General features: G+C 41.4%; 72 protein-coding genes, 1 rRNA gene and 2 other annotated features (2 of these 75 running past the window's edge). Of the genes, 2 read left to right on the top strand and 71 right to left on the bottom strand.

Annotated features, from left to right (window positions below):
* From IMZ31_RS00950 to IMZ31_RS00940, 3 genes are all read right to left on the bottom strand, one after another.
* Positions 1-27 (bottom strand): 16S ribosomal RNA (locus IMZ31_RS00950) (it extends 1,536 nt beyond the left edge of the window).
* 326 nt (positions 28-353) lie between these two features.
* A complete protein-coding gene (gene pgmB / locus IMZ31_RS00945; protein WP_207528847.1) occupies positions 354-1,010 on the bottom strand; it encodes a beta-phosphoglucomutase in 657 nt (218 codons plus the stop codon).
* Between the two features lie 66 nt (positions 1,011-1,076).
* Positions 1,077-1,298 carry a hypothetical protein gene (locus IMZ31_RS00940; protein ID WP_036787668.1) on the bottom strand — a complete coding sequence of 74 codons (222 nt, stop codon included), beginning with the start codon at positions 1,296-1,298 and terminating at the stop codon, positions 1,077-1,079.
* Between the two features lie 146 nt (positions 1,299-1,444).
* On the opposite strand from IMZ31_RS00940, the gene pdaB reads away from it, so the two are divergent.
* On the top strand, positions 1,445-2,206 hold the full coding sequence (pdaB, locus tag IMZ31_RS00935) for a polysaccharide deacetylase family sporulation protein PdaB (RefSeq protein ID WP_207528846.1): 762 nt from the start codon (positions 1,445-1,447) through the stop codon (positions 2,204-2,206).
* A 16-nt stretch (positions 2,207-2,222) separates the two neighbouring features.
* Here the strand turns inward: pdaB and IMZ31_RS00930 are convergent, their stop codons facing one another.
* A complete protein-coding gene (locus IMZ31_RS00930) occupies positions 2,223-2,897 on the bottom strand; it encodes a KinB-signaling pathway activation protein (protein WP_207528845.1) in 675 nt (224 codons plus the stop codon).
* Between the two features lie 145 nt (positions 2,898-3,042).
* Between IMZ31_RS00930 and gerD the strand changes: the two genes are divergently transcribed.
* The gene (gene gerD, locus IMZ31_RS00925; protein WP_207528844.1) at positions 3,043-3,702 is read left to right on the top strand and encodes a spore germination lipoprotein GerD; all 660 of its coding nucleotides are present in this window, start codon (positions 3,043-3,045) and stop codon (positions 3,700-3,702) included.
* Positions 3,703-3,742: 40 nt separating this feature from the next.
* Here gerD and IMZ31_RS00920 read toward each other — a convergent pair whose 3' ends face one another.
* From IMZ31_RS00920 to clpC, 67 genes are all read right to left on the bottom strand, one after another.
* Complete coding sequence (locus IMZ31_RS00920) at positions 3,743-4,792, bottom strand: Mrp/NBP35 family ATP-binding protein (RefSeq protein WP_207528843.1); 1,050 nt, start codon at positions 4,790-4,792, stop codon at positions 3,743-3,745.
* A 99-nt stretch (positions 4,793-4,891) separates the two neighbouring features.
* Positions 4,892-5,605 (bottom strand): N-acetylmuramoyl-L-alanine amidase CwlD, encoded by a 714-nt coding sequence (gene cwlD / locus IMZ31_RS00915; protein ID WP_207528842.1) that lies wholly within the window; start codon positions 5,603-5,605, stop codon positions 4,892-4,894.
* 63 nt (positions 5,606-5,668) lie between these two features.
* Positions 5,669-6,112, bottom strand: a complete 444-nt coding sequence (locus IMZ31_RS00910; RefSeq protein ID WP_207528841.1) for a DUF2521 family protein — start codon at positions 6,110-6,112, stop codon at positions 5,669-5,671.
* Positions 6,113-6,367: 255 nt separating this feature from the next.
* Entirely contained in the window at positions 6,368-6,760 is a 393-nt protein-coding gene (gene rpsI, locus IMZ31_RS00905) for a 30S ribosomal protein S9 (protein ID WP_036787686.1), read from the bottom strand.
* A 22-nt stretch (positions 6,761-6,782) separates the two neighbouring features.
* A complete protein-coding gene (gene rplM, locus IMZ31_RS00900) occupies positions 6,783-7,220 on the bottom strand; it encodes a 50S ribosomal protein L13 (RefSeq protein WP_036787689.1) in 438 nt (145 codons plus the stop codon).
* Between the two features lie 163 nt (positions 7,221-7,383).
* Entirely contained in the window at positions 7,384-8,127 is a 744-nt protein-coding gene (gene truA / locus IMZ31_RS00895) for a tRNA pseudouridine(38-40) synthase TruA (RefSeq protein ID WP_207528840.1), read from the bottom strand.
* A gap of 13 nt (positions 8,128-8,140) precedes the next feature.
* Positions 8,141-8,938: an energy-coupling factor transporter transmembrane component T family protein gene (locus IMZ31_RS00890; RefSeq protein ID WP_207528839.1), complete on the bottom strand. Its 798-nt coding sequence runs from the start codon at positions 8,936-8,938 to the stop codon at positions 8,141-8,143.
* Entirely contained in the window at positions 8,935-9,801 is an 867-nt protein-coding gene (locus IMZ31_RS00885) for an energy-coupling factor ABC transporter ATP-binding protein (RefSeq protein WP_207528838.1), read from the bottom strand. The genes IMZ31_RS00890 and IMZ31_RS00885 overlap by 4 nt, the downstream gene beginning before the upstream one ends.
* Positions 9,777-10,616 carry an energy-coupling factor ABC transporter ATP-binding protein gene (locus IMZ31_RS00880; protein WP_207528837.1) on the bottom strand — a complete coding sequence of 280 codons (840 nt, stop codon included), beginning with the start codon at positions 10,614-10,616 and terminating at the stop codon, positions 9,777-9,779. Before IMZ31_RS00880 ends, IMZ31_RS00885 begins: the two co-directional genes overlap by 25 nt.
* A 172-nt stretch (positions 10,617-10,788) precedes the next feature.
* Positions 10,789-11,148, bottom strand: coding sequence for a 50S ribosomal protein L17 (rplQ, locus tag IMZ31_RS00875; protein WP_036787704.1), 360 nt, complete (start codon positions 11,146-11,148; stop codon positions 10,789-10,791).
* 44 nt (positions 11,149-11,192) lie between these two features.
* Positions 11,193-12,137 (bottom strand): DNA-directed RNA polymerase subunit alpha, encoded by a 945-nt coding sequence (locus tag IMZ31_RS00870; RefSeq protein WP_036787707.1) that lies wholly within the window; start codon positions 12,135-12,137, stop codon positions 11,193-11,195.
* A gap of 181 nt (positions 12,138-12,318) precedes the next feature.
* Complete coding sequence (gene rpsK / locus IMZ31_RS00865) at positions 12,319-12,708, bottom strand: 30S ribosomal protein S11 (protein WP_036787710.1); 390 nt, start codon at positions 12,706-12,708, stop codon at positions 12,319-12,321.
* Positions 12,709-12,733: 25 nt separating this feature from the next.
* Positions 12,734-13,099, bottom strand: coding sequence for a 30S ribosomal protein S13 (rpsM, locus tag IMZ31_RS00860; protein ID WP_036787713.1), 366 nt, complete (start codon positions 13,097-13,099; stop codon positions 12,734-12,736).
* A 24-nt stretch (positions 13,100-13,123) separates the two neighbouring features.
* A complete protein-coding gene (gene rpmJ / locus IMZ31_RS00855; protein WP_036787716.1) occupies positions 13,124-13,237 on the bottom strand; it encodes a 50S ribosomal protein L36 in 114 nt (37 codons plus the stop codon).
* 39 nt (positions 13,238-13,276) lie between these two features.
* Positions 13,277-13,495: a translation initiation factor IF-1 gene (gene infA, locus IMZ31_RS00850; protein WP_036787719.1), complete on the bottom strand. Its 219-nt coding sequence runs from the start codon at positions 13,493-13,495 to the stop codon at positions 13,277-13,279.
* Positions 13,473-13,808, bottom strand: coding sequence for a KOW domain-containing RNA-binding protein (locus IMZ31_RS00845; protein ID WP_036787722.1), 336 nt, complete (start codon positions 13,806-13,808; stop codon positions 13,473-13,475). The genes infA and IMZ31_RS00845 overlap by 23 nt, the downstream gene beginning before the upstream one ends.
* Positions 13,809-13,824: 16 nt before the next feature.
* Positions 13,825-14,571 carry a type I methionyl aminopeptidase gene (map, locus tag IMZ31_RS00840; protein WP_207528836.1) on the bottom strand — a complete coding sequence of 249 codons (747 nt, stop codon included), beginning with the start codon at positions 14,569-14,571 and terminating at the stop codon, positions 13,825-13,827.
* Complete coding sequence (locus IMZ31_RS00835) at positions 14,568-15,221, bottom strand: adenylate kinase (RefSeq protein ID WP_188655918.1); 654 nt, start codon at positions 15,219-15,221, stop codon at positions 14,568-14,570. The genes map and IMZ31_RS00835 overlap by 4 nt, the downstream gene beginning before the upstream one ends.
* Positions 15,222-15,265: 44 nt before the next feature.
* Positions 15,266-16,558, bottom strand: a complete 1,293-nt coding sequence (gene secY / locus IMZ31_RS00830; protein ID WP_207528835.1) for a preprotein translocase subunit SecY — start codon at positions 16,556-16,558, stop codon at positions 15,266-15,268.
* Entirely contained in the window at positions 16,558-16,998 is a 441-nt protein-coding gene (rplO, locus tag IMZ31_RS00825; RefSeq protein WP_036787735.1) for a 50S ribosomal protein L15, read from the bottom strand. The genes secY and rplO overlap by 1 nt, the downstream gene beginning before the upstream one ends.
* Before the next feature lie 32 nt (positions 16,999-17,030).
* Positions 17,031-17,213, bottom strand: a complete 183-nt coding sequence (gene rpmD, locus IMZ31_RS00820) for a 50S ribosomal protein L30 (RefSeq protein ID WP_036787738.1) — start codon at positions 17,211-17,213, stop codon at positions 17,031-17,033.
* Positions 17,214-17,226: 13 nt separating this feature from the next.
* Positions 17,227-17,733, bottom strand: coding sequence for a 30S ribosomal protein S5 (rpsE, locus tag IMZ31_RS00815; protein WP_036787740.1), 507 nt, complete (start codon positions 17,731-17,733; stop codon positions 17,227-17,229).
* 20 nt (positions 17,734-17,753) lie between these two features.
* Positions 17,754-18,116, bottom strand: coding sequence for a 50S ribosomal protein L18 (gene rplR, locus IMZ31_RS00810; protein ID WP_036787742.1), 363 nt, complete (start codon positions 18,114-18,116; stop codon positions 17,754-17,756).
* A 32-nt stretch (positions 18,117-18,148) separates the two neighbouring features.
* The gene (gene rplF, locus IMZ31_RS00805) at positions 18,149-18,685 is read right to left on the bottom strand and encodes a 50S ribosomal protein L6 (RefSeq protein WP_036787745.1); all 537 of its coding nucleotides are present in this window, start codon (positions 18,683-18,685) and stop codon (positions 18,149-18,151) included.
* A 30-nt stretch (positions 18,686-18,715) separates the two neighbouring features.
* Positions 18,716-19,114, bottom strand: a complete 399-nt coding sequence (gene rpsH / locus IMZ31_RS00800; protein WP_036787748.1) for a 30S ribosomal protein S8 — start codon at positions 19,112-19,114, stop codon at positions 18,716-18,718.
* A 29-nt stretch (positions 19,115-19,143) separates the two neighbouring features.
* Entirely contained in the window at positions 19,144-19,329 is a 186-nt protein-coding gene (gene rpsN, locus IMZ31_RS00795) for a 30S ribosomal protein S14 (protein ID WP_036787751.1), read from the bottom strand.
* A gap of 31 nt (positions 19,330-19,360) precedes the next feature.
* Positions 19,361-19,900: a 50S ribosomal protein L5 gene (gene rplE, locus IMZ31_RS00790; protein ID WP_036787754.1), complete on the bottom strand. Its 540-nt coding sequence runs from the start codon at positions 19,898-19,900 to the stop codon at positions 19,361-19,363.
* A gap of 25 nt (positions 19,901-19,925) precedes the next feature.
* Positions 19,926-20,237 carry a 50S ribosomal protein L24 gene (gene rplX, locus IMZ31_RS00785; RefSeq protein WP_207528834.1) on the bottom strand — a complete coding sequence of 104 codons (312 nt, stop codon included), beginning with the start codon at positions 20,235-20,237 and terminating at the stop codon, positions 19,926-19,928.
* A gap of 38 nt (positions 20,238-20,275) precedes the next feature.
* Complete coding sequence (gene rplN / locus IMZ31_RS00780; protein WP_036787758.1) at positions 20,276-20,644, bottom strand: 50S ribosomal protein L14; 369 nt, start codon at positions 20,642-20,644, stop codon at positions 20,276-20,278.
* 43 nt (positions 20,645-20,687) lie between these two features.
* Positions 20,688-20,951, bottom strand: a complete 264-nt coding sequence (gene rpsQ, locus IMZ31_RS00775; protein WP_036787760.1) for a 30S ribosomal protein S17 — start codon at positions 20,949-20,951, stop codon at positions 20,688-20,690.
* 29 nt (positions 20,952-20,980) lie between these two features.
* Entirely contained in the window at positions 20,981-21,178 is a 198-nt protein-coding gene (gene rpmC, locus IMZ31_RS00770; RefSeq protein ID WP_036787762.1) for a 50S ribosomal protein L29, read from the bottom strand.
* Positions 21,168-21,602 carry a 50S ribosomal protein L16 gene (rplP, locus tag IMZ31_RS00765; RefSeq protein ID WP_207528833.1) on the bottom strand — a complete coding sequence of 145 codons (435 nt, stop codon included), beginning with the start codon at positions 21,600-21,602 and terminating at the stop codon, positions 21,168-21,170. Before rplP ends, rpmC begins: the two co-directional genes overlap by 11 nt.
* 18 nt (positions 21,603-21,620) lie before the next feature.
* The gene (gene rpsC, locus IMZ31_RS00760) at positions 21,621-22,259 is read right to left on the bottom strand and encodes a 30S ribosomal protein S3 (RefSeq protein WP_036787766.1); all 639 of its coding nucleotides are present in this window, start codon (positions 22,257-22,259) and stop codon (positions 21,621-21,623) included.
* 3 nt (positions 22,260-22,262) lie between these two features.
* Positions 22,263-22,604 carry a 50S ribosomal protein L22 gene (rplV, locus tag IMZ31_RS00755; protein WP_036787768.1) on the bottom strand — a complete coding sequence of 114 codons (342 nt, stop codon included), beginning with the start codon at positions 22,602-22,604 and terminating at the stop codon, positions 22,263-22,265.
* A gap of 19 nt (positions 22,605-22,623) precedes the next feature.
* Positions 22,624-22,902, bottom strand: a complete 279-nt coding sequence (rpsS, locus tag IMZ31_RS00750) for a 30S ribosomal protein S19 (protein WP_036787770.1) — start codon at positions 22,900-22,902, stop codon at positions 22,624-22,626.
* Between the two features lie 57 nt (positions 22,903-22,959).
* Positions 22,960-23,790: a 50S ribosomal protein L2 gene (gene rplB / locus IMZ31_RS00745; protein ID WP_036787772.1), complete on the bottom strand. Its 831-nt coding sequence runs from the start codon at positions 23,788-23,790 to the stop codon at positions 22,960-22,962.
* A 34-nt stretch (positions 23,791-23,824) separates the two neighbouring features.
* A complete protein-coding gene (rplW, locus tag IMZ31_RS00740) occupies positions 23,825-24,115 on the bottom strand; it encodes a 50S ribosomal protein L23 (protein WP_036787774.1) in 291 nt (96 codons plus the stop codon).
* Complete coding sequence (rplD, locus tag IMZ31_RS00735) at positions 24,115-24,735, bottom strand: 50S ribosomal protein L4 (protein WP_207528832.1); 621 nt, start codon at positions 24,733-24,735, stop codon at positions 24,115-24,117. The genes rplW and rplD overlap by 1 nt, the downstream gene beginning before the upstream one ends.
* A 24-nt stretch (positions 24,736-24,759) precedes the next feature.
* Positions 24,760-25,389, bottom strand: coding sequence for a 50S ribosomal protein L3 (gene rplC, locus IMZ31_RS00730; RefSeq protein ID WP_036787779.1), 630 nt, complete (start codon positions 25,387-25,389; stop codon positions 24,760-24,762).
* 29 nt (positions 25,390-25,418) lie between these two features.
* Positions 25,419-25,727, bottom strand: a complete 309-nt coding sequence (rpsJ, locus tag IMZ31_RS00725) for a 30S ribosomal protein S10 (protein ID WP_036787781.1) — start codon at positions 25,725-25,727, stop codon at positions 25,419-25,421.
* A gap of 417 nt (positions 25,728-26,144) precedes the next feature.
* Positions 26,145-27,335 (bottom strand): elongation factor Tu, encoded by a 1,191-nt coding sequence (gene tuf, locus IMZ31_RS00720; protein WP_207528831.1) that lies wholly within the window; start codon positions 27,333-27,335, stop codon positions 26,145-26,147.
* Positions 27,336-27,468: 133 nt separating this feature from the next.
* Positions 27,469-29,547 carry an elongation factor G gene (gene fusA / locus IMZ31_RS00715; protein WP_207528830.1) on the bottom strand — a complete coding sequence of 693 codons (2,079 nt, stop codon included), beginning with the start codon at positions 29,545-29,547 and terminating at the stop codon, positions 27,469-27,471.
* A 45-nt stretch (positions 29,548-29,592) separates the two neighbouring features.
* Positions 29,593-30,063: a 30S ribosomal protein S7 gene (gene rpsG, locus IMZ31_RS00710; RefSeq protein ID WP_188655924.1), complete on the bottom strand. Its 471-nt coding sequence runs from the start codon at positions 30,061-30,063 to the stop codon at positions 29,593-29,595.
* A gap of 55 nt (positions 30,064-30,118) precedes the next feature.
* On the bottom strand, positions 30,119-30,532 hold the full coding sequence (gene rpsL, locus IMZ31_RS00705) for a 30S ribosomal protein S12 (RefSeq protein ID WP_188655925.1): 414 nt from the start codon (positions 30,530-30,532) through the stop codon (positions 30,119-30,121).
* A 107-nt stretch (positions 30,533-30,639) separates the two neighbouring features.
* Positions 30,640-30,891, bottom strand: a complete 252-nt coding sequence (locus IMZ31_RS00700) for a 50S ribosomal protein L7ae-like protein (protein WP_036787597.1) — start codon at positions 30,889-30,891, stop codon at positions 30,640-30,642.
* A gap of 146 nt (positions 30,892-31,037) precedes the next feature.
* Positions 31,038-34,655: a DNA-directed RNA polymerase subunit beta' gene (rpoC, locus tag IMZ31_RS00695; RefSeq protein WP_207528829.1), complete on the bottom strand. Its 3,618-nt coding sequence runs from the start codon at positions 34,653-34,655 to the stop codon at positions 31,038-31,040.
* Positions 34,656-34,719: 64 nt separating this feature from the next.
* Positions 34,720-38,268 (bottom strand): DNA-directed RNA polymerase subunit beta, encoded by a 3,549-nt coding sequence (gene rpoB / locus IMZ31_RS00690; RefSeq protein ID WP_207528828.1) that lies wholly within the window; start codon positions 38,266-38,268, stop codon positions 34,720-34,722.
* 324 nt (positions 38,269-38,592) lie between these two features.
* Complete coding sequence (locus IMZ31_RS00685) at positions 38,593-39,207, bottom strand: class I SAM-dependent methyltransferase (RefSeq protein ID WP_207528827.1); 615 nt, start codon at positions 39,205-39,207, stop codon at positions 38,593-38,595.
* 121 nt (positions 39,208-39,328) lie between these two features.
* Entirely contained in the window at positions 39,329-39,688 is a 360-nt protein-coding gene (rplL, locus tag IMZ31_RS00680; RefSeq protein WP_036787606.1) for a 50S ribosomal protein L7/L12, read from the bottom strand.
* Positions 39,689-39,739: 51 nt separating this feature from the next.
* Entirely contained in the window at positions 39,740-40,240 is a 501-nt protein-coding gene (rplJ, locus tag IMZ31_RS00675; protein ID WP_207528826.1) for a 50S ribosomal protein L10, read from the bottom strand.
* Positions 40,241-40,307: 67 nt separating this feature from the next.
* Positions 40,308-40,459: a sequence feature (ribosomal protein L10 leader region), on the bottom strand.
* 48 nt (positions 40,460-40,507) lie between these two features.
* Positions 40,508-41,203, bottom strand: coding sequence for a 50S ribosomal protein L1 (gene rplA / locus IMZ31_RS00670; RefSeq protein ID WP_207528825.1), 696 nt, complete (start codon positions 41,201-41,203; stop codon positions 40,508-40,510).
* 112 nt (positions 41,204-41,315) lie between these two features.
* Positions 41,316-41,741, bottom strand: a complete 426-nt coding sequence (gene rplK, locus IMZ31_RS00665; protein ID WP_036787615.1) for a 50S ribosomal protein L11 — start codon at positions 41,739-41,741, stop codon at positions 41,316-41,318.
* Positions 41,742-41,885: 144 nt separating this feature from the next.
* The gene (gene nusG, locus IMZ31_RS00660) at positions 41,886-42,419 is read right to left on the bottom strand and encodes a transcription termination/antitermination protein NusG (protein ID WP_036787617.1); all 534 of its coding nucleotides are present in this window, start codon (positions 42,417-42,419) and stop codon (positions 41,886-41,888) included.
* Between the two features lie 135 nt (positions 42,420-42,554).
* Positions 42,555-42,728, bottom strand: a complete 174-nt coding sequence (secE, locus tag IMZ31_RS00655) for a preprotein translocase subunit SecE (protein ID WP_036787619.1) — start codon at positions 42,726-42,728, stop codon at positions 42,555-42,557.
* A gap of 38 nt (positions 42,729-42,766) precedes the next feature.
* Positions 42,767-42,931, bottom strand: coding sequence for a 50S ribosomal protein L33 (gene rpmG, locus IMZ31_RS00650; protein WP_256438013.1), 165 nt, complete (start codon positions 42,929-42,931; stop codon positions 42,767-42,769).
* Between the two features lie 60 nt (positions 42,932-42,991).
* A complete protein-coding gene (sigH, locus tag IMZ31_RS00645; RefSeq protein ID WP_242705694.1) occupies positions 42,992-43,597 on the bottom strand; it encodes an RNA polymerase sporulation sigma factor SigH in 606 nt (201 codons plus the stop codon).
* A gap of 136 nt (positions 43,598-43,733) precedes the next feature.
* Positions 43,734-44,243 carry an NYN domain-containing protein gene (locus tag IMZ31_RS00640; RefSeq protein ID WP_207528823.1) on the bottom strand — a complete coding sequence of 170 codons (510 nt, stop codon included), beginning with the start codon at positions 44,241-44,243 and terminating at the stop codon, positions 43,734-43,736.
* Between the two features lie 2 nt (positions 44,244-44,245).
* Complete coding sequence (gene rlmB / locus IMZ31_RS00635) at positions 44,246-44,989, bottom strand: 23S rRNA (guanosine(2251)-2'-O)-methyltransferase RlmB (protein ID WP_207528822.1); 744 nt, start codon at positions 44,987-44,989, stop codon at positions 44,246-44,248.
* Entirely contained in the window at positions 44,986-45,399 is a 414-nt protein-coding gene (locus IMZ31_RS00630) for a Mini-ribonuclease 3 (RefSeq protein ID WP_207528821.1), read from the bottom strand. The genes rlmB and IMZ31_RS00630 overlap by 4 nt, the downstream gene beginning before the upstream one ends.
* Before the next feature lies 1 nt (position 45,400).
* Positions 45,401-46,801 carry a cysteine--tRNA ligase gene (gene cysS / locus IMZ31_RS00625; RefSeq protein WP_207528820.1) on the bottom strand — a complete coding sequence of 467 codons (1,401 nt, stop codon included), beginning with the start codon at positions 46,799-46,801 and terminating at the stop codon, positions 45,401-45,403.
* Positions 46,782-47,453, bottom strand: a complete 672-nt coding sequence (gene cysE / locus IMZ31_RS00620; protein ID WP_207528819.1) for a serine O-acetyltransferase — start codon at positions 47,451-47,453, stop codon at positions 46,782-46,784. The genes cysS and cysE overlap by 20 nt, the downstream gene beginning before the upstream one ends.
* 93 nt (positions 47,454-47,546) lie before the next feature.
* Positions 47,547-47,765 (bottom strand) — a binding site (T-box leader).
* A gap of 43 nt (positions 47,766-47,808) precedes the next feature.
* Positions 47,809-49,278 (bottom strand): glutamate--tRNA ligase, encoded by a 1,470-nt coding sequence (gene gltX, locus IMZ31_RS00615; protein ID WP_207528818.1) that lies wholly within the window; start codon positions 49,276-49,278, stop codon positions 47,809-47,811.
* 96 nt (positions 49,279-49,374) lie between these two features.
* Positions 49,375-50,568 carry a bifunctional 2-C-methyl-D-erythritol 4-phosphate cytidylyltransferase/2-C-methyl-D-erythritol 2,4-cyclodiphosphate synthase gene (locus IMZ31_RS00610; protein ID WP_207528817.1) on the bottom strand — a complete coding sequence of 398 codons (1,194 nt, stop codon included), beginning with the start codon at positions 50,566-50,568 and terminating at the stop codon, positions 49,375-49,377.
* A gap of 102 nt (positions 50,569-50,670) precedes the next feature.
* Entirely contained in the window at positions 50,671-51,786 is a 1,116-nt protein-coding gene (locus IMZ31_RS00605; RefSeq protein ID WP_207528816.1) for a PIN/TRAM domain-containing protein, read from the bottom strand.
* A 162-nt stretch (positions 51,787-51,948) separates the two neighbouring features.
* Complete coding sequence (gene disA / locus IMZ31_RS00600; RefSeq protein ID WP_207528815.1) at positions 51,949-53,022, bottom strand: DNA integrity scanning diadenylate cyclase DisA; 1,074 nt, start codon at positions 53,020-53,022, stop codon at positions 51,949-51,951.
* Positions 53,023-54,405, bottom strand: coding sequence for a DNA repair protein RadA (gene radA, locus IMZ31_RS00595; protein WP_188655941.1), 1,383 nt, complete (start codon positions 54,403-54,405; stop codon positions 53,023-53,025). It lies immediately after the preceding gene.
* Between the two features lie 273 nt (positions 54,406-54,678).
* Positions 54,679-54,840: the 3' portion of an ATP-dependent protease ATP-binding subunit ClpC gene (clpC, locus tag IMZ31_RS00590; protein ID WP_207528814.1), read on the bottom strand. Its footprint extends 2,274 nt past the window's final position; only the last 162 of its 2,436 coding nucleotides appear in the window; the start codon falls outside the window, past its right edge; the stop codon is at positions 54,679-54,681.

Genomic DNA, 54,840 nt, shown 5'->3' with positions numbered 1-54,840 from the left:
CTGAGCCAAGATCAAACTCTCCATAAAGTTAGAGTTTGCCTAGCATCAAATAAATGATTACTGGCTTTAAAAATAATTTAAAGACATTGACGTTACATGTTGTTTCGTTCAGTTTTCAAAGATCAAATTGTTTCGCTGTGTTTCAGCGACAGAAATTAATATAACATTTTATCTTAATTTCGTCAATCACTTTTTTGAAAAAGTTAATTCGTTATTGTTTAACCTTTTATTTTGAAGTGCTTGTCTCGCTGACAACAAAAAATATCTTACCACGGTATGATTCACTTTTGCAATAGTTTTGCATAAAAAAATTAAAATTCCCTCTAAAAATCTTTTAGAGGGATCGTTGAAGTCTAACCTATATGTCCTCTTAGCGCCTTCAGCGTCAGTTGTGAAGGGTGATCTATAATCCAATCTGCTTTGGCCATAGCTTTTTTACTCCCCAATCCTACTGCATACATTCCTGCAGCCTTAATGGATTCTACTCCGGCTTCAGCATCTTCTACTCCTACACATTCCTCAGGATTAACAGCTAATTGATTTGCAGCCTTTAGAAAGATCTCAGGATCAGGTTTACCATTTTTAACGGTAGCTGCGTCTACTATTGTATCTAAATAGGATTCAATTTTAAGCTGTCGAATCACTGGGCGAGCATTCTTACTAGCGGAAGCTAACGCTGTTGGAATCTCTGCAGCTTTTATCTCGTTCAAGAATGGTACAATACCTGGCAGAAGATCATCTGGGGTAATTTGCTGTATAAAGGTTTTATAATGTTCATTCTTTTTATGAGCTAATTCATTCATTTCATGTTCAGAAAGCACTATGCCTCCATGATTTAAAATCATATGTAAGGAGTCCATTCGACTAACACCTTTTAAACGTTCGTTAAACGCACGGTCGAAATGTACTCCCAATTCTTCAGCTAGTTGTTTCCAGGCTAAATAATGATATTCAGCGGTATCCGTAATCACACCATCTAAATCAAATATAATTGCTCCTATTTCCCTCATTACTTCTCCACCCCTATGTAAAAGCGATTTCATATATACACTATATCATACATAGGAGATGTCTAACTATTGATGTTTACGCTTTGGCAGTACATATCGAATACAATCATGTTTACTTGCTAATCTCTTGAACAGTTGGTACAGAATTTTATAGCGTTCTTCCATAGCTCTTTTTACAACGTGATCAATCCGGTGGTCTTCTAAGTCCATTAAAAGTTCGTCCATCTCCCGCTTCAATAGATATTCGATTTCTTTTTGTTCCATATCTTTTAATAAAAGTCCTAGCATGTACTCACCTCTTTATAATTGTTCCCTTTTATCATGTCCATTTATATCCAATTTATGAAATGAATCATATGCTTGTTCATAATTGTCCACTCCGTTCATAAGTTGTACTAAGCAGGGATTTCTGAATCGATAAGGAGAGGTGTATGATGCAACACTTTTATGCATGGAGTGGAAATCGAATAAAGAAGTGGGGACTGGTTGTAATTGCCGCTCTATTCTGCTCAATCTTTTTGTGGGTGGAAAGAGACAATGCCTTCTCTGTCTTTTCAACCGACAAAGGTCCAAGGGCACTCATTAGTAGCAACACTAAGAGCAAGGATGTAGCCATTACATTTAATATTAGCTGGGGACAAGAAGAAGTCTTTCCTATTCTTGAATCATTAAAGAAAAATAATGTAAAGGCTACATTCTTCGTAAGCGGAGAATGGGCTGAAAAGCATCCGAATATTTTAAAAGAGATTACTGAAAGCAAACATGATTTAGGAATGATGGGGTATCGTTATAAAAGTTATGCCAAACAAGACATTGCCCAAGTAAAGAAAGACCTTTTGTACGCCAGAGAAGTCTTTAAAAAACTAGGGTATGAAGAAATGGACCTTTTAAGACCACCACATGGACATTTCAATAAAGAAGTCTTAACGCTTGCAGAAGATCTCGGATTTAAGGTAGTCCAATGGAGCATAAACCCTGAGGACTATAGGAACCCTGGTACGCAAACCATTGTAGATGAAATCATGAAAGAAACTTCAGGCGGAGATATTATCGTTTTACATGCTTCTGACTCTGTAAAACAAACAAACGAAGCATTAAAAACTGTTCTTCCAGGATTAAAACAAAAAGGGTACGAATTTGTCTCCATATCTGAGATGATCTCAAAGACAGAGGCAAAGTCATCTGCTGTGAAATAAGAAAAGAGCAAACGGATTATCGTTTGCTCTTTTTCTTTCTGTTCTTCTTTTTCTTCTGGGCTTTTTTGGACGTATTAGATGATTGCACCGCTTCCGTTTTCGTTCCCCCATCATTCAGGCGATGAAGTACTAATAACTGATACGTATTACAGAAAAGAACTGCAGGTAACATAAGCATGACCCAATCAGAATCGTCGGCTTGAAAAGCTGGAACGAGCTCTACTGAAGTTATAACGATCATAAAGAACAGGGCCGGTATGAAAGCTTTAGAATTTGTTTCTTTAGCCTTCAAATATGCTACAGCCCAGCCAAAGAGAAGAAGTGCTGCGGGTAAGACAAAAAATGGAGCAACGTCCGCTTCTTCAGATACAGACTTATAGCGGAAGTACACCAAATCAAACAAAGTAAACAGAATCAGAACAATCTGGATGGGTGCCCATAACTTCCTAAATATCCCTAAACCAAATTGGTGAACCGTTAAATAAGCAAAGAACGCCATCTGACTAATTACACTAAAAATAAAACCTAATCCCAAATACATGAGCATTAAAATAATGACTTCCCATATACTAAAAGGATTAAAAGCTGTTACATAATGTTCATTCTGTACAAAAAAACTAACGAAAAGGGTAATAACCCCTCCCCATAATAAAGTCGTCAGAAACAATTTTACCCATTTGCGACTTGTCACGTTGGATCCCCCTACTTTCATTGCCGTAAATCAATCCTATGGTATTTTACCATAAAAACAAGCGTTTTCACTCCAAAACCTGTGTATATTTTCTTTCAATTATCTCATATTAAGTATATGTAAGGTGATTGAAAGGAGCGTTCTCATGAATAGGATGAAGGGTTTGGCAATCCTACTCGTACTAATTACAGTATTGACAGCTTGTTCTGGTAACTCCTCATCTGGCGGAGAACAAGCCGATTATGATAAAACCAAGAAAATGGTTGTAGATATATTGAAAACTGATGATGGAAAAAAGGCGATTACAGAAGTTTTATCCGATAAGGAAATGAAACAGCAAGTTGTTTTAGAATCAGATGTAGTAAAAACAAGCATTGAAGAAACCATTACGTCTGACAAAGGGAAGAAATTTTGGGAAGAGTTATTCCAAAATCCTCAGTTCTCTAAAAAATTCGCTGAATCACTATCCGAAGAACAGAAGAAAATTATGAAGTCTCTTATGAAAGATTCTCAGTACCAAAAAAGCATGTTAGAGCTTTTACAAAACCCTGAAATGGAAAAACAAATGCTTACGGTCATGAAAAGTCAGCAATTCCGTGAAAACCTGGAAAAGACCATACAAGAAACCATGGAAACGCCTATGTTTAAAGCTAAAATGAGCGAAATCGTTCTAAAAGCTGCTGAAGAGATGAAAACAGGACAATCTCAGTCAGAGGGTGGCGGCGGTTCACAGGGTGAAAAGAGCTCCGGTGGCAGCAGTGGTTCTAAACAAGATCAACAATCGTCTGGTGGCGGAAGTGAATAATAAAAAGGGTGCCTTTTACGAGGCACCCTTTTCATTCGTTTTAACTCATCTTTTTTATCATTTTGTTCGCAATGGATAAAAAGATCTTTCCTGTTGGGTGATCGGCTTGATACACACCAGGAGCAAAGATATCCTCTTCTTCGTAAGGTTGTTGAAGTGGGAGTTGTCCAAGAACTTCTGTCTGAAGTTGTTCAGCTAACTTCGGACCTCCCCCTTGGCCAAATACAAATTCTTTTTGACCAGTTAACGCACTTTGGAAATACGCCATGTTTTCGATTACACCTAATATTTCATGCTCCGTCTTAATAGCCATTTGGCCAGCACGGGCCGCTACAAATGCTGCTGTTGGATGAGGTGTAGTGACGATTACTTCTTTACAAGATGGAAGCATGGAATGAAGGTCTAGCGCTACGTCACCTGTACCTGGTGGCAGATCAATAAGTAAATAATCCAAGTCTCCCCACTCCACTTCTTTAAAGAAGCTTGTTAGCATTTTACCTAACATTGGACCTCTCCAGATGATTGGGGAATTATCCTCAACGAAAAAGCCCATAGAAATAACTTTCACACCAAATCGTTCAACAGGAATAATCTGTTCACCACGTACAACCGGTCTTTCTTCAATCCCCATCATATCTGGTACACTAAACCCGTATATATCAGCATCAATAATCCCTACTTTTTTACCTAAGCGAGCTAAAGAAGTTGCGAGGTTAACCGTCACAGTAGATTTACCTACGCCCCCTTTCCCGCTTGCGATCCCAATAAATGTTGTTCCTGTATTTCCTTCTAATAATGATTCACTTTCATCACTAGCACCAGCATACTGCTGTAGAATCTCATCGGATAACTGGTTAAATCTCAACCCTACTGTAGTAACACCAGCACCTTTTAAAACGTTTACAATTTCTTGTTGAAATTGCATTTGTTCAGCTGTGTTTGGTTGTGCTATAGCAATCTTTACACTTACATGATTCTTCTCTTCTTTAATTTTAATCTCTTCTATTCCGTCTGTTTCTTCTAACGTTCTATGTAAATGAGGATCTTGCAAGGGATGTAGCAGATCCACCACTTGTTCTTTTGTAATCATATTCTGTCACCAACCTTCTATAGTGTCTATGTTGTAGTATAACATAAAAAGTCAGATAGCTTGGATGACAGTGCTTGATTATTACAAATTTTCAGTAAGTCACTCTGGAATCTCATCCTCTGTAACGTAGCGTAACATCCCTTCATATACCGAGGCAGCAACTTTGTTTTGATACTCCTCCGTTTTCAGCAACTCGCGCTCATGTGCATTAGATAAGAAACCAATTTCCACAAGCGCTCCAGGAGAATCCGTACTGCGAAGCAAGTACATGTTACTAATAGCTAATGCACTACGATTCGTATTTTCTAAGTTCCGCTTAATTTCACTTTGAATAAGCTTCGCAAGCTGTTCACTTTCTGGCGAAGATGCATTATAAAAAGATTGGGCCCCGTGCCATTTTGGCGAAGGAATGGCATTTAGATGAACACTTACATAGAAATCTGCTTCTTTATCATTGATGAATTCCACTCGCCTCTTTAAATCCTGGGATTTTCGCTTTGAAATGCTTTTTTCATCCTCATCAGCCAAATCAACATCTTTTTCCCTCGTCATATAAACTAACGCCCCTGCTTGTTGTAAGTAATCCCGAAGCTTTTTAGAGACCTCAAGTGTTATTTCCTTCTCTAGCGTTTCATCGCTCCCTACCGCTCCTCCATCGACCCCTCCATGGCCTGGGTCAATGACAATAACCTTACCAGCAAGGGGAAGGGACCATGTTTGCCACGAATCATTTGTTTCGATTGGATAACGTATAAGTACAATTAGGACCACTAAACCAATAAACCAACTTGAAATTTTAAAAGCTTTCCCCATCCTTGTCTCCTCCTCATCCTAGCTACTTCTCAATATATGGGACAAGGAAAGAGATTATGCGTATCAATCAAGCCTTAGCCGCCTGCGTCGTTCACCTCGTTCTATACCAATCTTCCACCACGTGTCTATAAAGTCCTCACAGCTTTTTTCTGCCTTGACTACAAACCATCCATTTATACCTGACGCTTGCTGCCAGTACTCCAGGTAATCAAAGAAATCAAGTGCAATCGTACCAAGCTCAGCTTCATACCTTTTTTGAATTTCCTCTATGCGCTCTCCCATTAGTATGAATTGACTAGCTTCTGCCCCTAATAAATAAGCTTCCATCGCTTGCTCAACTGCTTCTTCTTTAATAGCGGACTCATATACTTGAAACGAGTGAAAGAAACGCTGAAACCTCTTAGACACATCGTTTTGAACTTCTGTAAATGTTAACTCACGTAATAAATTTCGCTCAAAAGCTAACTGTTTATTTAAACGGAGCCGATCTATAGATACAACCGACATACCGAATCACCTCCATATTGCTTATTAGTGTATTCGGTATGAAGCTCAATCATTCTGAGCTATAACACTTCCCTCGACTGGAAGAAATACGCACACATAAAAGTGCCCACCAACTTGAGAGCTGTGGGCACTGATTAAATATCACGGAGCGATTTAAAGTTAAGTTATTCTACGGAAAAAGCAATTTATGATTTATTGAACGACAAAAAACCCCCGGTCCAAATGACCAGGGGTTTTGAAAACGAAAATATAAAATTAACGTTTTGAGAATTGTGGAGCACGACGAGCAGCTTTAAGACCGTATTTCTTACGCTCTTTCTTACGAGGGTCACGTGTAAGTAGACCTGCACGCTTAAGAGTCGTACGGTATTCTGGATCTGCTTCTAACAACGCGCGTGCAATTCCGTGACGGATTGCACCAGCTTGACCTGTGAAGCCACCACCATCAACGTTTACATAAACGTCGTAGTTGCCTTCGTTTTCAGTCACAGCTAAAGGTTGTTTAGTGATCACACGTAGCGTTTCATATGGGAAATAATCTTCTGAGTCACGTTTGTTAATAACGATACGGCCTGTACCTGGAACTAAACGTACACGCGCTACAGAAGTTTTACGACGTCCGGTACCGTTGTATTGTACTTGTGCCATCTGTAGTCAACCTCCTTATTAATTAACCGCGAAGCTCGTATGCTTCTGGTTTTTGTGCTTGGTGCTTGTGTTCAGGACCTGCATAAACATGTAGCTTTTTGCCCATTTTGCGTCCTAGGCTTCCGTTTGGTAGCATACCTTTAACGGCTAGCTCGAGCATTTGTTGTGGATAGTTCGTACGCATTTCTAGAGCGTTACGTTCTTTAAGTCCACCAACATAATTTGTGTGACGGTAGTACATCTTGTCCGTCAGTTTTTTACCTGTAAGTTGGATCTTCTCAGCGTTTACGATAATGACATGATCGCCAGTATCAACGTGAGGAGTGTAAGTTGCTTTATGCTTACCGCGAAGGATTGCTGCAACTTCACTAGCCAAACGACCTAGTGTTTGGCCTTCAGCATCAACAACATACCATTTGCGTTCAACGTTGTTTTCGTTTGCCATAAAAGTTGTGCGCATGGTCAGTTCCCTCCTGATTTTCGTTATCTCGTTAACGTATATTTTATTCTCAACACAATTAGATTCCGGGGCCAATCGTGGTATAGAAATAAAATGCCATAGATCATATTATAATACTTTACTATTTAATGTCAAGGGTATGTTACACCTGGGGACGTTGTTTTTACAAATAATCTACATTCCACAGAAACAACCCTTGTGGTGGCGCCGTTTTGCCAGCCTGGTCTCGATCTTTAGCTGCCAAAATTTCTTTTAAGTCTGATACGTCTTTTCTTCCAGAACCAATCTCAAGGAACGTTCCGATTAAAATACGAACCATATTATAAAGAAAACCGCTCCCGATAAACGTAAATACCAATTCATCATCTACTACGTCGCAGCGGACAGAATATAGAGTACGGACATAATCGCCTTTCATCGTCGTTTTCTTGGAACAAAAGGACGTGAAGTCATGAGTGCCCTCTACTAGAGCACACGCCTCTTGTATGGCCTCTATATTTAATTTATAAGGATAGTGAAAGGTTACGCCTCTCCGGAAAACATCGGGAATATCACAGTTTAAGACACGGTACCGATATTCTTTCTTCTTTGGACTATAGCGTGAATGGAAATCATCAGAAACGGGTTCAGCACGTTGTATGACCACGTCATCTGGCATTAAAGATTGCAGGGCCTTTCTCCAATCCATTTTCGGATTATCTAAATCAGAATCGAAATGAAGAACTTGTCCACGTGCGTGAACACCCGCGTCAGTTCGTCCAGACGGGTGTAAACGTATTTCTTTCCCTTTATGAATTTTCCTCAACGCTTTCTCAATCTCTTCCTGAACAGTTCTTCCATTTGGTTGAACTTGAAACCCAGAAAAATGAGTACCATCGTAGCTTACCACACAAGCAATACGAACCATAGTATAGACACCTCTATGCTCTAGTTAAAAATACAGCAATAATCACAAAGGTGAACAGAACAAGAACCGTATAGTCAATCTTGCGTAACACAAGCTCACGGAGCTTGGTCCGTCCTTCGCCACCTTGATAGCCTCTAGCTTCCATAGCCATAGCCAGCTCTTCAGCACGCTTAAACGCACTCACAAAGAGAGGAACCAACAAGGGTACAATGGCTTTTAATCGTTCTTTGATAGGACCTGTTCTGAAGTCAACACCTCGTGAGGCCTGAGCCTTTGAGATCTTCTCTGTCTCTTGCATAAGCGTAGGAATAAAGCGTAGAGAGATCGACATCATCAACGCTAGCTCATGTACAGGAAACTTGATCTTTTTTAAGGGATGAAGAAGACTCTCGATGGCATCAGTAATCGCAATAGGTGTGGTTGTCAATGTAAGCAAAGATGTAATAAGAATTAACAAAAAGAACCTTAAAGATATAGCCACACCTTGAATAAGGGCTCCTGAATATACATCAAAACCTAGTACCGAAAAAAGCACGTTTCCTTCTTTCGTAACGACCAGGTGTAAAATGAACGTAAATATAATCAAAAACCAAACAGGCTTTAACCCTTTTGCAATAAAACGAGGAGGAATCTTCGTAATCCCAACGCTTATTAAAGCAAATAACGCGAGAGACCCATAACTCGCTACAGAGTTAGCGAAAAAGACCACAATGACAAAAAAGAAGATGATTGTAATCTTTGCTCTCGGGTCCATACGGTGCACAAGGGAGTCTCCGGGTACATATTGCCCGATTACCATGGAACTGTTCATACAGAGGCCCCCTTTAACTTCTGAGCAGCTTCTGCAGCCAATTCTTCAATAGATTGCTTCTTGTATTCCAGACTTAGACCAAAGCGCTTATTCATCTTAGTGGTCAATTCAATAATTTCGGGAACATCTAATCCCACTTTATTCAAAGCTTCCTTCTCTCTAAACACTTCTAGTGGTTTCCCCTGCATATACATATGGCCATTGTGCATCACAATCACGTAATCAGCATAGGCAAGAGCATCCTCCATACTGTGCGTAACATGAACCGTTGTGAGATTCTTCTCATGATGAAGTTTATAAAACATGTCCATAATCTCACGTTGTCCTTTAGGGTCTAAGCCAGCGGTTGGTTCATCTAATACTAGCACTCGAGGATTCATAGCAAGCACTCCCGCAATAGCAACACGGCGCATTTGTCCACCACTCAAATCGAATGGAGAACGCTCTAACATATCTGATGACAACCCTACTGCTTCAATTGTTTCTTGTACTCTTTGTTGAATTTCTTCTTTTTGAACCCCAAAATTCAGAGGTCCAAATGAGATATCTTTTTCAATTGTTTCTTCGAATAATTGGTGTTCTGGGTACTGAAAAACGACACCGACTTCTTTTCTAAGTGCTTTTAGATTTTTCGGTTTAGACCCAGCTTGTAACGTAACATCACCAACTGTCACACTCCCGTGGGTAGGAGCTAGCAAGCCATTTAGGTGTTGAATGAGTGTAGACTTCCCTGATCCTGTATGTCCAATCACAGCCACAAAGGATCCAGATGGGATTTGAAAAGAGAGATTTTCGAGAGCTCGATGTTCAAACGGACTATTCGGTTGATAGATATAACTTACATTGTCGAATGTAATGTCCATAATTCATCCATCAATTCTTCATGATTTAAGGGTTGTTTCTTTACATCAAGGCCGAGCCCTTTTAACTCATGGGCGAACTTTGACACGAGTGGAATATCTAGTCCAATAGATTGAAGATCTCCTTTTTGCTCAAACAGCTCTCTCGGAGTGCCCTCAAACCAAACGTTCCCCTTATTCATTACAATAACCCGATCAGCGAGCGTTACCTCATTTAAGTCATGTGTGATCGTTACAACCGAAACATCACGTTCCTGTCGAACCTGGTTCACCGTATGCATAATCTCTTTTCTTCCCTTGGGGTCTAACATAGCTGTCGCTTCGTCAAGAATAATCATTGATGGAGCCACGGCCAAAACACTTGCAATGGCGACACGTTGTTTCTGACCACCTGAAAGGCGGTGCGGCTCATGATCTTCATACTCTTCCATTCCGACAGCTTTTAAACTATGGGCAATCCTTTTTATCATCTCTTCGCGAGGTATCCCGTGGTTTTCAAGTCCAAACGCCACATCATCTTTAACCGTTGTCCCCACAAACTGGTTATCTGGATTTTGGAATACCATACCGACTTTACGACGAATCTCCCATATATTCTGTTCAGAAAGCTCTAAGCCATCCACATATACGGAGCCATCGTTTGGAAATAGCAATCCGTTCATAAGTTTGGCCATGGTGGATTTACCCGAACCATTATGGCCTATGACAGCTACCCATTCATTTTGGTTCACTTGAATAGAGACATCATCCAACACAATAGGGCTATCTTCTCGATACTGGAAAGAGACGTTTTGAAATTCTAAGAAACTCTGCTCCATCTCTTACCTCCTCTGCTCTACTCTCATATTTCCCCGGAAATACGACAAATTAACACAACATCTTTATATAAAAGGTCGAATTAGATTGTCTCCGGATTTTGTTTTAAACGTATAAAAAAAGGGCTGGGATAACCTCTAAAGAGATTCTGTCCTGCCCTTTTTCCAAGTGGGATTATACTAATTCGATAATCGCAGTTTTTGCACCGTCACCTTTACGGGCACCAAGTTTCATGATGCGAGTGTAACCGCCTTGACGGTCTTCGTAACGTGGACCGATGTCTGTGAATAGCTTCTGAAGTGCAGTTTGACCGCTCTCATCATCAGCTTGTGCTTTGTATAGGAAAGATTCAGCTTGGCGACGAGCATGAAGATCTCCACGCTTACCAAGTGTAATCATTTTCTCCACAACAGAACGAAGCTCTTTCGCTTTCGCTTCAGTAGTTTCGATACGTTCATGAATAATTAGGTCAGTTGCTAAGTTGCGTAGCAATGCCATACGTACGTCAGTTGTACGACCTAGTTTTCTAGCCATGTCAGTTCCCCTCCTTTGCAGAGTTTCTCTCTATCGACGAATGATTAATCGTCTTTACGTAAGCCTAAGCCAAGTTCTTCGAGCTTATGCTTAACTTCCTCAAGGGATTTACGTCCAAGGTTACGAACTTTCATCATATCCTCTTCCGATTTTTGCGCAAGTTCTTGTACCGTGTTGATACCTGCACGCTTGAGGCAGTTGTAAGAACGCACGGATAAATCAAGTTCTTCGATTGTCATTTCAAGGACTTTTTCTTTCTGGTCTTCTTCTTTCTCAACCATGATTTCAGCGTTTTGCGCCTCATCAGTGAGTCCAACGAAAATGTTTAAGTGTTCCATATAGATTTTAGCACCTAATGAAACTGCTTCTTCTGGTCGAATGCTTCCGTCAGTCCAAATGTCTAACGTAAGCTTATCAAAATTTGTCACCTGGCCTACACGAGTGTTTTCCACTTGGTAGGTAACACGTGAAATTGGAGTGAAGATAGAATCAACTGGGATGACGCCGATAGGCTGTTCATCAAATTTGTTCGCTTCTGCAGGACGATAGCCGCGTCCTTTTTCTGCCGTAATTTTCATACGCAGATTTGCATTGGATTGTAACGTAGCAATGTGGATCTCAGGGTTTAAGATCTCCACATCAGAATCATGCGTGATGTCTGCAGCTGTTACTGCTCCTTGTCCAGAAACATCAATCTCTAAAGTTTTAGTCTCTTCAGAGTAAATCTTAAGAGCTAGTTGCTTAAGATTTAGGACGATCGTTGTTACATCTTCGACTACTCCATCAACTGTTGAAAATTCATGAAGTGCGCCTTCAATCTGGACAGAGGTTACAGCAGAGCCCGGTAGTGAGGATAATAGAATACGACGTAAGGAGTTCCCTAGTGTTGTACCATATCCACGTTCAAGCGGTTCGACGACCAACTTACCAAACGTTGCATCATCGCTGATCTCAACCAGTTCAATTTTTGGCTTTTCAATTTCGATCATTAATTAAAACCCTCCTTCAAAACGTCGAAACCCCGGTTAGACAAAGTCTAACCGAAATTCCTCAGGTAGGCAGTCCCCGTTTATACATAGTTTATTCGTTCATAAGCTAAAATGCTTTTATACTGCTTTTTTAGCTATCATAACCCATTATAGACAGGGTGACAAATTCTATACAGGTAAATTACACACGACGACGTTTTGGTGGGCGGCAACCATTGTGAGGTACTGGAGTTACATCAACAATGGCTGTAACTTCTAGTCCTGCTGCTTGAAGTGCGCGAATCGCAGCTTCACGGCCAGCACCTGGGCCTTTAACCGTTACTTCTACGGATTTAAGTCCGTGTTCCATACCAGCTTTTGCAGCTGCTTCAGAGCACATTTGTGCAGCGAATGGAGTAGATTTACGAGAACCTTTGAAACCAAGTGCACCAGCACTACTCCAAGATACTGCGTTACCTTGAACGTCAGTAATCGTAACGATAGTGTTGTTAAACGTAGAACGGATGTGTGCTACACCCGTGTCAATATTCTTTTTCACACGGCGCTTACGAGTGTTTGTTTTACGAGCCATAGGGTTAGCTTACCTCCTTTATACCTTATTTTTTCTTGTTTGCAACTGTACGACGTGGACCTTTACGCGTACGAGAGTTGTTTTTCGTTTTCTGACCGCGAAGTGGAAGACTACGACGGTGACGGATTCCACGGTAGGAACCGATCTCGATCAGGCGCTTCACGTTAAGAGAGTTCTCACGACGAAGATCACCTTCAACAGTGTAGTTCTCAAGAGCTGTACGAATCTTAGCTAATTCATCTTCTGTTAGGTCACGAACACGAGTATCCTCAGATACGCCTGCATCCGCTAAAACTGATTTAGCAGTTGTGTGTCCAATGCCGTATACATACGTTAATGAAATGACAATACGTTTGTCACGTGGAATGTCAATACCAGCAATACGTGCCATTCAGCAGTGCACCTCCTTTAGTACTTATCCTTGTTTTTGTTTATGCTTAGGATTATCGCAAATTACCATTACTTTACCTTTACGGCGGATAACTTTGCATTTTTCGCAAATTGGTTTTACAGATGGTCTTACCTTCATCATCCATACCTCCTCTTAGATCGGAGCATTCCCGCATTATTATTTGTAGCGGTAGGTAATACGTCCTCTACTTAAATCATATGGTGAAAGTTCAACCGTTACTTTATCTCCTGGAAGAATACGAATGAAATGCATACGAATCTTTCCGGAGACGTGAGCAAGTACGGTATGCCCGTTCTCTAACTCAACTTTAAACATTGCATTAGGCAATGTGTCAACGATTGTTCCTTCTACTTCAATTACATCTTCTTTCGCCATCGAGTTGATCTCCCTTCTTCAAATCAGTCACTGCTTCATCTACAAATTTTGATAAGGCAAAACGAAGTTTGCCATTCGTTACGCGACCAGTTTCTAGAAGGCTATTTTCGACCTCAGGAGAAACATACTCAGTACATTCAATGTGTTGAATATTTTTCTTCTTCGGCCTGTCGTACTTTCGTTTTTCTCCGTCTGCGAGCATCACAAAACGATCATCAACAAATCCGATGATAATCATATATTGTTCTACCTCACGTCCTTGCAAAACACGAACAACCTGACCTATTCGTGGACTCGAATCCGCTTCGTTCAAAAACGATCACCTTCACTTAGGCTTTAGTTAAAATCTCAAAACCTTCATCCGTTATTGCAATAGTATGCTCGAAGTGGGCACACATCTTACCATCTTCCGTAACTACTGTCCAATTATCAGCTAGCGTACGTACATAACGTTCACCAGCGTTGACCATTGGTTCAACGGCTAAAACCATTCCTGGTCTAAGTCGTGGTCCTTTATTCGGAGGACCGTAGTGAGGAATTTGTGGATCTTCATGAAGTTCTTGCCCAACTCCGTGGCCTACATATTCTCTAACAATAGAAAAACCTTTAGGTTCTACGAATGATTGAATAGCATGAGAAATATTTGATAAGCGAACGCCCGGCTTTGCTTCTTCCAGGCCTTTAAACAAGGACTCTTCCGTTACATCAAGTAGTTCCTGTGTTGCTTCATCGATTTCCCCTACTGGGTAAGTCCAGGCAGAATCTCCATGATAGCCTTTATATTTAGCGCCAATATCTATAGAGATAATATCTCCGTTATTCAATTGGCGATCACCTGGAATTCCATGTACCAGCTCTTCATTGACAGATACACAAATACTGCCACGGAATCCATTATAACCTTTGAAAGAAGGAATTGCATCCATACTGAGGATGAATTCTTCCGCAATCTCATTAAGTTTATTGGTAGTGATACCAGGTTCAATATGCTTTGCTAGTTCCTGGTGCGTGAGTGCGACGATTCTGCCAGCTTCACGCATAATATCTAATTCGCGTGGCGTCTTTGTAATAATCATTTAGATAAGCCTCCGAGCTTTTGGTCGATATCATGGAAAACTTGATCAATTTCTTGATCTCCATTGATCGAAACTAAATATCCTTTACCTTCATAGAAGTCTAATAGTGGTTTAGTGTTTTCAAGGTTTACTTCAACACGCTTGCGCACGGTTTCTGGTTTGTCGTCATCACGTTGAATGAGTTCGCTACCATCATTGTCGCATTTCCCTTCTACTTTAGGAGGGTTGAATGTGACATGGTACGTAGCGCCACATGTTGGACAAATTCTACGTCCAGTCAAACGCTCGACAAGCTGATCTTGGTCTACATCGATATGAAGAACATAATCTAATGTAGAGCCTAAATCAGATAGAACTGTTTCAAGCGCTTCTGCTTGTGCGATTGTTCTCGGGAAACCGTCTAAAAGAAAGCCTTCTGTAGCGTCTTCTTTACCAAGACGCTCGCGAACTATACCGATGGTTACTTCATCTGGTACTAGTGCACCTTGATCCATATAGGATTTAGCTTCTTTTCCTAGATCAGTTCCTTCCTTGATCGCAGCACGAAACATATCTCCTGTTGAGATATGAGGGATTTGGTATTTTTCAACGATCTTCTCTGCCTGGGTACCTTTACCAGCACCTGGTAAACCCATTAAGATTAAGTTCAAAATGTTCCCCTCGCTCTCATTTGGTGGATTAGCACCTAATCCTTTTATTTAATGAAGCCTTTGTAGTGACGTTTCACTAACTGACTTTCTAATTGTTTCATCGTTTCTAGTGCAACACCAACTACGATGAGTAGACTAGTACCACCAATTTGAACACTTTGTGGTAGTCCAGCAAAGTTCCCTAGGATAATTGGCAATACAGCAATTACAGCTAGGAAGATAGAACCCACAAATGTTAAACGGTAAAGTACACGAGTCAAATAAGTTTCGGTGTTTTTACCAGGACGAATCCCTGGGATATACCCACCTTGCTTCTTCAAATTCTCCGCCATTTGCTCTGGATTAACCTGAACAAATGTGTAGAAATACGTGAAAGCAATAATTAAAGCTACATAGATAATCATTCCAGTCCAGTTTTGATAGTCAAATATATACTGGATCGTGGAAGCCACTTCACTATCACCGAAGAATCCTGCGACAGTACGCGGTGCAACGATAAATGAAATTGCGAAGATTACTGGGATAACCCCTGCAGCATTTACTTTTATCGGAAGGTGCGTAGAATGACCACCCACTGGTGAACGATTGACTAATCGTTTCGCATATTGGATAGGTATTTTACGCAACGCTTGTTGAATGAATATAACTCCAACGACAATTCCAACTGTTACAAGTGCAATCAATGCAACGATCACGAGATTGAGAAATAGTTGATCACCTGCTCCGGAGATATATTTCTCAAAAAGCTGGTTCACTCCACCTGGAATACCAGCAGCAATACCTGCAAAGATTAAGATGGAAATTCCGTTACCTACGCCATGTGCCGTGATTTGTTCACCTAACCACATTAAAAACGTTGTTCCACTTGTTAGTACGAGTGCAATTACAAGGAACTTCATAGCACCCGGATCTAAGATTAATTGTCCGCCAGTCATAGCATTAAAGCCGACTGACATACCAATTGCTTGAATAAAAGCAAGAACGACCGTTCCATAGCGGGTAAACTGAGCTAATTTACGACGGCCAACTTCACCTTGTTTCTTCCACTCAGTAAACTTAGGAACAACATCCATCTGCAAGAGCTGCATGATGATGCTAGCCGTAATGTACGGCATGATTCCCATTGCAAAGATGGAGAACTGTTGAAGGGCTCCGCCCCCAAACGTATTTAAGAAGCCAAAAACATTATTTTCATTCATAAAGTTAATGGCGTTCTTATCAGTAAATGGAACAGGTATAAATGTTCCAAGTCGGAATACGACTAACATTAAAAGAGTGAAGATGATCTTTTGTCGTATATCACTCACGCGCATAAAATTGGAGATTGTCCGGAACATTAAATCACCTCAGTTTGACCGCCCGCTGCTTCGATAGCTTCTTTCGCGGAAGCAGAGAACTTATGAGCTTTTACAGTTAGTTTCTTCTCAATGTTACCTTTACCAAGTACCTTGATGCCAGAATTAAGTTTGCTAACCACGCCTGTTTCAAGCAAAAGCTCAGGAGTGACTTCTGTTCCTTCTTCGAAACGATTCAACGCGTCAAGGTTTACAACTGCAAACTCTTTGCGGTGAATGTTTGTGAAACCACGCTTTGGTAGGCGTTGGAATAGAGGCATTTGACCTCCCTCGAAACCTGGGCGTACACCGCCACCGGAACGAGCTTTTTGTCCTTTATGACCACGTCCAGAAGTTTTACCGTTACCAGTAGCCATACCACGGCCTACACGATTACGTGTTTTACGAGTACCTTCTGTTGACTTAAGTTCATGAAGTTTCATTGTAGCACCTCCTCTTTTACGTTATTCGATCGTTATACTTCTTTTACCGTCACTAGGTGAGATACTTTGTTCGCCATACCACGTACAGCTGGAGTATCTTCGTGAACTACGGTTTGGCGAATTTTCTTAAGACCAAGCGCCTTAACAGTAGCACGCTGTGGTTCTGGTCTGCCAATCACACTGCGAGTGAGGGTAATTTCTAATTTTTTAGACATACTATTTCCCTCCTTATCCTAACAGTTCTTCTACAGACTTTCCACGAAGTTTCGCAACGTCTTCCGCACGCTTAAGTTCGCTAAGTCCGCTTAGTGTAGCACGTACCATGTTAATTGGTGTGTTTGAACCTAATGATTTAGATAGGATGTCACCTACACCTGCAAGTTCTAGTACCGCACGTACGGGACCACCTGCGATAACTCCAGTACCTTCTGCAGCAGGTTTCATAAGGATGTTTCCAGCACCGAAACGTCCGATGATTTCGTGTGGAATTGTAGTACCAACTGTTGGTACAGTGATTAGATTTTTCTTCGCATCTTCAATTGCTTTACGAATCGCTTCTGGAACCTCTTGGGCTTTACCAGTACCGAATCCAACATGACCATTTTTGTCTCCTACTACAACCAATGCAGCAAAACGGAAGCGGCGTCCACCTTTAACAACCTTTGCAACACGGTTGACAGTAACAACGCGTTCTTCTAGATCTAATTTGTTAGGATCTACTACGTTTGTACTCATTTCTGTCCCTCCTTTTTCTATTAAAATTCTAGTCCTGCTTCGCGAGCAGCGTCAGCTAGAGCTTTCACACGTCCGTGATATAAATAACCTCCGCGGTCGAATACAATAGCAGAAACGCCATTATTCTTCGCACGATCAGCTACCATCTGACCAACTTTTGTTGCAGCTTCAACGTTTCCAGTAGTATCAAGGTTAAACTCGTTATCTACTGTAGAAGCGCTAGCTAGTGTAACACCATTTACATCGTCAATGATTTGAGCGTAAATGTGTTTGTTTGAACGATAAACGTTTAAACGTGGACGTTCCGGAGTACCAGCTACTTTTTTACGCACGCGTGCATGTCTTCTCTTACGCACAGCATTTTTGTCAGCTTTTGTGATCATTCAGGTCACTCCTTTCTCTTCCCTAACGAGACTTATTTAGCAGTTTTACCTTCTTTACGACGAACATGTTCGCCTTCGTAACGAATACCTTTACCTTTGTAAGGCTCTGGTGGGCGGATTGCGCGGATATTCGCTGCAACAGCGCCAACTAGTTCTTTATCAATACCTCTAATAGTTAATTTCGCGTTAGATGGTACTTCGATTTCGATACCTTCACGCTGTTCTACCTCAACTGGGTGAGAGTAACCAGCGTTAATGATGATCTTTTCACCTTGCTTTTGCGCACGGTAACCTACACCTTGGATCTCAAGGCTTTTCTCGAAACCTTTAGAAACACCTTCAACCATGTTTCCGATAAGACTACGGGTAGTACCGTGTAAAGAACGGTGTTCTTTATTATCGCTTGGGCGAGCAACGGTTAAAATGTTGTCTTCAATATTGATCGTCATGTCTGGATGGAAAGTACGAGTTAATTCACCTTTAGGACCCTTAACTGTAATTTCGTCCCCATTCATGTTGATTTCAACACCCTCAGGGATTTGTAGTTGTTTTAAACCTACGCGGGACATACTGTGCACCTCCTGTCATTCAATTGTTTATTACCAAACGTAAGCAAGCACTTCGCCGCCAATAGCTTGTTGGCGTGCTTCCTTGTCCGTTAAAACACCATTTGAAGTAGATACGACTGCTACTCCAAGACCGTTTAATACGCGTGGAAGCTCATCAGCTTTTGCGTACACACGAAGACCAGGTTTACTGATTCGTTTTAATCCAGTGATAACACGCTCGTTGTTAGCACCGTATTTAAGGAAAATACGTAAGATTCCTTGTTTATCATCTTCAACCATTTCGTAATCGCGAACGAAGCCTTCACGTTTAAGAATGTCCGCAACTTCTTTTTTAAGCTTAGAAGCAGGTACTTCAAGCTTTTCGTGACGTACCATGTTCGCATTACGAATGCGAGTTAGCATATCTGCAATTGGATCTGTCATGACCATTTGTGATTACCTCCTTCCCTAATTGGGGATTACCAGCTTGCTTTTTTGACACCAGGAATTTGACCTTTGTATGCAAGTTCACGGAAACAAATACGGCAAAGCTTAAACTTACGTAGTACAGAATGTGGGCGACCACAACGTTCGCAACGTGTGTACTCTTGTACTTTAAACTTTTGTTTACGCTGTTGTTTCGCGATCATTGATTTTTTAGCCACAATTTTCCCTCCTTATTAAAGCTTGAGTAGCTTATTTCTGGAAAGGCATACCGAATTGAGTTAATAATTCGCTCGCTTCTTCGTCATTGTTAGCAGTTGTAACAATAACAATGTCCATTCCGCGTACTTTGCTTACTTTATCATAATTGATCTCTGGGAAAATTAATTGCTCTTTAACACCTAGAGTGTAGTTACCGCGACCGTCAAACGCTTTGTTTGAGATACCGCGGAAGTCACGTACACGTGGTAAAGAAACAGCGATTAATTTTTGTAGGAATTGATACATACGCTCACCACGAAGGGTTACTTTCGCGCCGATCGGCATTCCTTCACGTAGACGGAAACCAGCAATTGACTTCTTCGCTTTTGTGATTAGTGGTTTTTGACCAGAGATTAATTCTAACTCTTCAACAGCGTTGTCTAACGCTTTTGCGTTTTGTACTGCGTCACCAACACCCATGTTGATGATGATCTTTTCGACCTTAGGTACTTCCATCACAGAGTCATATTCGAATTTATTCATCAAGCTTGATACGATCTCATCTTGATATTGTTGTTTAAGTTGATTCATCACGTAGCCCTCCTTTCATCGCTATTTATTTATCTAAAGATTCACCTGATTTTTTAGCGATACGAACTTTCTTTCCATCACGCACTTCATAACCGACGCGTGTAGCATCCCCTGATTTAGGGTCAACTGGTAAAACGTTCGACACATGAATCGGTGCTTCTTGGCTTAGGATACCGCCCTGAGGGTTGTCTTGTGATGGCTTCGCATGTTTTTTAACAACATTTACGCCTTCAACAAGGACACGCTCTTTTTTCGGGTAAGCTTCTAGGATCGTTCCCTGCTTGCCTTTATCCTTACCAGTGATCACCATGACTTTGTCACCTTTTTTTACATGCATTGTTGTGGCACCTCCTTACAAGGCAATAGTTCGAGTATTTATAATACTTCTGGCGCAAGTGATACAATCTTCATGAATTTCTTATCACGAAGTTCACGTGCAACAGGTCCGAAAATACGAGTACCACGTGGGCCTTTGTCGTCACGGATGATTACTGCAGCATTTTCATCGAAACGGATATAAGATCCATCTTTACGGCGAACACCGCTCTTTGTACGTACGATAACCGCGCGTACTACTTCACCTTTTTTGACAACGCCTCCTGGTGTTGCTTGTTTCACTGAACAAACAATAATATCACCAATATTGGCAGTCTTACGGCCAGATCCACCTAGTACTTTGATGGTTTGAACTTCACGAGCACCAGAGTTGTCTGCAACTTTTAAAGAAGTTTCCTGTTGAATCATACGGTTGTTACCTCCCTTCGGGTTTCATCCCCTACGAACAATATTAGATAATAACTGATTCTTCAACGATTTCAACTAAACGGAAACGTTTGCTAGCGGATAGCGGACGAGTTTCCATAATTTTAACGACATCGCCAAGTTTTGCAGCATTTTGCTCGTCGTGAGTTTTGAATTTCTTAGAATATTTAACACGCTTACCATATAGTTGGTGGAACTTATACGTTTCAACTAGTACAGTAATCGTTTTGTCCATTTTATCTGAAACAACACGGCCAGTGTAAACCTTACGATTATTGCGTTCACTCATTTGAGGCTAACCTCCTCTCGGTTTATCGATTATTTAGCGCCTAGCTCTCTTTCGCGAACAACGGTTTTCATACTCGCGATTGACTTACGTACTTGACGGATGCGAGCAGTGTTTTCAAGTTGACCAGTTGCTAGCTGGAAGCGTAGGTTAAATAGCTCTTCTTTAAGAGACGTAACTTTTTGTTCAATTTCGGCAGTGGTTAGTTCTCTGATTTCATTAGCCTTCATTGATCTCACCACCAATTTCTTCACGTTTTACAAACTTCGTTTTGATCGGCAGTTTGTGAGAAGCAAGACGTAATGCTTCACGTGCTACTTCTTCAGAAACTCCAGCAACTTCAAACATGATCTTGCCTGGTTTCGTAACTGCTACCCAACCTTCAGGTGCACCTTTACCGGAACCCATACGTACTTCTAGGGGCTTCGCTGTGTAAGGCTTGTCTGGGAAGATTTTAATCCATACTTTACCGCCACGTTTCATAGAACGAGTCATAGCAATACGAGCTGCCTCGATTTGACGGCTTGTAATACGTGCTGGTTCAACAGCCTGTAGTCCGAATTCACCGAAAGCTACTGTAGTACCGCCTTTCGCACGGCCTGCTAAACTATCACGGTGTTGCTTACGATATTTTACGCGTTTTGGCATTAACATTATGCTTTTCCCCCTTCCTTAGTTTCGTTTTGATGGAAGGACTTCTCCACGGTAGATCCACACTTTGACACCAAGTTTACCGTAAGTAGTGTCAGCTTCTGCAGTACCGTAATCGATGTCTGCGCGAAGTGTGTGTAGTGGTACAGTACCTTCACTGTAAGATTCTGCGCGAGCAATGTCAGCTCCGCCTAGACGACCAGATACCTGAGTACGAATTCCTTTCGCTCCTCCACGCATAGCACGTTGGATAGTTTGTTTCTGAGCGCGACGGAATGATACACGGTTTTCTAGTTGACGTGCAATATTCTCAGCAACTAATGCTGCGTCTAAATCAGCTTTTTTCACTTCAACGATGTTGATGTGAACACGTTTGCCAGATAGATCATTTAGAGATTTACGAAGTGCTTCAACCTCAGAACCACCTTTACCAATTACCATACCTGGCTTCGCAGTGTGGATAGTAACGTTAACGCGGTTCGCAGCACGTTCGATTTCAATAGTAGATACAGAAGCATCTTGTAGACGCTGTTCTACATATTCACGAATCTTAATGTCTTCATGAAGTAAATCTGCATAGTCTTTGCCAGCGTACCATTTTGACTCCCAGTCACGAATGACACCAATACGCAGACCTACTGGATTAACTTTTTGACCCACTGATTATCCCTCCTTCTTTTCTGATACAACGACCGTGATATGACTAGTACGTTTGTTAATCTGACTTGCGCGTCCCATCGCACGTGGACGGAAACGTTTAAGAGTTACGCCTTCGTTAACAAAAGCTTCAGATACTACTAGACTATCCGGGTCCATTTCATAGTTATGCTCCGCATTTGCAATAGCAGAGTTTAGTACTTTTTCAATCTCTGGTGAAGCTCCACGCTCTGTGTGACGCAGAATTGCAATTGCTTCCCCAACCTTTTTTCCTCGAATTAAATCAATAACCAAACGAGCTTTACGAGGAGCAATACGAACGGATTTCGCAACGGCTTTGGCTTGCATCTTGTGTGCCTCCTCTCATTTAGCGTTTTGTTTTCTTATCATCGCCACTGTGGCCTTTGAACGTACGTGTTGGTGCGAACTCACCAAGTTTGTGGCCTACCATGTCTTCTGTAACATATACAGGTACATGTTTGCGTCCATCATAAATTGCGATAGTATGACCCACAAAGTTAGGGAAGATTGTAGAACGACGAGACCAAGTTTTAATAACCTGATGTTGTCCGCTCTCATTCAAACCTTCAACTTTTTTCATTAAATGATCATCAACGAAAGGTCCCTTTTTTAGGCTACGACCCATGCATAAACCTCCCTTCGTGATTGACAGTCGAGTTAACTCACCCGACGTCTATCCCGATTATTTTTTACGACGACGTACGATATATTTATCAGACGACTTGTTGCGTTTGCGTGTTTTCTTTCCAAGTGTAGGTTTGCCCCATGGTGACATTGGAGATGGAAGCCCGATTGGCGCGCGTCCTTCACCACCACCGTGTGGGTGATCTACTGGGTTCATAACAGAACCACGAACTGTTGGGCGGATACCTTTCCAACGAGAACGACCGGCTTTACCTACGTTGATAAGTTCATGCTCAAGGTTACCTACTTGACCTACTGTAGCGCGGCAAGTACCTAGAACTAGGCGAACTTCACCAGATTTAAGACGAACTAGAGTGTACTTACCTTCACGTCCAAGAATTTGTGCTGATGCACCAGCTGAACGAGCGATTTGTCCACCGCGTCCTGGTTTAAGTTCAATGTTGTGAACTGTTGTACCAACTGGGATATCTTGAAGTGTTAACGCGTTACCTACCTTGATGTCAGCTTCAGAACCAGAAATAATTTCAGTTCCTACTTTAAGACCTTTAGGAGCTAGGATGTAACGTTTTTCACCATCCACATAGTTGATTAGAGCAATATTAGCGGAACGGTTAGGATCGTACTCAACTGTAGCAACGCGTCCTGGTATTCCATCTTTGTCGCGTTTGAAGTCGATCATACGGTATTGACGCTTATGACCGCCGCCTTGATGACGAACTGTTAACCGACCTTGGTTGTTACGTCCACCTTTTCCGTGTAGTGGAGTTAGCAAGGATTTTTCTGGTTGATCAGTAGTGATCTCAGCGAAATCAGAACCTGACATGCTGCGACGACCGTTTGTAGTTGGTCTAAACTTTTTAATCGCCATCTTTATTTCCCTCCTTTATTTATCAATTTTTTATTTATGCACCTTCGAAGAATTCAAGGTCTTGGCTGTCTGGAGTTAACTTAACGACTGCTTTTTTGCGGTCGGCACGGTAACCTCCATAACGTCCCATACGCTTAAATTTACCATTAAGGTTCATTGTGTTTACTTTTTCAACTTTAACACCAAAGATTACTTCGATAGCTTCTTTGATTTCAGTTTTATTAGCTTTAGGGCTAACTTCAAACGTGTATTTTTTCTCAGCCATTAGATCCGCAGATCTTTCTGTAATTACAGGGCGCTTTATAATATCACGTGGGTTCTTCATTATGCAAGCACCTCCCCTGCTTTTTCAGCTGCTTCTTTAGTTAAGATCAGCTTGTCATGCGTTAACAAGTCAAGAACGTTAACTTGTTCAACAGTTAGTACTTTAACATCTTGGATGTTATTAGCTGATAGTACTACGTTTTCTTCGACGTTAGCAGTAACAATGATTGCTTCTTTAGCATCTAGACCTTTAAGCATGTTAACAACTTCTTTTGTTTTAGGAGCTTCAAAGGAAAGGCTCTCTAGAACGATTAGATCGTTGTCAGCAGCTTTTTGGGAAAGAGCAGATTTTAAAGCTAAACGACGAACTTTTTTAGGTAGTTTGTAGCTGTAGCTACGTGGAGTTGGACCAAATACAGTTCCTCCGCCTACCCATTGTGGTGAACGAATTGAACCTTGACGCGCACGTCCAGTTCCTTTTTGACGCCATGGTTTGCGTCCTCCGCCACTTACTTCAGAGCGATTTTTAACTAAATGAGTACCTTGACGTAATGAAGCACGCTGCATTAATACTGCTTCGTTCATTACATGTGTGTTTGGCTCAATACCGAAAACGGACTCATTCAACTCTAGATCGCCTACTTGAGAACCGCTTTGGTTAAATAGTGCTACTTTAGGCATGACATATCCTCCCTTCGTATTGTATTAGTTAGCCTTATTTGCACTTGTGATTTTCACGTAAGACTTCTTAGCACCAGGTACGTTACCTTTGATAAGAAGAAGGTTACGCTCTTCATCAACTTTAACTACTTCAAGGTTTTGGATTGTGACTTGTTCGCCACCCATTTGACCTGGAAGGTTCATACCCTTGAAAACGTGTCCTGGGTCCATTTGTCCCATAGAACCTGGACGACGGTGGTAACGAGAACCGTGAGTTTCAGGTCCGCGACCTTGATTGTGGCGCTTAATCGCACCTTGGAAACCTTTACCCTTCGAAATACCAGTAACGTTGATTACATCACCAGCTGCAAATACGTTTACAGAAACCTCTTGACCTAAATCGAAGTCTTCAAGGTTTGCATCACGGAATTCACGAACGAAGCGCTTAGGAGCAGCCTCAGCTTTACCAGCATGGCCTTTCTCAGCTTTGTTAGCTAATTTATCTCGTTTGTCCGCAAAACCGATCTGAACAGCTTCATAACCGTCATTTTCAGAAGTTTTCTTCTGTAGTACAACGTTTTGATCAGCTTGAACAACTGTTACTGGTACTAATTCGCCAGTTTCATCAAAAAGCTGTGTCATACCGACTTTACGACCTAAGATTCCTTTCGTCATCCGTCACACCTCCTATTTATTCATATAGTTTATAGTTTAATTTCGATGTCCACACCAGATGGTAAATCTAAACGCATTAGCGAGTCAACCGTTTGTGGTGTTGGATTTACGATATCGATTAGACGTTTGTGTGTACGCATTTCAAATTGCTCACGAGCATCTTTGTATTTGTGTACCGCACGAAGCACTGTGTAGATTGAACGCTCTGTCGGAAGCGGGATTGGACCAGAAACATTAGCTCCTGAACGCTTCGCAGTGTCCACGATCTTTTCAGCGGATTGATCTAAAATACGGTGATCATACGCCTTTAAACGAATACGAATCTTCTCTTTTGCCATTATTTTCCCTCCTTTTTCGCCTATTTTAGTAACAGACATTCTCCACGAAAATTTAACCTGAATGACCCGCCATGGCAAAGGGGCCGGGTGTTTCAGCAACCTTTCGCTTCATCGCCTTTTATGACCAACATTACTTATTATAATAAATAATGGGCACAAATGCAATAACAAATTAATTTTTCCGTATGTGATTGCACTTTTATTATTATACAAAGGTATTTCCTTGTTTTCAAGGGGGCATACCTTATTTATTAGGTTTCTTTGTAATTTACCTTCCATAAAACAAGTTAAAGCATAAAATACATCATGTTTGTTTTTAAAACACATATATATATAGTAGAAACTCGATCTTTTGAAAGTTATGAAACAAAAAAAGCAGCGAGCTTTATAGCTCACTGCTTTATTCATTAAATAAGACTATTCAATGATTGTAGATACAACGCCAGCGCCTACTGTACGGCCACCTTCACGGATAGAGAACTTAGTTCCATCTTCGATAGCGATTTTAGAAATAAGTTCAACTTCCATTTCTACGTTGTCCCCAGGCATAACCATTTCTACGCCTTCAGGAAGTTGGATAACACCAGTTACGTCCGTAGTACGGAAGTAGAACTGTGGGCGGTAGTTGTTGAAGAATGGAGTATGACGTCCACCTTCTTCTTTAGAAAGTACATAAACTTCTGCTTTGTACTTATGGTGAGGTGTAATTGTACCAGGCTTAGCTAGTACTTGACCGCGGTTGATGTCGTCACGGTTAACACCACGAAGTAGTGCACCGATGTTGTCACCAGCTTCAGCATAGTCAAGAAGCTTACGGAACATTTCAACACCAGTTACTGTAGTCTTGAATGCTTCCTCTGCCATACCGATGATTTCAATTTCATCGCCAACTTTAACAGAACCACGCTCAACACGGCCAGTTGCTACTGTACCACGACCAGTGATTGAGAATACGTCCTCAACTGGCATCATGAATGGCTTGTCGTTGTCACGTTCTGGAGTTGGGATGTACTCGTCAACAGCGTCCATAAGTTCGAAAATTGCGTTAACGTATTGCTCTTCGCCTTCAAGAGCTTTAAGAGCAGAACCTTTAACTACTGGTACATCGTCACCAGGGAAGTCGTATTCGCCAAGAAGGTCACGTACTTCCATTTCTACTAGTTCAAGTAGCTCTTCGTCGTCTACCATGTCGCACTTGTTAAGGAATACTACGATCGCAGGTACACCAACCTGACGAGAAAGTAGGATGTGCTCACGAGTTTGTGGCATTGGACCGTCAGCTGCAGATACAACTAGGATCGCGCCGTCCATTTGTGCTGCACCAGTGATCATGTTCTTAACGTAGTCAGCGTGACCTGGGCAGTCAACGTGTGCATAGTGACGAGTTTCAGTTTCGTACTCAACGTGAGCTGTTGCGATTGTAATACCGCGCTCGCGCTCTTCTGGAGCACCGTCAATTTGGTCGTACGCCATTGCTGTACCAGAACCAGAGCGCTGGTGTAAGCAAGTAGTGATTGCTGCAGTTAATGTAGTTTTACCATGGTCAACGTGTCCAATAGTCCCAATGTTAACGTGGGACTTGGAACGGTCAAATTTCTCTTTACCCATTCTAAAACTTCCTCCTTTAAATATAAAAAAATGTTATTGTTAATATATTTGTTGTACAAGAGCTAACTGCCAAATGACAACTAGCTCCTATACGTACAATACAAGTTATACTTGAGATTTACGAAAAAATCAATTACTGACCAGAATTTTTCTTGATAATCTCTTCAGAAATGCTCTTCGGTACTTCTTCATAATGAGAGAAGTGCATAGTATACGTTCCGCGACCTTGCGTGTTAGAACGAAGACTTGTTGCATAACCGAACATTTCAGAAAGAGGTACGAATGCTTTAACAAGTTGAGCAGTACCACGAGTATCCATACCTTCTACACGTCCACGACGGGAAGTTACGTCACCCATGATGTCTCCCATGTATTCTTCTGGGATTACAATCTCAACTTTCATCATTGGTTCAAGAAGAACTGGTTTACATTTATTTTTCGCTTCTTTAAGTGCCATTGAAGCAGCAACTTTATAAGCCATTTCGTTGGAGTCTACATCGTGGTAAGAACCATCGAATAGCGTTGCTTTAATGTCGATTAGTGGATAACCGGCAACAACACCGTTTTCCATAGCTTCTTCGACACCTTGTTGTACTGATGCGATGTATTCACGAGGAATTACACCACCAACAATTTTGTTTTGGAATTCAAAGCCAGCGCCTTCTTCGTTTGGCTCGAATGTCATCCATACGTGACCGTATTGTCCACGACCACCAGACTGACGTACGAACTTACCTTCAACGTTTGCAGATCCGCGGAACGTTTCACGGTAAGCAACCTGTGGGTTACCGATGTTAGCCTCTACTTTGAACTCGCGACGAAGACGGTCAACGATGATGTCTAGGTGAAGTTCACCCATACCAGAGATGATCGTTTGACCAGTCTCAACGTTTGTTTCCGTCTTGAATGTTGGATCTTCTTCAGCCAACTTACCAAGAGCGATTGACATCTTATCTTGGTCAGCTTTAGACTTCGGTTCGATCGCAACAGAGATTACTGGCTCAGGGAATTCCATGGATTCTAAGATTACAAGGTTCTTTTCATCACATAGAGTGTCACCTGTAGCTGTATCTTTAAGACCAACACCAGCTGCGATATCTCCTGTGTATACTTCAGAGATCTCTTCACGAGAGTTAGCGTGCATCTGTAGAATACGTCCTACGCGCTCACGCTTATCTTTTGTAGAGTTCTTAACGTATGAACCAGAAGATAATACACCAGAGTACACGCGGAAGAATGTTAACTTACCAACGTATGGGTCTGTCATTACCTTAAAGGCAAGAGCTGAGAATGGCTCTTTGTCGTCTGCTTTACGAACTACTTGTTCCTCAGTACGTGGAACGAAACCTTCGATTGGAGGTACGTCCAGTGGAGATGGAAGGTAGTCAAGTACAGCATCGATTAATAATTGAACACCTTTGTTCTTAAAGGCAGAACCACATAGAACTGGGTAGAAATCAACGTTTAAAGTAGCTTGACGAATTGCAGTCATAAGCTCTTCGTTTGTGAATTCTTCGCCCTCAAGGTATCTCATCATTAATTCTTCATCAGATTCCGCAACAGCTTCAATTAGCTTGCCACGGTATTCTTCAGCTTGTTCCTTGTATTCGTCAGGGATTTCACGTGCTTCAAGACGTGTACCTAAGTCATCTTCGTAGAAATAAGCTTGCATACCGATTAGATCGATAATTCCTTCAAACTCATCTTCTGCACCAATTGGTAATTGGATTGGATGAGCGTTCGCGCCAAGGCGATCCTGAAGTGTACCAGTAGAGTATAGGAAGTCAGCTCCTACTTTGTCCATCTTGTTAATGAAAACAATACGCGGAACACCGTAGGTAGTAGCCTGACGCCATACTGTTTCTGTTTGTGGTTCTACACCAGACTGAGCGTCTAGTACAGCCACAGAACCATCAAGTACACGTAGGGAACGTTCAACTTCTACTGTGAAGTCTACGTGTCCAGGTGTATCAATGATATTGATGCGGTGGTCTTTCCACTGAGCAGTTGTTGCTGCAGAAGTGATTGTGATACCACGGTCTTGTTCCTGCTCCATCCAGTCCATTTGAGACGCACCTTCGTGCGTTTCACCTAGCTTGTGGATACGACCTGTATAGAACAAGATACGTTCTGTAGCAGTGGTTTTACCAGCATCGATGTGAGCCATGATACCGATATTACGTGTCTTTTCCAAGGAGAACTCTCTAGGCATGCGTTCTTCTCCTCCCTATTGGGTGATATAGTTTGACGTTCGTTATTACCAACGGTAGTGAGCAAATGCTTTGTTTGCTTCAGCCATTTTGTGAACATCTTCGCGCTTCTTAACAGAAGCACCAGTGTTATTTGCTGCATCTAGGATTTCGTTAGCTAGACGTTCTTCCATTGTTTTCTCACCGCGTAGACGAGAATAGTTAACAACCCAACGAAGTCCAAGTGCTTGACGGCGCTCTGGACGTACTTCAACAGGTACTTGATAGTTAGATCCACCTACACGACGTGCTCTAACCTCTAGTACTGGCATTACGTTCTTAAGAGCTTGTTCGAAAGTTTCCATTGCGTCGTTTCCACTACGCTCTTGTACTAGTTCGAATGCTTTATAAAGAATTTTTTGTGCTTTACCGCGTTTACCATCCACCATGATTTGGTTGATCAGGCGAGTTACAAGCTTTGAGTTGTACATTGGGTCTGGCAATACATCACGCTTTGGTACTGGTCCTTTACGTGGCATACGGTCCCCTCCTTTCAATCTTACTGAAGTTTTATTAAGTGCAAGTTAAATTGCCTTATTTTTTAGGTTTTTTCGTTCCGTACTTAGAACGACCTTGCATGCGGCCTTCAACACCAGCAGTGTCAAGAGCACCACGTACAATGTGGTAACGTACACCCGGTAAGTCTTTAACACGTCCACCACGGATAAGAACAACACTGTGCTCTTGTAGGTTGTGGCCGATACCAGGGATATACGCTGTTACTTCGATGCTGTTCGTTAAACGAACACGAGCATATTTACGAAGTGCAGAGTTCGGTTTCTTTGGCGTTAGCGTACCAACACGTGTACAAACACCACGCTTTTGTGGAGAAGAAAGATCTGTGAACTTCTTCTTGTAGCTGTTATAGCCTTTGTTAAGCGCTGGAGAGTCTGACATTTTCTTTTTAGAAACGCGACCTTTACGTACTAATTGGTTAATAGTAGGCATTTAATTTTCCTCCCTTCAAACTAAGGTTTGTAATACCACACATCCAGGTGGTTCATAAATAAGCAAAAAACAAAGCTTTCGCGAAAGTTTGCCTTTCCGCCAAAACTTTATTGCTTTATCGCTACTACAGCTGCTCCCACATCAATCCCACAAGCTTTACCCAATTTGTCCATTGAATCTACTCGTGCGAATGGAGTTTCAAACTCTTCTGCGAGTCGCAGTACTTTAGCCGTTACATGCTGATCAGCATCATCAGCAACAATAACTTCTTGAACTTGACCATGCTTTATAGCTTTCATGGTTTGCTTTGTTCCAATTACTACATTCGACTTAGCCTGTGCTACTTTTTCATAAGACATTTAACTATATCCTCCAAAGTAACAAGGATAAATGGAAGCACCTAGAATATAGTATCACCCGCATCACATAATGTCAACGTGGTTAGAATATTTTTTCTAGATGCCTCCTAGATTATCACTTGCTTCATCAGCTTACTATTACAAAATTAAGACTGTGGGATCTCTTCAGGCTCTTCAGCTTTAATCATATCTTCTGTTAATTCATCGGATGCTGGTTGAACTGAACGGTAGCGAGGCATACCTGTACCGGCCGGAACCAACTTACCAATAATAACATTTTCTTTAAGTCCTAGCAATTCGTCACGTTTTCCTTTGATAGCAGCATCAGTTAGGACACGAGTTGTCTCCTGGAAGGATGCGGCGGACAAGAATGAATCCGTTTCTAGAGACGCTTTCGTGATTCCTAGTAGAACCGGACGACCAACTGCTGGTTGGCTGCCTTCTACAAGTGCGTCACGGTTTGCTTCTCGGAATTGGTGGATCTCAAGTAGTGAGCCAGGAAGTACATCCGTATCACCGGCATCAAGAACACGCACCTTACGAAGCATCTGGCGAACCATTACTTCAACGTGTTTATCACCGATTTCTACACCTTGCATACGGTAAACTTTTTGAACTTCACGTAGAAGATACATTTCAACGCCTTCTACACCTTGGATCTTCAGTAATTCTTTCGGATCAACAGAACCTTCAGTTAGCTCTTCACCAGCTTTGACAGAATCACCAACAGTTACTTTCATACGAGCACCATATGGAGCTGTGTAACTACGTTTTTCTACTTCGCCTTGCACAGTGATTTCGAGCTTTTCTTTAACTTCATTAACTTCCTCAACCGTACCATGTATCTCACTGATTACAGCTTGACCTTTAGGGTTACGAGCTTCAAATAGCTCTTGGATACGAGGAAGACCTTGCGTGATATCATCTCCGGCTACACCACCTGTGTGGAAGGTACGCATTGTAAGCTGTGTACCTGGCTCACCGATTGATTGCGCGGCGATGATTCCAACTGCTTCTCCTACTTCAACTTCAGATCCAGTTGCTAAGTTACGGCCGTAACATTTCTTACAAACACCATGACGAGTATTACATGTAAATGCAGAACGGATCGTTACTTTTTCAACGCCAGCATCCACAATAGAACGTGCCATGTCTTCTGTAATGATCTGATCACGAGTGGCCATTACTTCGCCTGTTTCTGGATTGAGAACTGTCTTGAATGCCGTACGTCCAATTAGACGGTCAATCAGCGGTTCAATCATTTCTGTACCTTCAGTAAGGGAAGCCACTTCTAAGCCTCGGTCAGTGCCACAGTCATCTTCACGGACGATAACATCTTGTGCTACGTCAACTAGACGACGAGTAAGGTAACCCGAGTCGGCTGTTTTTAGTGCTGTATCGGCAAGACCTTTACGAGCACCGTGTGTAGAGATGAAGTACTCTAGAACCGTCAGACCTTCACGGAAACTTGATTTGATCGGAAGTTCGATGATCTTACCAGCCGGGTTGGCCATAAGACCACGCATACCAGCTAACTGTGTGAAGTTAGATGCGTTACCACGAGCTCCGGAATCACTCATCATGAAGATTGGGTTGGCAGGATCAAGTGTATGCATTAATCGATCTTGAATATCGTCTTTGGCCGCTGACCAAATAGCAATAACGCGATCATAACGCTCATCATCTGTAATCAAACCACGACGGAACTGCTTCATAACTTTGTCTACTTTACCTTGAGCTTCTTCAAGGATGGTTTGTTTCTCTGGAAGTACCACGATGTCAGATACACCAACAGTGATACCAGCTTTAGTTGAATAAGCGAAACCTAGGTCCTTCATGCGGTCAAGCATTTTAGACGTTTCACTAATCTTAAAGCGTTTAAAGACTTCTGCGATAATGTTCCCAAGAATCTTCTTCTTGAAAGGAGAAACTAATTCACGTTTTTTGATTTCCTCTTTAACATCTGTACCCTTCTCAATGAAGTACATCTCAGGCGTTTTGCCTTCAAGGTTACTTTGAGTCGGTTCATTAATGTAAGGGAAAGATTCAGGTAGAATTTCGTTGAAGATTAACTTACCAACAGTTGTTAATAACAGCTGGCTGTTTTGTTCTTCAGTGAATGTTCCATTATTTAATGAACGAGCATGAACAGCTACACGTGTGTGTAGGTGGACATATCCATTCTGATAAGCAATTAAAGCTTCGTCAGTATCCTTAAATACTTTACCTTCACCAATAGCGTCTTCGCGCTCTAGTGTTAAATAATAGTTACCTAAAACCATGTCCTGGGAAGGTGTAACTACCGGCTTTCCATCCTTAGGATTCAGGATGTTTTGCGCAGCAAGCATTAAGATACGAGCTTCCGCTTGTGCTTCCGCAGATAGTGGTACGTGAACAGCCATTTGGTCACCATCAAAGTCAGCGTTATATGCTGTACATACTAATGGGTGGAGGCGAATTGCACGTCCTTCTACAAGTGTTGGTTCGAACGCTTGAATACCAAGACGGTGAAGTGTAGGGGCACGGTTTAGAAGAACCGGGTGCTCTTTAATCACTTCTTCTAGAACATCCCAAACTTCTGGGTGAATGCGTTCTATTTTACGTTTAGCAGACTTGATGTTGTGAGCAAGTCCACGATCGACTAATTCGCGCATTACGAATGGTTTAAATAGTTCTAGAGCCATTTCTTTCGGTAAACCACACTGATACATCTTCAGACTAGGTCCAACGACGATTACAGAACGACCAGAGTAGTCTACACGTTTACCAAGCAAGTTCTGACGGAAACGACCTTGTTTACCTTTCAGCATATGGGAAAGGGACTTAAGAGGACGGTTTCCTGGTCCAGTAACCGGACGGCCACGTCGGCCGTTATCAATCAAGGCGTCTACAGCTTCTTGTAGCATACGTTTTTCGTTTTGAACGATAATCGTAGGAGCTCCAAGATCTAAAAGACGCTTCAAACGGTTATTACGGTTAATTACACGACGATATAGGTCGTTTAAATCAGATGTCGCAAAACGTCCACCGTCAAGTTGTACCATCGGGCGAATTTCCGGTGGAATTACAGGAAGAACGTCTAAGATCATCCAAGATGGGTCGTTACCTGATCCACGGAAAGCCTCAAGCACTTCTAAACGCTTAATGGCGCGAGTACGACGCTGACCCTGAGCAGTTTTCAATTCTTCTTTAAGAGTTTCTACTTCCTTCTCTAGATCGATATCTTGAAGCAATTTACGAATCGCTTCCGCACCCATTAGAGCCTGGAAGGACTTACCGTATTTCTCACGATACGTACGGTATTCTTTCTCAGAAAGTAGCTGCTTTCTCTCAAGAGCCGTATCACCTTGATCTGTTACCACATATGCCGCGAAGTAGATTACTTCTTCTAAAGCACGAGGTGACATATCAAGAACAAGTCCCATACGACTAGGAATTCCTTTAAAGTACCAAATGTGAGAGACAGGGGCAGCTAATTCTAAGTGCCCCATACGCTCACGACGTACTTTCGCTTTGGTTACTTCTACGCCACAGCGATCACAAACGATTCCTTTGTAACGAACACGCTTGTACTTACCACAATGACATTCCCAGTCTTTTGTAGGACCGAAAATACGTTCACAGAACAAACCGTCTTTCTCCGGCTTTAACGTACGATAGTTAATGGTTTCTGGTTTCTTCACTTCACCAAATGACCAAGAACGAATCTTATCAGGCGAAGCTAAACCTATCTTCATATATTCAAAGTTGTTTACATCTAGCAAGGGGCCTACCTCCCTTATAATCTCCAGGTTTTACCCTAAGCTTAGAGTCCAGTGTCATAAGCTCTTACTCTATTTCGTCTTTAGGATCGCCTTCAACGTTTAGCTTTTCTGCTGATTGCGCTTCTTCTTCTTCAATATCGCGTAAATCAATTTCAGATTCATCTGCTGTTAGCATCTTAACGTCCATACCTAAACTTTGTAGCTCTTTAATCAATACTTTAAATGATTCTGGTACGCCAGGTTCAGGTACATTAGAGCCTTTAACAATTGATTCATACGTTTTAACACGGCCAACAACGTCATCAGACTTAACAGTTAAGATCTCTTGAAGTGTATATGCAGCACCGTATGCCTCAAGTGCCCATACCTCCATCTCACCGAAACGCTGTCCACCAAATTGAGCTTTACCACCCAATGGTTGTTGCGTAACAAGAGAGTAAGGTCCAGTAGAACGCGCGTGAAGTTTGTCATCAACCATGTGTGCAAGTTTAATCATGTACATGACACCCACAGATACACGGTTGTCAAACGGTTCACCAGTACGTCCATCATAAAGAATTGTTTTCGCATCTCTTGCCATACCAGCTTCTTGTAGTGTTTCCCATACGTCTTCCTCACGAGCACCATCAAATACTGGCGTAGCCATACGCACACCTAGTAGGCGTGAAGCCATACCTAAGTGTAACTCTAGTACCTGACCAATGTTCATACGTGATGGTACACCTAGTGGGTTTAACATGACATCAACTGGTGTTCCGTCTGGCAGGTAAGGCATATCTTCTTCTGGAAGAATCTTCGAGATTACACCTTTGTTACCGTGACGACCAGCCATTTTGTCACCCTCAGAGATCTTACGCTTTTGAACGATGTAAACGCGCACCAACTGATTTACACCAGGTGGTAGTTCGTCTCCATCTTCACGATTAAAGATCTTAACATCAAGTACAATACCACCAGCGCCGTGTGGAACACGAAGAGATGTATCACGTACTTCACGTGCTTTCTCACCAAAGATTGCGTGTAACAGACGTTCTTCTGCTGATAATTCAGTCACACCCTTAGGCGTTACTTTACCAACTAACAGATCGCTGTCACTTACTTCAGCACCTACACGGATGATTCCGCGATCGTCAAGGTCCTTAAGTGCATCTTCACCCACGTTAGGGATATCACGCGTGATTTCTTCTGGCCCTAATTTCGTATCACGAGCTTCTGATTCATACTCTTCAATATGAATAGAAGTGTAAACGTCATCTTTTACAAGACGTTCACTCATGATAATCGCATCCTCATAGTTATAACCATCCCATGTCATAAAGGCAACAAGAGGGTTTTTACCTAGTGCAAGCTCACCTTTTTCCATGGAAGGACCATCAGCAAGGATTTCTCCTTTTTCAACACGATCACCAGCGCTAACGATTGGTTTCTGGTTATAACAAGTACCTTGGTTTGAACGGATAAATTTCTGGAAGCGATAGCGATCTAGATCGCCTTCTACTTCTTTTCCGTCTACTACTGAGATACGACGAACAAGAACTTCCTTAGCGTCTACACGTTCTACAATTCCTTCATGATGCGCTACAACAGCAGCACCTGAGTCTTTACCTGATACATATTCCATACCAGTACCCACTAGTGGAGATTCAGGTTCCATTAAAGGTACAGCTTGACGTTGCATGTTCGCACCCATTAAGGAACGGTTGGAGTCATCGTTTTCTAAGAAAGGAATACACGCTGTCGCTGCAGAAACAACCTGCTTAGGCGATACGTCCATGTAGTCAATGCGCTCACGTTTAACTGCAGTGTTCTCACCACGGAAACGAGCGATTACTTCCTCGTCTTGGAATGATCCATCTTCTTCTAGCTTTGCGTTTGCCTGAGCAACTACATAGTTGTCCTCTTCGTCAGCAGTCAAGTAATCTATTCGGGCTGTTACTTTCCCTGTTTCAGGGTCAACACGACGATATGGTGTTTCGATAAAGCCAAATTTATTTACTTTTGCATAAGAAGAAAGAGAGTTAATAAGACCAATGTTTGGTCCCTCTGGCGTTTCAATCGGACACATACGTCCATAGTGGGAATAGTGAACGTCACGTACTTCAAAACCTGCACGCTCACGAGTTAAACCACCAGGTCCTAATGCAGAAAGACGGCGTTTGTGCGTTAATTCTGCCAGTGGATTCGTTTGGTCCATGAACTGGGATAACTGAGAACTACCAAAGAACTCTTTAATAGAAGCAATAACTGGGCGAATGTTGATCAGCTGTTGTGGTGTAATAGAAGCAGTATCTTGAATCGACATACGCTCACGTACTACACGCTCCATACGAGATAGACCAATACGGAATTGGTTCTGCAGAAGCTCACCAACTGAACGAAGACGACGGTTACCTAAGTGGTCAATATCGTCCGTGCCACCTACATTATGAAGTAAGTTAAAGAAGTAACTTACTGCAGAAAGAATGTCAGAAGGTGTGATGTTCTTAGTACTGTCATCAACATTTGCATTACTGATTACATTAAGAGTTTTCTCCCCTTCAGGGTCTGTAGGGTCTACGATCTTAATGTTTTGAATCTTCATAGGATCATCTAGTACACCATCATGAGGTTCTACGAATTCATCTCCAAGATTCTCTTCAGAACCTTCTAGATATGGTAGGATCTTGTCTAATAAGCGGCGATCTAGTTTATCCCCTTTGTTTGCAAGGATTTCACCTGTTTCCGGATCAGCCAATGTCTCAGCTAACACTTGGTTAAATAGGCGATTCTTGATGTGCAACTTCTTATTAATCTTGTAACGACCAACGTGTGCAAGGTCATATCTCTTAGGATCAAAGAAGCGTGAAACAAGTAAACTCTTCGCATTTTCTACTGTTGGTGGTTCACCAGGGCGAAGTCGCTCATAAATTTCTAAAAGAGCTTTCTCACTATTTTCCGTATTATCTTTCTCAAGCGTATTCTTAAGGTATTGGTTCTCACCAATTAGATCAATAATCTCTTGGTCTGTACCAAAGCCTAGAGCACGCAATAAGACTGTAATCGGAAGTTTACGGGTACGATCAATACGTACGTGAACTACGTCTTTTGCATCTGTTTCGAATTCTAACCAAGCACCACGGTTAGGGATTACAGTAGCTGTATACCCTCTCTTACCGTTCTTATCAACTTTAGGATTAAAGTAGACACTTGGAGAACGAACTAACTGAGATACGATTACACGCTCTGCACCATTAATGACGAAAGTACCTGTACCAGTCATCAGTGGGAAATCACCCATAAACACTTCCTGCTCTTTAACTTCGCCAGTTTCTTTATTGAGCAAGCGTACTTTAACGCGAAGAGGAGCTGAATATGTGACATCTCGATCTTTTGATTCGTCTACAGGATACTTTGGCTCTCCGAGTGTGTAATCTACAAACTCTAAAGAAAGATTACCTGTAAAGTCCTCAATTGGTGAAATGTCTTGGAACATCTCCCTCAAACCTTCTTCTAAGAACCAATCATAAGAAGCAGTTTGAATTTCAATTAAATTTGGTAACTCGAGTACTTCGCTGATACGCGCATAACTTCTGCGCTGGCGGTGTCGTCCATACTGAACTAGTTGACCTGTCAACTGATTCACCCCTCAAATCAAGCATTTTAATAAAGAAAAAATTGTCCGGCAAAAATGGCATGCCGAACTAGCTAGCACAGAAAGATCTCTCCTGCACCAGGTTAATCTATAGTTACACTCGTACATGACGAGTGTAATTGAAAATTTCCGTTTTCCTTAACGTTAGACAAAAGAAAAAAGGGTTTCTATAAGAAAACCACAATATACGATTTGTTTATTCGATTTTACCAGTCTTGCCTAACGGAAGGCATTTATACGTAAAAAGTTTTAAAAAAACTCTTGACATAGAAACTTATATATTGGCATTTTTCAATACTATCACAACTAAATTTCGGAGTCAAACTTTTTCGCCTTAAGAATAAAGTAACCCTTCGCCTTCTTTTCAATCGTTACCTGGTCGAATAATTCTTCTAAATGTTGCTTAGCAGATGGAGCACCTTGTTTCTTTTGAATGACAACCCACAATTCGCCTCCTGGGAGAAGAGCCCGGTGACTTTGATCGAACATGGAATGAACAACTTTCTTTCCTGCTCTAATAGGTGGATTCGTTACGATTGCCGCAAAGCTCTGATGTTTTATAGCAGAAAACTGATCACTTTGTAATATATCTGCATTCTTTACGTTGTTCTTTGCTGCGTTGTCTTGAGCTAATTGAGTCGCTCGCTCGTTAACATCTACCATAACAACTTTACGATCTGGGAAATCCAGAGCGAGGGAAAGACCTATGGGGCCATATCCACAGCCCAGATCAAGAAATTCTCCATTGATCTCTGGTTCAGCAAACGTTTCTATTAAGGTTCTAGACCCAAAATCTACTTCGTCTTTAGAAAATACTCCTTGATCTGTGCTAAAGTTAAGCGTTCTTCCTCGTAAGTTGAACGTCCATGACTTTGGAGCACTCTTAGATTCAGGATTTTTTGAATAATAGTGTTCTGCCATCCATAACACCTACCCATCTTGCAATATGTTTTACATAAGATTTTGAGTATAATGCTAAAAAAACCTAATGTATAACAAAAGCAAAGCTCGCCGTTATCCAGCGAGCTTTTTGTGCTTTATCTTACTTAAGTTCGATCTTAGCGCCTGCTTCTTCAAGCTTAGTTTTCATTTCTTCAGCTTCTTCTTTAGCAATGCCCTCTTTAACTGGTTTTGGAGCGTTGTCTACTAAGTCTTTAGCATCTTTAAGTCCAAGTCCAGTGATTTCGCGAACTGCTTTAACTACTTTGATCTTAGAAGAACCAGCGTCTTCAAGAACAACGTCAAATTCAGTTTGCTCTTCAGCAGCTTCTTCAGCGCCGCCACCTACAGCTACAGGTGCTGCAGCAGTTACTCCAAATTCTTCTTCAATTGCTTTTACTAAATCATTAAGTTCAAGAACGTTCATTTCTTTGATCGCGTCGATAATTTGTTCTTTAGTCATGATATATCCTCCTTGTAATAAATATAATTATTAGACGTGCCTATTAGGCTATTAAGCGCCTTGTTCTTCTTTTTGGTCTGCAACAGCTTTTGTTGCAAGTGCGAAGTTGCGCATTGGAGCTTGTAGTACAGAAAGTAGCATAGATACAAGTCCGTTTGCGTCCGGAAGTTCTGCAAGTTCTTTGATTTGCTCAACGCTTGCAACACTACCTTCGATAACGCCACCTTTGATTTCAAGAGCGTCGTTTTCTTTAACGAAGCTGTTGATAATTTTAGCAGGGGATACAGCGTCGTCCTCGCTGAATGCAAGTGCTGTTGGTCCAACTAATACATCATCAAGCTCAGTTAAGTTTGCTTCTGCTGTCGCACGGCGAGTCATTGTGTTTTTGTACACTTTGAAGTCTACGCCAGCTTCACGAAGTTGTTGACGAAGATTCGTTACCGTATCAACGTCTAGCCCGCGGTAATCTACAAGTACTGTAGATTTACTGTTCTGAAGTTTATCAGCAATTTCAGAAACAAGCTGTTTCTTGTGTTCAATAATTCTGCTCATCGTTCCACCTCCTATTGACTTTTCATCATACCGTTAGGGTGCCAAGGTTCATAAAAGGCTCGCGATATAAGTCATAAAAAATGTGCCTTCAAGGTAGACAAGAAGGCACATGAGTTGATGATAGCTATCAGCGAACAACTATCACGTATATCAACACACCTCGGTAGGAAATTAAGCGACAAGCGCACCTACTGTCTACGGTATAACGTATTCATATTTGCAACATTGAATATTATAGCTAAGCGCTATTGAAAAGTCAATGCCAAATTAGCTTTTGAAAGAAGAAATGTCTACGCGTACACCAGGTCCCATTGTGGAAGCTACTGATGCGTTACGCATGTAAGTTCCTTTAGCAGCCTGAGGCTTCGCCTTCATTAGCGTTTCAGTGATCGCTGTGAAGTTCTCAACTAATTTGTCATTTTCAAAGGAAACTTTACCAATTGGTACATGGATGTTTCCTGCTTTATCAACGCGGTATTCAACTTTACCTGCTTTGATTTCGTTAACAGCTTTTTCAACATCGAATGTTACAGTTCCTGTTTTAGGGTTAGGCATTAGACCTTTTGGTCCAAGTACGCGACCTAGTTTACCAACTTCAGCCATCATGTCTGGAGTTGCTACAACTACATCAAATTCAAACCAACCTTGGTTGATTTGGTTGATTAGGTCTTGCTCACCTACGAAGTCTGCACCCGCTGCTTCTGCTTCTTTCGCTTTATCACCTTTAGCGAAAACTAGAACACGTTGGGATTTACCAGTTCCGTGTGGTAGTACCATAGCGCCACGGATTTGTTGGTCCGCTTTCTTAGGGTCTACCCCTAGACGGAAAGCAGCTTCAACTGTTTCATCAAAGTTTGCTTTCGATGTTTCTTTAACTAGCTTGACTGCTTCTTGAGAGTCGTAAGCTTTTGATTTATCTACTAATTTTAAAGCTTCTTGGTATCTTTTGCTTCTTTTAGCCATTTCATTTTCCTCCTCGTTGTGGTTTTAACGGTTTTACCTCCCACGAATAAAGGTTGCGAAATGCGGAAATCCCCCACCTCGCAACCTTACTCAATCCAGAGCCGCTGTGGGATTAGTCCTCGATAACAAGTCCCATGCTACGCGCTGTACCTTCAACCATGCGCATAGCTGCATCCACGTCAGCAGCATTTAGGTCAGGCATTTTTGTTTCAGCAATTTCGCGTACTTTGTCGCGCTTAATTGTTGCAACTTTATTGCGGTTCGGTTCGCCTGATCCGGATTTAATGCCAGCCGCATCTTTAAGAAGAACGGCAGCAGGCGGAGTTTTAGTGACGAATGTAAATGAACGGTCTTCAAACACCGTAATTTCAACCGGAATGATCATACCAGCTTGATCTGCTGTACGTGCGTTAAATTCCTTACAGAAACCCATGATGTTAACACCTGCTTGACCTAGTGCTGGTCCAACTGGTGGAGCCGGGTTGGCTTTACCTGCAGGAATCTGTAGTTTTACAACTTTAATAACTTTTTTAGCCACGAGACACACCTCCTTAAGTCCGTGATGTGGTTACAGGGGATATTCCCCTCCCACTCAATCATATACACATAAATCCTCTTTCTCGAGGCATTAAGAACATAAAAATTCTAGCATTTTTCCAGAAAGAATGCAAGGGGGTCCCCATTATAATTTTTCAATTTGAGAAAACTCAAGCTCAACTGGGGTTTCGCGCCCGAACATATTAACGTGTACTTTAACCTTTTGCTTGTCTAAGTCAATGGATTCAATAGAACCAGTAAAGTTTGCGAAAGGTCCTTCTGTTACACGGACACTTTCTTTCACTTCAAAGCCAATATCTTGGAGTGGCTCATCCATTCCCATTCGCTTAAGAACTGTTTCCATTTCTTCTTCCAAGAGAGGGGTAGGCTTCGAACCTGAACCAGTAGATCCAACGAAACCTGTTACTCCTGGTGTATTGCGTACAACATACCAAGAATCATCCGTCATTACCATTTCCGCCAACACATAGCCGGGGAAAGTCTTCTTTTTAACGGTCTTACGTTTACCGTTTTTAATTTCCGTTTCTTCATCTTCAGGGACAATTACACGGAAGATTTTATCTTCCATTCCCATAGAATCCACACGTTTCTCTAAATTTGTTTTCACTTTATTCTCGTAACCAGAATAAGTGTGTACAACATACCATCTTTTTTCCATAGTTTCAGGACAAACGGTTTGCCCTTCCCTCCCTCATAGTTAAGTTTCGTTTTTTGATCAACATGAAAAAACCCGTTAAACGGGTTTTTTGAGCAAGAAACGTATTAATAACATTATAACATAAACATAAGTGCTTTATTCGGTAATCAATTCAAGAATCCACGAAATCCCTAAGTCTACTACTGCAAAGAAGACAGCAACAAAAGCCACGGTTGAAATAACCGTTACAGTGTATTTAGAAAGTTCTTTCCCTTTAGGCCAACTGACTTTTTGCATTTCTCGAGAAACGTTTTTGAAAAACTTGAACATGCTAGTACCCCCAAACTTTCACCCGTAAGGCTTCCTCGTTATTTTGTCTCCCGGTGCAGGGTGTGTTTGCCGCAATTCTTACAATACTTTCGTGCTTCAAGTCGCTCAGGATTGATGCTCGAGTTCTTATTTGTTGAGTAGTTACGACTTGCACATTCAACACACGCTAAGACTACCTTTTTTCGCATATTTCTCCGCCCCATTCCAGGGTTTTAGTCACTTCCATTAATGTACCATGGGATTATAAGGCTGTCAACGTAGTGTCAGAGCGTAATTTCACTGATTTCAAGGTATCGCTCAAGCTTCCTCTTCACCCGTTGTAATGCATTATCGATGGACTTAACATGGCGGTCTAAATCCACCGAGATCTCCTGATAGGATCTGCCATCTAAATATAAACTCAGAACCTTTCTTTCTAAATCACTTAACAATTCTGACATTTTATATTCCATGTCACCAAACCGTTCCTGGTTTATAATCAATTCCTCGGGATCTAAGGCTTTTGCACCGGCTATTACGTCCAACAATGTTCGATCGGACTCTTCATCATAGATGGGTTTGTCTAAAGAAACATAAGAATTAAGCGGTATATGTTTCTGTCTAGTGGCGGTTTTAATGGCAGTTATAATTTGGCGAGTTACACAAAGTTCTGCGAAGGCTTTAAACGAGGAAAGCTTGTCCTCTTGATAATCTCGAATTGCTTTATACAATCCGATCATTCCTTCCTGCACAATATCTTCTCGGTCTGCGCCAATTAGAAAATATGTGCGGGCTTTAGCACGTACAAAATTTTTATACTTATTAATCAAATGTTCTAAAGCTCGACTATCTCCTTTATGCACATAAACAACGACATCTTCGTCTGACATTTGCTCAAAATCCAAATCCTTGATGTCCTTCTCCACTTGTCCGATGATCACGTAAGGATTCCCCCCGACCGTACTACACTCGATATATAGAAATATTATACAGTAAGCGTTTCAGAAGCGTCAACACAAGCTGGCATTACTTTTCGCCTCTTCTCCACTTTTCAAACACATCTAACACTTCTTTTTTTATCGGTATTTTAGACTTGTTTTGAACCTGATTATAAGACTTTACTTCGTTTTGAATCTCTTTTTCTATATTTTTCATCTCGATATGAAGTTCTCTTGCTGATAAGCGTAAAGCGCCTTGAGCAAATATCGTTCGTTGTTCTGTGTAGTCCGAAGTTGCAACATATACTTGCGTCCTAATGTTTTTAACTTCCTGAACTAGCTTTTCTATTCGCTCATCTGCTGTTTCATTTTCTCTCGTAAAGACAATTTCAACGTCATAATTTTTTCGCTTTTTCTCTATACCTTGCACATAGTATGCATCAAAGACCACGATGACTCTGTATTTGGAGAAGGCTCGATATTCGGCCATCTTTTCGATTAATAGATCACGGGCTTGGCCAAGGTCATGATCTTTTAAAGATTGAAGCTCTGGCCAAGCCCCTATAATGTTGTATCCATCTACAATGAGAACTACCATTACTACTCACCCAATGGGTGGCGCTTTCTGTGTATTTCATACATAAGCAAACTAGCCGAAACGGAAGCATTAAGAGATGTGACCTGTCCAACCATTGGTAATCGAACAGACCAGTCGCATTTTTCTTTTACTAAACGGCTAATCCCTTTTCCTTCACTACCGATGACAAGTGCAATCGGCATGTCCCCTTTTAGTTGTCGGTAGTCCTCTTCTCCTTTAGCATCTGTTCCTACCACCCATACGTGTTCTTTCTTCAAATCTTCAATTGTGCGTGCTAAATTCGTCACTCGTACGACCGGAATGTATTCAATTGCTCCTGTAGATGTTTTTGCTACAGTAGCTGTTAATCCTACGGAACGTCTCTTTGGAATGATGATTCCATGTACACCCGCAGCGTCTGCTGTTCGAAGGATAGACCCTAAATTATGAGGGTCCTCTATTTCATCTAGAATTAAGAAGAAAGGGGCCTCCCCTTTTCGGTGCGCATGATCAAACAAATCGTCTATCTCACTGTAGCTATATGCCGCTACTGAAGCTATAACACCCTGATGGCTACCATCTACTAATTGATCAATTTTTTTCTTAGGTACCTTTTGAACTTGAACTCCGTTTTCTTTAGCGATCTTTTGGAGGGTTTGAGTCGCTTTATGCTGAAGCTGATCAGAGACCATTACTTTATTGATCGAACGCCCTGATTTTAATGCTTCTGATACGGCATTTTTCCCTATAATCCATTCTTCTTTCATGATGTCGCGCTCCTTTCTTCTACGTATTGTATGGCAAGGTCAACCAACTCGAATAGTCGGTCCCTTTGTTGCATGAAGTACAGATAACCTAAAAGGGCTTCAAAAGCTGTACTGTAACGGTAGGTTTGTACATCTGTGTTCTTAGGAGTTGAACCACTCTTAGCGTTCCGTCCCCTTCTCGCAATTCCTTCTTCCGCTTCTGTTAACAGCTGTTCTTCCAGCCAATAACGAATGACAGCTGCCTGTGATTTAGCGGAGACAAAGCGTACCGCAGCTTGGTGCAATTGCTGCGGCTTCACACTTCCGCTCCGAATTAAATGCTCTCTGACAAATTGCTCATATACAACATCACCCATGTACGCGAGGGTTAGACTCTTCATTTGCCTGACGTCGATTTCTTGATGATTCATATTAACCTCTCTTCCAGCGTGTACCTTGAGGTGTATCCTCTAAAATGATGCCGCGTTCTTTTAAGTCATCCCTTATTTCATCAGCTCTTTGGAAATTACGATTCTTTCTTGCATCAATACGCTCTTGAATTAGCGCGTCAATTTCTTCATCAAGCAACTCATCTTCTCCAGCTACACGAATTCCTAACACTTCAGCTAGTTCAGACAATGTTTGTTGGAATGAAGATATAACATGCTCGGATGTGTGAGGGGACTGTAAATATACGTTTGCATCTTTCGTAAGATCAAATAGTACAGAAATTGCGTTAGCTGTATTGAAATCATCATCCATTTCTTCAATGAATGTGTTCTTGTACGCTTCTACTTTTTGGATCCACTGTTCATCATCTTCTGTTTGATTAGTAGTAGATTGTTTACGATGCTCTAAATTCTCATAAGCATTCTTTATACGGTCTAAGCTGTTCTTAGCTCCTTCAAGTAATGCTTCACTAAAGTTGATTGGATGACGGTAATGAACACTTAGCATAAAGAAACGAATAACCTGAGGATCGTGGTGCTTAATGATATCATGCACAAGCACAAAGTTACCTAGAGATTTAGACATTTTCTCGTTCTCAATCTTGATATATCCGTTGTGCATCCAGTAGTTTGCAAATTGTTTTTCGTTCAATGCCTCAGATTGAGCAATTTCATTTTCGTGGTGAGGGAATGTTAAGTCTTGCCCCCCTGCGTGGATGTCAATCGTATCTCCCAAGTATTTCTTTGCCATAGCAGAACACTCTATATGCCAACCTGGTCGCCCTTCTCCCCAAGGGCTTTCCCAAGCAATTTCGCCATCCTTCGTTGTTTTCCATAGAGTGAAATCAAGCGGATCTTCTTTCTTCTCACCTACTTCAATACGTGCTCCTGTTCTGAGCTCATCAATGGATTGCTGAGATAGTTTACCGTAAGAGTCAAATGATCTAGTTCGGAAGTAAACATCTCCACCTGATTCATAGGCATGACCTTTCTCCACTAACGTATTGATAAATTCAATGATTTCAGACATGTTTTCAGTTACACGAGGATGATCTACTGCTTCTTCCACACCAAATGCTCCTACATCCTCTTTATAAGCTTCAATAAAACGCTCTGCAATTTCCGGCACTTCAGAACCTAGTTCGTTAGCTGCTTTAATTAACTTGTCATCTACATCTGTAAAGTTTAAAACGTAATGTACGTCGTAATTCTGATACTGGAAGTACTTACGAACCGTATCAAATACAATAGCAGGTCGAGCATTTCCTATATGAATGTAGTTGTAAACCGTGGGACCGCAAACATACATTCGTACCTTTCCTTCTTCAATTGGTTTGAACGCTTCTTTTTGACGTGTAAGGGTATTATAAATCTGAATCCCCATTATTGTTCACTCCTTGTTTCATATCTTCTATTTGTTTCTGTAAGCGAGTAATTTCTTCATCCATCTTTTTAAATCGATCAGCGACTGGGTCAGGCATTTTATGATGATCTAAGTCTTTACGTACTTTCTTCCCATTACGTATAACAATGGTTCCTGGGATTCCTACGACAGTTGAGTGATCAGGTACATCGTTAAGCACAACAGATCCCGCCCCTACTTTAGAGTTCTCACCAATCGTAATGGATCCAAGTACTTTCGCTCCTGTGGCTACAAGGGCATGATCCTTGAGCGTCGGGTGACGTTTACCCTTCTCTTTACCCGTTCCACCTAACGTAACGCCTTGGAATATGGTCACATTATCACCGATTTCACACGTTTCCCCAATGACAACACCCATGCCGTGATCAATAAAGAACCGACGACCAATGGTAGCACCCGGATGGATTTCAATCCCTGTGAAAAACCGACTTAGTTGCGAGATGACTCTTGCTAAAAAGAAAAACTTTTTTATATAGCAGGCATGTGCAAGGCGATGCCCCCATATCGCATGTAAACCCGAGTAGGTTAAGATTACTTCAAACCGACTTCTAGCAGCCGGGTCTTGATCAAATACAACATCAACATCTTCCTTGAGCATTTGGAAAAGCCCCATTCTTATCCCTCCATTACATCATCTTGAGAAAAAGGTGAGTAGGCGGTAAACCCTTATGCGAGACAGAAAAAAAGCGCCTCTGTGCTTATAAAACACAGAGACGCTTCATGCGCGGTTCCACTCTGTTTGAGATAAAACGTACTTATCTCCAACTCGCCTCTCATAACGGGAGAGTACCGCTCTTGTTTACTACAATTCAACAAGAGACTCAGAGGTGCATTTCAAAAGAGCTCCTTCAACCACTTTCAGCCTAGGTGATTGTCTCTGCAAGAAAGGAGCGATCCCTTTACTTCTCCTCTTCAACGTTCTAGGTTATTAATGCTAATATATTATATTTCAGGGAAAATGTGAACTTCTATGCTTGAAGCTGCTCTACAGCATTTTTTAAACGCTTCTGAACTGTCTCTTTCCCAAGTAAGTGGATGGCGTTCGGTAGCTCAGGTCCATGAGTCTGACCAGTTGTCGCCACACGAATTGGCATGAAGAGCTTCTTCCCTTTATGACCCGTTTCTTTTTGAACAGCTTTAACTGCCTTTTTAATAGCATCTGGCTCAAAAGCTTCTAATTCATCAAGTTTGGCACTATAGGTTTCAAGTACTTCTGGCACTTGCTCTTCTTTTAAGACAGCCATAGCTTCTTCATCATAATCAATTTCCTCTTTGAAGAATAGTTCTGTCAGCTCCACAATCTCAGCTGCATAGTTTAACTGTTCTTGATATAAGGAAACTAGCTCGCGTGCCCAGGCACGTTGATCTTCACTCATGTCTTTAGAAAGACGTCCCGCTTCAACAAGGTGAGGAAGTGCAAGGTCTACAATACGGTCTAAACTTGATGCTTTAATGTATTGGTTGTTAATCCATTTTAACTTCTGTGGATCGAATACTGCTGGTGAAGACGATAAACGAGAAGGATCAAAGATTTCTATAAGTTGTTCATCAGTAAAGATCTCTTCTTCCCCTACCGGAGACCAACCAAGTAATGTAATGAAATTGAATAAAGCTTCAGGTAGGTAGCCTAATTTCTCATACTGACCAATAAACTGAAGAATATGCTCATCACGTTTACTTAGCTTCTTGCGTTGTTCATTTAAGATTAGAGCCATGTGACCAAAGCGAGGTGCTTCCCAACCAAGAGCATCATAAACCATCATTTGTTTTGGCGTATTGGAAATATGCTCTTCACCACGTAAGACATCCGTAATCTTCATAAGATAATCATCCACAGCCACTGCAAAATTATACGTTGGCGTTCCATTTTTCTTCGCAATAACCCAATCACCAAAGTCGCTTGATTCAAACGTAATCTCTCCACGAACAAGGTCATTGAATTTATAAGTGACCCCTTCTGGAACTCTAATACGAATACTCGGCTGACGACCTTCAGCTTCAAACTGTTTGATCTGCTCTTCTGTCAGGTCACGATGCGCACCTGAATACTTCGGTACCTCGCCACGAGCGCGCTGTGCTTCACGCTCTGCTTCTAATTCTTCTTCTGTCACATAACATTTATATGCAAGGTCCTTGTCCAATAGTTCATCAATGTATTTCTGGTATAAGTCTAAACGTTCCATTTGTCGATAAGGCCCGTAGTCTCCACCGACATCAACGCTCTCATCCCAGTCAATTCCTAACCATTTCAAGTATTCCATCTGGCTCTGTTCTCCACCAGCAACGTTACGCTTCTCATCCGTATCCTCAATACGAATAATAAATTTACCACCAAGGTGGCGTGCATATAAATAATTGAAAAGTGCTGTACGCGCATTACCGATATGTAAATGACCTGTCGGACTAGGCGCATAACGCACGCGAATTTCATTTGTCATGGTTAATTCCCTTCTTTCTACCGAATGATAGTCTACTTTCATTTTATCATCTCAAGCACGTGCTTGATAAACGAATTTTGATATTTACTTTGCTCATTATAGCGATTTTGAGCGTGTAAGTAAAACTGTTGCTTGTGCAGCTACCCCTTCTTTACGACCAGGAAAACCTAGTTTTTCCGTAGTTGTTGCTTTTACGTTAACTTGTGACGTTTCTGCATCTAGTATGCGCGCAATGTTGGATTGCATAGCTGTGGTATAAGGTGACATTTTTGGCGCCTGTGCGATGATGGTACAATCTATATTCCCAAGTTCAAATCCATTATCTTTAACAATACTCCATACATGTTCAAGCAACTTCACGGAATCAGCATCCTTAAATTCAGGATCTGTATCCGGAAAGTGCTTCCCAATATCACCTTCTCCAATAGCTCCTAAACAGGCATCTGCTACCGTATGAAGTAAAACATCGGCGTCTGAATGGCCGAGCAGACCTTTTTCATAAGGGACCTCAATCCCCCCAATTATACAAGGTCTACCTTCTACTAATTGGTGAACATCAAATCCTTGCCCCACACGAAACATTTCTTTTTCCTCCTTCGCTTCTAATTCGGCAGAACGCTTATCAATAATCGTTTCAGCCTTTTCTATATCTTCAGGCGTCGTAAGCTTAATGTTATCATAGCTGCCTTGGACAACTCCTACGTTTCCCCCTAGCCTTTCAACTAGAGAGGCATCATCTGTCCCAAGGTAATGATCATCTTTTGCATGCTCATGAGCTTCCAGAATTGTGTTATAACGAAAAGCTTGGGGGGTTTGAGCCGCCCAGAGCTCATCTCGTTTTAACGTTTTGAGGCTACCAGATTGATATTGTTTAATCGTATCTGTTACCGGTACAGCCAAGAGAGCCGCCCCGTGCTCACTGGCCTCTTCTACCAACTCACGTATCGATTTCCTCGTAACAAAAGGTCTCGCTCCATCATGGATGAGAACGATAGAGTCGCTATTAATAGCCTGCAGACCCGCGTACACACTATCTTGGCGCTCTTGTCCTCCATCAATTAGTGTAATTTGATTTGAATAGCCAAACCTTTCTAATAAACTTTCTATCTGTGTACGTTCATCTGGGTTAATAACTACAATTCGTTGTTCGCATGAATCATCTTGCATAAAAGCTTCAATTGTATGAATGAGAAGCGGTTTTTCGTCTATAGATAAAAACTGTTTATTTAGCCCCGCCTTCATTCGCTTTCCCTGGCCAGCAGCTAGTATTATAACTTGATACGAACTCATAGATCCCATCCTAAATGTGTAATAATAAATGTTTTAAACAAAACAAAAGCGATAACATCGCTGTTATCACTTTTGAGAAACCCTATTTTGTTTATACTCTACTTACAAGGCTTTTTCAAGTAGTTTAGGCTTGGCAAAAATCATTCGTCCTGCAGAAGTCTGGAGTACACTTGTAACAAGAACTTCAATAGTACGACCAATATAATCTTTACCTTCTTCCACTACAATCATTGTTCCGTCATCAAGGTACGCAACACCTTGATTCTGTTCTTTTCCGTCCTTAATAACTTGAACCGTAAGTTCTTCACCAGGTAACACAACTGGCTTAACGGCATTAGCTAAGTCATTGATATTCAGAACTTGAACATTTTGAAACTCGCAAACTTTATTTAAGTTAAAGTCGTTGGTAACGACTATTCCGTTAATGAGTTTCGCTAGCTTAACGAGTTTACTATCCACTTCCTGAACATCTTCAATATCGCCTTCGTATATTTCCACATTTACCGGAAGTTCCTTCTGCATTCGGTTAAGAACATCCAAGCCTCGGCGCCCTCTATTCCGCTTCAGCACATCTGATGAATCCGCAATATGCTGTAATTCTTCTAAGACGAACTGTGGAATTAAAATCGTCCCCTCAAGAAAATGAGTTTGGCAAATATCAGCGATTCGGCCATCGATAATAACACTTGTGTCTAAGATCTTTGTCTTAGGAGCAAAATCTGACTCTTCATCATCATACTGACCATTTTCTTTCTTGCGGTCTTTTTCTTTTTCCTTCTTGTTGGCTAATGAAAGTAGATTAATGAATTCGTCGCGTCGTTTAAAACCTACTTGGAACCCTAAATAACCTAAAATAACCGTTAGGAAAATCGGCAACACCTGCGATACTACTAATATAGGGTTATCCTGAAGAGGAATGTTAACCAAGAATGCTACGATTAACCCTACAATAAGACCTAAACTTCCAAACAACAGATCTGCCACAGGAACTTTGACAAGCGTTTCTTCCACCCACATGAAGAAATTGACGATATAATCGACAAACCAAAATGTTAATAAATATAATATTATGGCTCCTAGCACCATCCCGATGTACTCATTGGCCATCCAGGATTCTTGCGGCACATCTGACAGACCGACAATCAGGTCCGGTATAAACAAAAATCCTATGGTACCACCTGCGATAACAATAAATAATTGGACCACTTTCTTAAGCACCACGGTCACCTCCTAACATGCAGTATTACCAAGTTTTCTAAAAAATATAATAAAAGAATAAAATCCACTCATATAGTCGAAACCGTATCACACCTTACAAATATAGTCAATTAAATGAACGTTACATCTTAGCAGACATAACCAAACGTGTCAATTGTGTGATTAAATATGTCGATCTATAAACAATTGCTCTTGGATGCGATTTAGCCCTTCTTTGATCTTGCCAGCCCTAACCTCACCGATACCATCTACTTTAACTAGTTCCTTTGCGGAAGCCTTCACGACATCGTTTAACGTTCCAAACTCCTCTACCATCGATTCGACAATTAAGAAAGGTAAACGAGGTATTTTATCCAAAATCCTATATCCTCTAGGGGTCACTGGATCATCTACCTTTGTATTGGAAGGATATCCAAGCAGTTTCAAAATCTTCGCATCTTCCATTAGTTCTGTGTTGGTAACTTCTTGAAGTTTCTTTAAAATATAATGGGGTTCATAATCTCCGTACTTACTATAATCCTTTAGCAACAGACGTGCTTCATTCTCAATATTAGATACAAGTTCTGTTAGCTGTAACTGAATCAAGCGCCCTTCGGTACCTAATTCATTTACATATCCCAGAATTTCGTTTTTTATGCGCAGAACCATTTCTATGCGGTGAATCACTTGCAATACCTCTGAAAATGTAACCATTTCTTCAAATTCCAAAGCACCTAGGTTCGTCACGCCCTGATCCAAAACATTTTTGTATTTCTCCAAAGTTTGCATAGCTTGGTTTGCCTTTGTGAGAATAACTCCTATATCTTTTAAGGAGTACTTTAAATTACTTTTATATAGCGTAATGACATTTCGCCTTTGAGAGATAGCAATCACAAGCTCGCCTGTTTGTTTAGCAACACGTTCTGCAGTTCTATGTCGCATTCCTGTTTCTGTAGAAGATATGGATGGGTCAGGAATTAACTGCGCATTAGCAAAGAGTATTTCTGAAGCCTTCTCATTTAAGATAAGTGCTCCATCCATTTTCGCCAGTTCATACAGATGTGCAGGCGTAAACGATGACTGAATATGAAAGCCGCCATCTACAAGTTGTTGCACTTTATCATTATACCCCAGAACAATAAGCCCCCCTGTGTTGGCACGAAGAACATTATCTATTCCTTCCCGCAAGGGCGTACCTGGGGCTACAAATTTTAATATGTCTCCAATCATGGATTCTCTTCCTTCAACCCATTCCATCTAAGCGCCTCCCAACGTAGCTTTTAAAGCTTCTTGAACTGAGTTAACTCCAATAATCTCGATGTCGTCAGGGAGAGTCCAACCGCTTAGATTTTTCTTTGGAACGATTGCGCGTTTAAACCCTAACTTAGCCGCTTCTTGTACACGTTGTTCAATACGGGCAACACGTCGAATCTCTCCTGTCAGCCCTACTTCTCCAACCAAGACATCATCAGGCTTAGATGGACGATCTTGAAAGCTTGAGGCAATGCTTACAGCCACCGCAAGGTCAATAGCTGGTTCATCAAGTTTCACTCCACCTGCTACTTTCACATATGCATCTTGATTCTGTAATAGTAAGCCTACACGCTTCTCTAAAACAGCCATTAGTAGTGGCACTCGATTATGATCTAAACCTGTAGCCATCCTTCTCGGATTTCCATAACTCGTCGGAGATATGAGTGACTGAATCTCAACCAATACAGGGCGAGTCCCCTCCATAGAAGCAACAACTGTAGACCCAGCTGCTCCTTGAGACCGTTCTTCTAAGAATATTTCAGAAGGGTTCGCTACTTCCCTTAGCCCTTCTTCCTTCATCTCGAAAATACCCATTTCATGTGTACTTCCAAATCGGTTCTTCACGCTTCGAAGAATCCGGAATGTATGGTGTCGCTCCCCTTCAAAATAAAGTACAGCATCAACCATATGTTCTAATAACCTTGGACCTGCAATTGACCCTTCTTTCGTGACGTGTCCAACGATAAAGATTGGAATCCCTTTGTTCTTAGCAATGCGCATTAGCTCACTAGTACATTCACGAACTTGCGAAACACTGCCAGGCGCTGAATTCACTTCTTCTTTATAAATTGTTTGTATGGAATCAATAACAACGAAGGAAGGTTGAATCTGATCAATATGATGAGCAACATCCATCATATTCGTTTCAGCTAGAACATAAAGATCATCAGAAAGTACACCTAGACGGTCAGCTCTTAATTTCGTTTGTCTTGTCGATTCCTCACCTGATATATAAAGTACACTTACATCCTTTGTATGGGCAAGTTGAGACGACACCTGTAACAACAAGGTTGATTTCCCTATTCCAGGATCACCGCCAATTAAGACGAGGGAGCCTGGCACAATGCCACCACCTAACACCCGATTCACTTCTGGCATACCTGTTTTTATTCGAGGCTCTTCTTTTGTTTCGATTGCTGTTATTTTTTCTGGTTTCTTGCTAGTTTGTGCATCACTTGTTACAAATGTATGCCTTCCAGTAGATTTCGATGCCACTCGTTCCTCAACAAGTGTATTCCATTGATGGCAACTTGGACATTTCCCCATCCACTTAGCGGTTTCATACCCACATTCCTGACATACAAACTTTGACTTTTGTTTCGCCAAACAGATCTCTCCCTTATATCAAAGAAGAGTATAGTACTCTCCTTATTATCTCATACGTTTTATTAAATTATCAGTTACAATGTTTTTACAATACGATTACGTATTTTACCTAATACCCTTACTTATATATATTATTCTTCACTAACTTTCTTCTTTATCCAAAAAATCAACATTCATCATATCCGTCAGGTTCAAAACCATATACTAAAAAAATCGGAAGGCTCTCACCTTCCGATTTTAAATGATTATTTATTTATGATCTATCGTTTTGAATTACGATTGTGTCGAAACAGTAAATTCGCCGTTATGATCGACATCGATAATAACATTCTGTCCTGTCGCAATGTTCTCTCTTAATAGCTCTTCTGATAGAAGATCTTCAACGTTCTTCTGAAGAGAGCGGCGTAATGGACGGGCACCATATTCAGGATCGAA

The sequence above is a fragment of the Pontibacillus sp. ALD_SL1 genome, from assembly GCF_017355605.1.
The sequence above is the reverse complement of the archived record's forward strand: the minus strand, read 5'-3'. Positions and strand labels throughout refer to the sequence as shown.

What these genes read in the sequence shown, in the direction of transcription:
- pgmB (WP_207528847.1), bottom strand. Translation starts at nt 1,010, where the DNA reads ATGAGGGAAATAGGAGCAATTATATTTGATTTAGATGGTGTGATTACG.
- IMZ31_RS00940 (WP_036787668.1), bottom strand. Translation starts at nt 1,298, where the DNA reads ATGCTAGGACTTTTATTAAAAGATATGGAACAAAAAGAAATCGAATAT.
- pdaB (WP_207528846.1), top strand. Translation starts at nt 1,445, where the DNA reads ATGCAACACTTTTATGCATGGAGTGGAAATCGAATAAAGAAGTGGGGA.
- gerD (WP_207528844.1), top strand. Translation starts at nt 3,043, where the DNA reads ATGAATAGGATGAAGGGTTTGGCAATCCTACTCGTACTAATTACAGTA.
- IMZ31_RS00920 (WP_207528843.1), bottom strand. Translation starts at nt 4,792, where the DNA reads ATGATTACAAAAGAACAAGTGGTGGATCTGCTACATCCCTTGCAAGAT.
- cwlD (WP_207528842.1), bottom strand. Translation starts at nt 5,605, where the DNA reads ATGGGGAAAGCTTTTAAAATTTCAAGTTGGTTTATTGGTTTAGTGGTC.
- IMZ31_RS00910 (WP_207528841.1), bottom strand. Translation starts at nt 6,112, where the DNA reads ATGTCGGTTGTATCTATAGATCGGCTCCGTTTAAATAAACAGTTAGCT.
- rpsI (WP_036787686.1), bottom strand. Translation starts at nt 6,760, where the DNA reads ATGGCACAAGTACAATACAACGGTACCGGACGTCGTAAAACTTCTGTA.
- rplM (WP_036787689.1), bottom strand. Translation starts at nt 7,220, where the DNA reads ATGCGCACAACTTTTATGGCAAACGAAAACAACGTTGAACGCAAATGG.
- truA (WP_207528840.1), bottom strand. Translation starts at nt 8,127, where the DNA reads ATGGTTCGTATTGCTTGTGTGGTAAGCTACGATGGTACTCATTTTTCT.
- IMZ31_RS00890 (WP_207528839.1), bottom strand. Translation starts at nt 8,938, where the DNA reads ATGAACAGTTCCATGGTAATCGGGCAATATGTACCCGGAGACTCCCTT.
- IMZ31_RS00885 (WP_207528838.1), bottom strand. Translation starts at nt 9,801, where the DNA reads ATGGACATTACATTCGACAATGTAAGTTATATCTATCAACCGAATAGT.
- IMZ31_RS00880 (WP_207528837.1), bottom strand. Translation starts at nt 10,616, where the DNA reads ATGGAGCAGAGTTTCTTAGAATTTCAAAACGTCTCTTTCCAGTATCGA.
- rplQ (WP_036787704.1), bottom strand. Translation starts at nt 11,148, where the DNA reads ATGGCTAGAAAACTAGGTCGTACAACTGACGTACGTATGGCATTGCTA.
- IMZ31_RS00870 (WP_036787707.1), bottom strand. Translation starts at nt 12,137, where the DNA reads ATGATCGAAATTGAAAAGCCAAAAATTGAACTGGTTGAGATCAGCGAT.
- rpsK (WP_036787710.1), bottom strand. Translation starts at nt 12,708, where the DNA reads ATGGCTCGTAAAACAAACACTCGTAAGCGCCGTGTGAAAAAGAATATT.
- rpsM (WP_036787713.1), bottom strand. Translation starts at nt 13,099, where the DNA reads ATGGCACGTATTGCTGGTATTGACATTCCACGTGACAAACGTATTGTC.
- rpmJ (WP_036787716.1), bottom strand. Translation starts at nt 13,237, where the DNA reads ATGAAGGTAAGACCATCTGTAAAACCAATTTGCGAAAAATGCAAAGTT.
- infA (WP_036787719.1), bottom strand. Translation starts at nt 13,495, where the DNA reads ATGGCGAAAGAAGATGTAATTGAAGTAGAAGGAACAATCGTTGACACA.
- map (WP_207528836.1), bottom strand. Translation starts at nt 14,571, where the DNA reads ATGATTATTACAAAGACGCCACGCGAATTAGATATTATGCGTGAAGCT.
- secY (WP_207528835.1), bottom strand. Translation starts at nt 16,558, where the DNA reads ATGTTCCGGACAATCTCCAATTTTATGCGCGTGAGTGATATACGACAA.
- rplO (WP_036787735.1), bottom strand. Translation starts at nt 16,998, where the DNA reads ATGAAACTTCATGAACTTAAGTCAACAGAAGGTACTCGTAAAACACGT.
- rpmD (WP_036787738.1), bottom strand. Translation starts at nt 17,213, where the DNA reads ATGTCTAAAAAATTAGAAATTACCCTCACTCGCAGTGTGATTGGCAGA.
- rpsE (WP_036787740.1), bottom strand. Translation starts at nt 17,733, where the DNA reads ATGAGTACAAACGTAGTAGATCCTAACAAATTAGATCTAGAAGAACGC.
- rplR (WP_036787742.1), bottom strand. Translation starts at nt 18,116, where the DNA reads ATGATCACAAAAGCTGACAAAAATGCTGTGCGTAAGAGAAGACATGCA.
- rplF (WP_036787745.1), bottom strand. Translation starts at nt 18,685, where the DNA reads ATGTCCCGCGTAGGTTTAAAACAACTACAAATCCCTGAGGGTGTTGAA.
- rpsH (WP_036787748.1), bottom strand. Translation starts at nt 19,114, where the DNA reads ATGGTCATGACAGATCCAATTGCAGATATGCTAACTCGCATTCGTAAT.
- rplE (WP_036787754.1), bottom strand. Translation starts at nt 19,900, where the DNA reads ATGAATCAACTTAAACAACAATATCAAGATGAGATCGTATCAAGCTTG.
- rplX (WP_207528834.1), bottom strand. Translation starts at nt 20,237, where the DNA reads ATGCATGTAAAAAAAGGTGACAAAGTCATGGTGATCACTGGTAAGGAT.
- rplN (WP_036787758.1), bottom strand. Translation starts at nt 20,644, where the DNA reads ATGATTCAACAGGAAACTTCTTTAAAAGTTGCAGACAACTCTGGTGCT.
- rpsQ (WP_036787760.1), bottom strand. Translation starts at nt 20,951, where the DNA reads ATGAGTGAACGCAATAATCGTAAGGTTTACACTGGCCGTGTTGTTTCA.
- rpmC (WP_036787762.1), bottom strand. Translation starts at nt 21,178, where the DNA reads ATGAAGGCTAATGAAATCAGAGAACTAACCACTGCCGAAATTGAACAA.
- rplP (WP_207528833.1), bottom strand. Translation starts at nt 21,602, where the DNA reads ATGTTAATGCCAAAACGCGTAAAATATCGTAAGCAACACCGTGATAGT.
- rplV (WP_036787768.1), bottom strand. Translation starts at nt 22,604, where the DNA reads ATGCAAGCCAAAGCCGTTGCGAAATCCGTTCGTATTGCTCCTCGTAAA.
- rpsS (WP_036787770.1), bottom strand. Translation starts at nt 22,902, where the DNA reads ATGGGTCGTAGCCTAAAAAAGGGACCTTTCGTTGATGATCATTTAATG.
- rplB (WP_036787772.1), bottom strand. Translation starts at nt 23,790, where the DNA reads ATGGCGATTAAAAAGTTTAGACCAACTACAAACGGTCGTCGCAGCATG.
- rplW (WP_036787774.1), bottom strand. Translation starts at nt 24,115, where the DNA reads ATGAAGAACCCACGTGATATTATAAAGCGCCCTGTAATTACAGAAAGA.
- rplD (WP_207528832.1), bottom strand. Translation starts at nt 24,735, where the DNA reads ATGCCTAAAGTAGCACTATTTAACCAAAGCGGTTCTCAAGTAGGCGAT.
- rplC (WP_036787779.1), bottom strand. Translation starts at nt 25,389, where the DNA reads ATGACGAAAGGAATCTTAGGTCGTAAAGTCGGTATGACACAGCTTTTT.
- rpsJ (WP_036787781.1), bottom strand. Translation starts at nt 25,727, where the DNA reads ATGGCAAAAGAGAAGATTCGTATTCGTTTAAAGGCGTATGATCACCGT.
- tuf (WP_207528831.1), bottom strand. Translation starts at nt 27,335, where the DNA reads ATGGGTAAAGAGAAATTTGACCGTTCCAAGTCCCACGTTAACATTGGG.
- fusA (WP_207528830.1), bottom strand. Translation starts at nt 29,547, where the DNA reads ATGCCTAGAGAGTTCTCCTTGGAAAAGACACGTAATATCGGTATCATG.
- rpsG (WP_188655924.1), bottom strand. Translation starts at nt 30,063, where the DNA reads ATGCCACGTAAAGGACCAGTACCAAAGCGTGATGTATTGCCAGACCCA.
- rpsL (WP_188655925.1), bottom strand. Translation starts at nt 30,532, where the DNA reads ATGCCTACTATTAACCAATTAGTACGTAAAGGTCGCGTTTCTAAAAAG.
- IMZ31_RS00700 (WP_036787597.1), bottom strand. Translation starts at nt 30,891, where the DNA reads ATGTCTTATGAAAAAGTAGCACAGGCTAAGTCGAATGTAGTAATTGGA.
- IMZ31_RS00685 (WP_207528827.1), bottom strand. Translation starts at nt 39,207, where the DNA reads ATGGCAGAACACTATTATTCAAAAAATCCTGAATCTAAGAGTGCTCCA.
- rplL (WP_036787606.1), bottom strand. Translation starts at nt 39,688, where the DNA reads ATGACTAAAGAACAAATTATCGACGCGATCAAAGAAATGAACGTTCTT.
- rplJ (WP_207528826.1), bottom strand. Translation starts at nt 40,240, where the DNA reads ATGAGCAGAATTATTGAACACAAGAAACAGCTTGTTTCTGAAATTGCT.
- rplA (WP_207528825.1), bottom strand. Translation starts at nt 41,203, where the DNA reads ATGGCTAAAAGAAGCAAAAGATACCAAGAAGCTTTAAAATTAGTAGAT.
- nusG (WP_036787617.1), bottom strand. Translation starts at nt 42,419, where the DNA reads ATGGAAAAAAGATGGTATGTTGTACACACTTATTCTGGTTACGAGAAT.
- secE (WP_036787619.1), bottom strand. Translation starts at nt 42,728, where the DNA reads ATGTTCAAGTTTTTCAAAAACGTTTCTCGAGAAATGCAAAAAGTCAGT.
- rpmG (WP_256438013.1), bottom strand. Translation starts at nt 42,931, where the DNA reads ATGGGGCGGAGAAATATGCGAAAAAAGGTAGTCTTAGCGTGTGTTGAA.
- sigH (WP_242705694.1), bottom strand. Translation starts at nt 43,597, where the DNA reads ATGTCAGACGAAGATGTCGTTGTTTATGTGCATAAAGGAGATAGTCGA.
- IMZ31_RS00640 (WP_207528823.1), bottom strand. Translation starts at nt 44,243, where the DNA reads ATGGTAGTTCTCATTGTAGATGGATACAACATTATAGGGGCTTGGCCA.
- rlmB (WP_207528822.1), bottom strand. Translation starts at nt 44,989, where the DNA reads ATGAAAGAAGAATGGATTATAGGGAAAAATGCCGTATCAGAAGCATTA.
- IMZ31_RS00630 (WP_207528821.1), bottom strand. Translation starts at nt 45,399, where the DNA reads ATGAATCATCAAGAAATCGACGTCAGGCAAATGAAGAGTCTAACCCTC.
- cysS (WP_207528820.1), bottom strand. Translation starts at nt 46,801, where the DNA reads ATGGGGATTCAGATTTATAATACCCTTACACGTCAAAAAGAAGCGTTC.
- cysE (WP_207528819.1), bottom strand. Translation starts at nt 47,453, where the DNA reads ATGGGGCTTTTCCAAATGCTCAAGGAAGATGTTGATGTTGTATTTGAT.
- gltX (WP_207528818.1), bottom strand. Translation starts at nt 49,278, where the DNA reads ATGACAAATGAAATTCGCGTGCGTTATGCGCCTAGTCCGACAGGTCAT.
- IMZ31_RS00610 (WP_207528817.1), bottom strand. Translation starts at nt 50,568, where the DNA reads ATGAGTTCGTATCAAGTTATAATACTAGCTGCTGGCCAGGGAAAGCGA.
- disA (WP_207528815.1), bottom strand. Translation starts at nt 53,022, where the DNA reads ATGGAATGGGTTGAAGGAAGAGAATCCATGATTGGAGACATATTAAAA.